Annotated in this window: 36 protein-coding genes and 9 pseudogenes; 19 read left to right on the top strand and 26 right to left on the bottom strand. The window is 65.9% G+C overall.

All coding sequences use genetic code 11. The features are described from left to right. Positions 1-42: 42 nt before the first annotated feature. From istB to pcaH, 5 genes and pseudogenes are all read right to left on the bottom strand, one after another. Positions 43-690, bottom strand: coding sequence for an IS21-like element helper ATPase IstB (istB, locus tag ACFFIC_RS09835; RefSeq protein WP_377049988.1), 648 nt, complete (start codon positions 688-690; stop codon positions 43-45). Positions 691-719: 29 nt separating this feature from the next. Next, a complete protein-coding gene (gene istA / locus ACFFIC_RS09830) occupies positions 720-1,976 on the bottom strand; it encodes an IS21 family transposase (RefSeq protein ID WP_377049987.1) in 1,257 nt (418 codons plus the stop codon). 70 nt (positions 1,977-2,046) lie between these two features. Continuing rightward, positions 2,047-2,241, bottom strand: a pseudogene (locus ACFFIC_RS09825) (3-keto-5-aminohexanoate cleavage protein); the annotation flags it as partial. Positions 2,242-2,318: 77 nt separating this feature from the next. Beyond that, positions 2,319-2,921: a protocatechuate 3,4-dioxygenase subunit alpha gene (pcaG, locus tag ACFFIC_RS09820; protein WP_377049986.1), complete on the bottom strand. Its 603-nt coding sequence runs from the start codon at positions 2,919-2,921 to the stop codon at positions 2,319-2,321. A 2-nt stretch (positions 2,922-2,923) separates the two neighbouring features. Beyond that, positions 2,924-3,637 (bottom strand): protocatechuate 3,4-dioxygenase subunit beta, encoded by a 714-nt coding sequence (pcaH, locus tag ACFFIC_RS09815; protein ID WP_377049985.1) that lies wholly within the window; start codon positions 3,635-3,637, stop codon positions 2,924-2,926. Between the two features lie 147 nt (positions 3,638-3,784). Between pcaH and ACFFIC_RS09810 the strand changes: the two genes are divergently transcribed. After that, positions 3,785-4,711, top strand: a complete 927-nt coding sequence (locus tag ACFFIC_RS09810) for a LysR substrate-binding domain-containing protein (protein ID WP_377049984.1) — start codon at positions 3,785-3,787, stop codon at positions 4,709-4,711. 103 nt (positions 4,712-4,814) lie between these two features. Here the strand turns inward: ACFFIC_RS09810 and ACFFIC_RS09805 are convergent, their stop codons facing one another. The 4 genes and pseudogenes from ACFFIC_RS09805 to ACFFIC_RS09790 form a co-directional block, all read right to left on the bottom strand. Next, complete coding sequence (locus ACFFIC_RS09805) at positions 4,815-4,952, bottom strand: hypothetical protein (RefSeq protein ID WP_377049983.1); 138 nt, start codon at positions 4,950-4,952, stop codon at positions 4,815-4,817. Positions 4,953-5,022: 70 nt separating this feature from the next. Further along, positions 5,023-5,487 (bottom strand): IS5 family transposase, encoded by a 465-nt coding sequence (locus ACFFIC_RS09800; protein WP_377049982.1) that lies wholly within the window; start codon positions 5,485-5,487, stop codon positions 5,023-5,025. A 17-nt stretch (positions 5,488-5,504) separates the two neighbouring features. Then, positions 5,505-5,708, bottom strand: a pseudogene (locus ACFFIC_RS09795) (helix-turn-helix domain-containing protein); the annotation flags it as partial. Between the two features lie 106 nt (positions 5,709-5,814). Then, positions 5,815-6,870, bottom strand: coding sequence for a hydroxyacid dehydrogenase (locus ACFFIC_RS09790; RefSeq protein WP_377049981.1), 1,056 nt, complete (start codon positions 6,868-6,870; stop codon positions 5,815-5,817). Positions 6,871-6,942: 72 nt separating this feature from the next. Between ACFFIC_RS09790 and ACFFIC_RS09785 the strand changes: the two genes are divergently transcribed. Continuing rightward, on the top strand, positions 6,943-7,473 hold the full coding sequence (locus tag ACFFIC_RS09785; protein WP_377049990.1) for a maleate cis-trans isomerase family protein: 531 nt from the start codon (positions 6,943-6,945) through the stop codon (positions 7,471-7,473). Positions 7,474-8,158: 685 nt separating this feature from the next. Here the strand turns inward: ACFFIC_RS09785 and ACFFIC_RS09780 are convergent. Then, a complete protein-coding gene (locus tag ACFFIC_RS09780) occupies positions 8,159-8,644 on the bottom strand; it encodes a MarR family winged helix-turn-helix transcriptional regulator (protein ID WP_377049980.1) in 486 nt (161 codons plus the stop codon). A 75-nt stretch (positions 8,645-8,719) separates the two neighbouring features. On the opposite strand from ACFFIC_RS09780, the gene ACFFIC_RS09775 reads away from it, so the two are divergent. The 5 genes and pseudogenes from ACFFIC_RS09775 to ACFFIC_RS09755 all read left to right on the top strand — a co-directional run. Then, on the top strand, positions 8,720-9,082 hold the full coding sequence (locus ACFFIC_RS09775) for a Rieske (2Fe-2S) protein (RefSeq protein WP_198384452.1): 363 nt from the start codon (positions 8,720-8,722) through the stop codon (positions 9,080-9,082). Between the two features lie 302 nt (positions 9,083-9,384). After that, positions 9,385-10,632, top strand: coding sequence for an amidohydrolase family protein (locus tag ACFFIC_RS09770; RefSeq protein ID WP_377049979.1), 1,248 nt, complete (start codon positions 9,385-9,387; stop codon positions 10,630-10,632). 437 nt (positions 10,633-11,069) lie between these two features. After that, positions 11,070-12,297 (top strand): annotated as a pseudogene (locus ACFFIC_RS09765) (IS3 family transposase). Positions 12,298-12,380: 83 nt separating this feature from the next. Then, complete coding sequence (locus tag ACFFIC_RS09760) at positions 12,381-13,340, top strand: Bug family tripartite tricarboxylate transporter substrate binding protein (RefSeq protein WP_377049978.1); 960 nt, start codon at positions 12,381-12,383, stop codon at positions 13,338-13,340. Between the two features lie 95 nt (positions 13,341-13,435). Further along, positions 13,436-13,714, top strand: a pseudogene (locus ACFFIC_RS09755) (transposase); the annotation flags it as partial. 236 nt (positions 13,715-13,950) lie between these two features. Here the strand turns inward: ACFFIC_RS09755 and ACFFIC_RS09750 are convergent. Next, positions 13,951-14,358, bottom strand: a pseudogene (locus ACFFIC_RS09750) (IS110 family RNA-guided transposase); the annotation flags it as partial. 217 nt (positions 14,359-14,575) lie between these two features. Between ACFFIC_RS09750 and ACFFIC_RS09745 the strand changes: the two are divergent. Together ACFFIC_RS09745 and ACFFIC_RS09740 are read left to right on the top strand one after the other, a co-directional pair. Further along, positions 14,576-15,125, top strand: a pseudogene (locus ACFFIC_RS09745) (integrase core domain-containing protein); the annotation flags it as partial. Positions 15,126-15,179: 54 nt separating this feature from the next. Continuing rightward, positions 15,180-15,293, top strand: a pseudogene (locus ACFFIC_RS09740) (hypothetical protein); the annotation flags it as partial. A 9-nt stretch (positions 15,294-15,302) separates the two neighbouring features. Here ACFFIC_RS09740 and ACFFIC_RS09735 read toward each other — a convergent pair. From ACFFIC_RS09735 to ACFFIC_RS09715, 5 genes are all read right to left on the bottom strand, one after another. After that, positions 15,303-15,473 carry a hypothetical protein gene (locus tag ACFFIC_RS09735; protein ID WP_377049992.1) on the bottom strand — a complete coding sequence of 57 codons (171 nt, stop codon included), beginning with the start codon at positions 15,471-15,473 and terminating at the stop codon, positions 15,303-15,305. Between the two features lie 140 nt (positions 15,474-15,613). Next, complete coding sequence (locus ACFFIC_RS09730; protein WP_377049977.1) at positions 15,614-16,816, bottom strand: alpha-hydroxy acid oxidase; 1,203 nt, start codon at positions 16,814-16,816, stop codon at positions 15,614-15,616. Between the two features lie 26 nt (positions 16,817-16,842). Next, positions 16,843-17,832, bottom strand: a complete 990-nt coding sequence (locus ACFFIC_RS09725; RefSeq protein ID WP_377049976.1) for a Bug family tripartite tricarboxylate transporter substrate binding protein — start codon at positions 17,830-17,832, stop codon at positions 16,843-16,845. Positions 17,833-17,837: 5 nt separating this feature from the next. Next, positions 17,838-19,307, bottom strand: coding sequence for an aldehyde dehydrogenase family protein (locus ACFFIC_RS09720; RefSeq protein WP_377049975.1), 1,470 nt, complete (start codon positions 19,305-19,307; stop codon positions 17,838-17,840). A 2-nt stretch (positions 19,308-19,309) separates the two neighbouring features. Beyond that, a complete protein-coding gene (locus tag ACFFIC_RS09715; RefSeq protein ID WP_198384459.1) occupies positions 19,310-21,076 on the bottom strand; it encodes a thiamine pyrophosphate-binding protein in 1,767 nt (588 codons plus the stop codon). A gap of 128 nt (positions 21,077-21,204) precedes the next feature. Here ACFFIC_RS09715 and ACFFIC_RS09710 point away from each other — a divergent pair, with 128 nt between their 5' ends. After that, a complete protein-coding gene (locus ACFFIC_RS09710; RefSeq protein WP_198384460.1) occupies positions 21,205-22,146 on the top strand; it encodes a LysR family transcriptional regulator in 942 nt (313 codons plus the stop codon). 1 nt (position 22,147) lies between these two features. Here ACFFIC_RS09710 and ACFFIC_RS09705 read toward each other — a convergent pair whose 3' ends face one another. Further along, entirely contained in the window at positions 22,148-22,549 is a 402-nt protein-coding gene (locus ACFFIC_RS09705; RefSeq protein WP_377049989.1) for a Bug family tripartite tricarboxylate transporter substrate binding protein, read from the bottom strand. A 122-nt stretch (positions 22,550-22,671) separates the two neighbouring features. Beyond that, positions 22,672-22,821, bottom strand: a complete 150-nt coding sequence (locus ACFFIC_RS09700) for a hypothetical protein (protein WP_377049991.1) — start codon at positions 22,819-22,821, stop codon at positions 22,672-22,674. A gap of 312 nt (positions 22,822-23,133) precedes the next feature. Here ACFFIC_RS09700 and ACFFIC_RS09695 point away from each other — a divergent pair, with 312 nt between their 5' ends. Further along, positions 23,134-23,709, top strand: coding sequence for a MarR family winged helix-turn-helix transcriptional regulator (locus ACFFIC_RS09695; RefSeq protein ID WP_377049974.1), 576 nt, complete (start codon positions 23,134-23,136; stop codon positions 23,707-23,709). Between the two features lie 16 nt (positions 23,710-23,725). On the opposite strand, the gene ACFFIC_RS09690 is transcribed toward ACFFIC_RS09695, so the two are convergent. After that, positions 23,726-25,318, bottom strand: coding sequence for an ABC transporter substrate-binding protein (locus tag ACFFIC_RS09690; protein WP_198384468.1), 1,593 nt, complete (start codon positions 25,316-25,318; stop codon positions 23,726-23,728). A 104-nt stretch (positions 25,319-25,422) separates the two neighbouring features. Then, the gene (locus ACFFIC_RS09685) at positions 25,423-25,638 is read right to left on the bottom strand and encodes a polysaccharide deacetylase family protein (protein ID WP_377049973.1); all 216 of its coding nucleotides are present in this window, start codon (positions 25,636-25,638) and stop codon (positions 25,423-25,425) included. A 198-nt stretch (positions 25,639-25,836) separates the two neighbouring features. Between ACFFIC_RS09685 and ACFFIC_RS09680 the strand changes: the two genes are divergently transcribed. Together ACFFIC_RS09680 and ACFFIC_RS09675 are read left to right on the top strand one after the other, a co-directional pair. Next, a complete protein-coding gene (locus ACFFIC_RS09680; RefSeq protein WP_377049972.1) occupies positions 25,837-26,760 on the top strand; it encodes an alpha/beta fold hydrolase in 924 nt (307 codons plus the stop codon). Between the two features lie 9 nt (positions 26,761-26,769). Then, positions 26,770-27,663, top strand: coding sequence for an alpha/beta fold hydrolase (locus ACFFIC_RS09675; protein ID WP_377049971.1), 894 nt, complete (start codon positions 26,770-26,772; stop codon positions 27,661-27,663). Here the strand turns inward: ACFFIC_RS09675 and ACFFIC_RS09670 are convergent. Then, positions 27,633-28,436: pseudogene (locus tag ACFFIC_RS09670) on the bottom strand (IS630 family transposase). The gene ACFFIC_RS09675 and the pseudogene ACFFIC_RS09670 overlap by 31 nt on opposite strands. A 119-nt stretch (positions 28,437-28,555) precedes the next feature. On the opposite strand from ACFFIC_RS09670, the gene ACFFIC_RS09665 reads away from it, so the two are divergent. After that, positions 28,556-29,188 carry a maleate cis-trans isomerase family protein gene (locus ACFFIC_RS09665; RefSeq protein ID WP_377049970.1) on the top strand — a complete coding sequence of 211 codons (633 nt, stop codon included), beginning with the start codon at positions 28,556-28,558 and terminating at the stop codon, positions 29,186-29,188. A gap of 165 nt (positions 29,189-29,353) precedes the next feature. After that, complete coding sequence (locus tag ACFFIC_RS09660) at positions 29,354-30,679, top strand: alpha/beta hydrolase family protein (RefSeq protein ID WP_377049969.1); 1,326 nt, start codon at positions 29,354-29,356, stop codon at positions 30,677-30,679. 160 nt (positions 30,680-30,839) lie between these two features. On the opposite strand, the gene ACFFIC_RS09655 is transcribed toward ACFFIC_RS09660, so the two are convergent. Next, positions 30,840-31,982, bottom strand: coding sequence for a serine hydrolase domain-containing protein (locus tag ACFFIC_RS09655; protein WP_377049968.1), 1,143 nt, complete (start codon positions 31,980-31,982; stop codon positions 30,840-30,842). Positions 31,983-32,022: 40 nt separating this feature from the next. Next, positions 32,023-33,600 carry an ABC transporter substrate-binding protein gene (locus ACFFIC_RS09650; RefSeq protein ID WP_377049967.1) on the bottom strand — a complete coding sequence of 526 codons (1,578 nt, stop codon included), beginning with the start codon at positions 33,598-33,600 and terminating at the stop codon, positions 32,023-32,025. 90 nt (positions 33,601-33,690) lie between these two features. Here ACFFIC_RS09650 and ACFFIC_RS09645 point away from each other — a divergent pair, with 90 nt between their 5' ends. Beyond that, complete coding sequence (locus ACFFIC_RS09645) at positions 33,691-35,121, top strand: amidase (protein ID WP_377049966.1); 1,431 nt, start codon at positions 33,691-33,693, stop codon at positions 35,119-35,121. A gap of 134 nt (positions 35,122-35,255) precedes the next feature. Here ACFFIC_RS09645 and ACFFIC_RS09640 read toward each other — a convergent pair. Beyond that, positions 35,256-36,189: pseudogene (locus tag ACFFIC_RS09640) on the bottom strand (transposase); the annotation flags it as partial. Positions 36,190-36,372: 183 nt separating this feature from the next. On the opposite strand from ACFFIC_RS09640, the gene ACFFIC_RS09635 reads away from it, so the two are divergent. Beyond that, positions 36,373-36,522 (top strand): SDR family NAD(P)-dependent oxidoreductase, encoded by a 150-nt coding sequence (locus ACFFIC_RS09635; protein WP_377049965.1) that lies wholly within the window; start codon positions 36,373-36,375, stop codon positions 36,520-36,522. Positions 36,523-36,923: 401 nt separating this feature from the next. Here ACFFIC_RS09635 and ACFFIC_RS09630 read toward each other — a convergent pair whose 3' ends face one another. Beyond that, positions 36,924-37,322, bottom strand: a complete 399-nt coding sequence (locus ACFFIC_RS09630; protein ID WP_198384587.1) for a MarR family winged helix-turn-helix transcriptional regulator — start codon at positions 37,320-37,322, stop codon at positions 36,924-36,926. Positions 37,323-37,426: 104 nt separating this feature from the next. Further along, positions 37,427-38,770 (bottom strand): Rieske 2Fe-2S domain-containing protein, encoded by a 1,344-nt coding sequence (locus ACFFIC_RS09625; protein WP_377049964.1) that lies wholly within the window; start codon positions 38,768-38,770, stop codon positions 37,427-37,429. Positions 38,771-39,023: 253 nt separating this feature from the next. Here ACFFIC_RS09625 and ACFFIC_RS09620 point away from each other — a divergent pair, with 253 nt between their 5' ends. Both ACFFIC_RS09620 and ACFFIC_RS09615 read left to right on the top strand, forming a co-directional pair. Further along, the gene (locus tag ACFFIC_RS09620; protein ID WP_377049963.1) at positions 39,024-40,001 is read left to right on the top strand and encodes a PDR/VanB family oxidoreductase; all 978 of its coding nucleotides are present in this window, start codon (positions 39,024-39,026) and stop codon (positions 39,999-40,001) included. A gap of 2 nt (positions 40,002-40,003) precedes the next feature. Further along, on the top strand, positions 40,004-40,708 hold a 705-nt coding region (locus ACFFIC_RS09615; RefSeq protein ID WP_377049962.1), incomplete at its 3' end, for a Gfo/Idh/MocA family protein.

Genomic DNA, 40,708 nt, shown 5'->3' with positions numbered 1-40,708 from the left:
AGAACGAACGTGAAACGGAACAGCCGTTCAAAGACGGAGGCATCATGACACCCTCGGCTCGCCAAAGACCTCGCCCCACTCTGCAAAGCCGCGGTTGGAGGTCAGGATCATGGCGCCTTTTTCGTAGCGAGCATTGATCAGCTGAAAGATCAGGTTGCCGCCACCTGGGACGACGGGCAGGTAGCCGATCTCGTCGATGATCAGCAGGGCAAAGCGGCAGTAGAACCGGATCTTTTCGCGCAGGGTGCCCTCGCGCTCGGCCTTGGCAAGGGCACCGACGAGGTCGGCCAGGGTGATGAAGTGCACGCTGCGCCCCCGCCTCACGGCCTCGACCCCGAGCGCGATGGAGAGGTGGCTCTTGCCGGTCCCGGGCGGACCGATGAAGTGGACGACCTCGCTGTGCTCGATGAACGTCAGTTCGGCCAGGGCGAGGATGCGGTTGCGGTCGAGGGATGGCTGAAAGGCGAAGTCGAACCCGGCCAGTGTCTTGATGGTGGAGAGCCTGGCCATGGCGAGGGAGGTCTTGATCCGGCGGGTTTCGCGCAGCGTCAGTTCCTCGGCCAGGATGGTGTCGATTGCCTCTAGGGCGCTGACCTCGCCGCGTTCGAGCTGGTGGATGATGCTGTCGACGATCTCCAGGGCGCGCGGCATGCGCAGGCCCACCATGTTGGCCTTGATGCGGTCCAGCACGCCGGGGGTAAGGTCAATCCGGGCGCTCATCATGCGTGCCCCTTGGCGGCAAGCACCCGGCCGAGGGCGTCGTAGAAGTCGAGCGACCGGCGAGCCACGACGTCACCGGCACGATGTGGGACGCTGGGCGGCGTTCCTGGCTGGTTACTGGCGCGCGCCCGGGCCTGACGGTGGGCGGGGTCGATGCGAACCTGGTGGCGGCCCGGCAGGGGAGTATGGCTTGCGATCAGGACGCCGTTTTCGAAGATCCTGATCTCGTCGACCATGCTGTGCACCTCGAGGACGCGGCGCCGGACGGTATCGGGCACGCTGTAGGCATTGCCGCCGACGCTGATCATGCCCTCATGCGAGATGCGCCGCTCGAGCCGCAGGACCGCCCGGTAGGGCACCAGCGGCAACGGCGTCAGCGCGGGTTTCTCCCGGGCGAAGCTCTCGTTGACGACCTGGCGGGTGGTGGCATGCACACGCGCGTTGGCGACCGTATCGAGCCATTGGCGTAGCTGCAGGTTGAGGTCGTCGAGGTTGCGGAAGCTCCGGGCGAGGAAGAAATCCTCGCGGACATAGTGGAACGGCCGCTCGACCTTTCCCTTGGTTTTTGGTCGATAGGGACGGCAGGCCCTGGGCTGGAAACCGAAGTGCCGCGCCAGGTCGAGCAGACCGCGGTTATAGGCGACAAGGCCGTCACCATCCTCGCCGAGCACGGCGGTTTTCATCCGGTCGTACAGGATCTCCCCCGGCGCGCCGCCGAGCGCCTCGAAGGCGGCCACGTGGCAACGCAGCACGGTTCCCAGATCCTGATGCACGACGTAGCGGGCCCAGATCAGCCGCGAGTAGCCCAGCACCATCGAAAAGAGCCAGACGATGTGTCGGCTGCCGGGCTCGTCGGTGAAGCTCACCTCGAAACGCGCGAGATCGACCTGGGCCTGAGCACCGGGTGGGGTTTCGAAGCGGACCTCGAACGGCTGGACCGGGTCCGGCCGCAGGCTCTGGACCGCGCGCTTGACCGCGGTATAGCCGCCCTCATGACCCCGCTCGCGCAGCTCGCGCCCCAGCCTGACCGCGGTCAGGCCGGGATAGGCGGCCAGTCGCTCCCGCAGGTAGGGCAGGAAAGGATCGGTGCTCTTGGGCCGCGGCTTTCGTGGGCCGTAGCGCGGCGGTTCCAGCCCAAGTGCGATGTACTTGCGCACCGTCTTGCGATCGAGACCCAGCTGCCGAGCAATGGCCGTCGGGCTCAACCCCTGCCGATGCAGTTCCATGATCATGACCAGCTCCCCAAGTCGGACCACCGAGGTGCCCCCTCCTGTCAGGAGGGCAGCATCGGCGAAGGCGCGGCTGGGGCAGGACGGGGCTAACCCATCACAAACCCCGATCCGCAACGAAGTGGGGAATATTCGCCGCCCACTTCCGTGGAGCATTCACCGACCCGCGACACGCAGGGTCTGACGAGGAGGACTCGTCGGGGTTGCGGACGTGGATGTGGACGAGGGAGGCGCCGGCCTCATAGGCCTCGTGGGTGGACTGGACCTGCTCCTCGGGTGTCGTGGGGACCGCCGGATTGTCCTTCTAGCGTAGGACAGAGCCAGTGATCGCAACGGCGACAACGACAGGAGTCATTGCGGGGCTCATCCCTAAACCGCCATCCAGACCGTCTCGCCCTCGCCCTGCAAGCGGAGGTCGAGGTTCCAGGTGTTGTCGCCGGCGGGCTTCGCCACCATGGTCCCGCGCCGTGCCTCCGGCACGGCCGCCAGCACGGGATCCGCCGCGTTCAGCGCCTCGCCCTCGAAATACAGGCGGGTGGAGAGGTGCTGGAGCAGCCCTCGCGCGAAGATCGCCAGCGCGACATGCGGCGCCTGCATGGCGTTGGCCCCCGCATGGGGCCCGACCGGCACCGGGCCGGGCTTGAGCGTGGTGAAGCGGAACCGCCCCTGCTTGTCCGTGGCGCAACGGCCATAGCCCTGGAAGGCCGTCGGGTCGCCGTTCGGGTCCGGGTAGTGTCCGCTGGGATCGGCGTGCCAGATCTCCACCAGCGCGTCCGTCACCAGCGCGCCCGTCCCGTCGGTGACGGTGCCGGTCAGCACGATGCGCTGGCCTTCCGGCAGGTTGCCCGCGAAATGGCGCGTGGTGTCCGCCCATTCCGGGAAGTCCACCAGGTGCCAGTAGGGGCCCGCGGTCTGGTGGGCCGAGGCGACCGTCGCCTCGGAGGGGGCGAGCTCGGGCGTCGCGTCGGCCATGGTCAGGTGTTCTCCATAGGGGTGGCCTCGCGGCCGCGCAGCACGATGTCGAAGCGGAAGCCCAGGGCCCATTCGGGCCTGGTCAGCTCGAGGTCGAAGGTCGCCACCAGCCGGTTCCGCGCCGCCTCGTCCGCCACCGTGTTGAAGATCGGGTCCAGCGGCAGCAGCGGATCGCCCGGGAAGTACATCTGGGTGATCATGCGCTGCGCAAAGCCGTGGCCGAACAGGCTGTAGTGGATGTGGTTCGGCCGCCAAGCGTTGTGGTGGTTGCGCCAGGGATAGGCGCCCGGGCGGATGGTGACGTAGCGGTAGAAGCCGTTCTCGTCCGTGAAGACGCGGCCCATGCCGCGGAAGTTGGGATCGAGCGGCGCGTCGTGGTCGTCGCCCTCGTGGTTGTAGCGGCCGGCGGCATTGGCCTGCCAGACCTCCACCATGGCGTGGGGGATGGGGCGGCCGTCCTCGTCTGTCAGGCGGCCGCCGACAATGATGCGCTCGCCCATCGCCTCTCCGGCGCCGTTCTCGAGCACTGTCAGGTCCACCGTTTCCGGGTAGCGCGCCGGGGTGAAAACCGGGCTGCTCGTCTCGGTCAGCGTGTGCGGCAGTTCCAGCAGGGGCTGCTGCGGGTGGCGCGCGCGGGTGCTGCCATAGGTTGGGGAGTTCAGGGGCGGCTGGGTGTCCGCCCGGGAGCGGCGATAGCCGTGCACGACCTCGCTCATGGTGCCTTCTCCATTTCCGCCAGGATGTCCTTGGCGATCTTCAGCGCGTGGTTGGCCGCGGGCACGCCGGTATAATCGCCTGCAGGTTCACACCTCATTATCCTGCTGATCAACCTTTGGAATTAGCCTGTTTCATAAGTTTAGCCTATGAATGATACTGTGTTGTCCCGTCGGTTGAGCTACTTTGTGGCTGTTGCACACGAGTTGCATGTGGGTCGGGCAGCGGAAGCGCTGGGCATGACTCAGCCTGCGCTTACACAGCAGCTTCGCGTACTTGAGGCCGAAATTGGAGTGGCACTTGTGCGCCGCGTTGGCAGAGGCATTGCCCTAACGGAGGCGGGCAGCGCCCTGCTACCCGAAGCACGGGCAGCATTGGAGCAGGAGGCACACGCTATTGCCATCGCCCGGCGCGTGGGCCGGGGTGAGGCGAGATCGTTGAACATCGGCTACGTCAGCACTGTCATGCTGGAACCAGCGCTGTCCGAACTCCTGTTCAGGTTTCGGACGGAGGTTCCGGACGTCGTGTTGCACCTGGAGGAAGCCGTAGTAGCCGACCAGCTCCGAGGGCTTCAAAAGCAGCTCCTAGATTTAGCAATCGTGCGTGAGCCAGCTGGCCTACTCCCGAGCGGCATTGGATCTCGGCCGTTCCAGAATGGACGGCTGCTTGCGGCTGTCCCATCGGAACTCGCTATCCGTTTCGGTAAGGCGATCGGTCCCGCAGATCTTGCGGGGTTTCCTTTTGTTGTGTTGCGGGATCCTGACGGGCTAGGTCTTGGCCACAGCGTCTGGAGTCTCTGCGAGAAGGCAGGCTTTACTCCGAGAATCAGCATGCAGGTGACGGACGTAATCGGTGCCATGGGTCTGGTAGCGTCCGGCCTTGGCGTCAGCCTTGTTCCGGCTTCATTGCGAAGGGTAAACATCCACGAAGTAGAGTTACTTGAAGTGACAGGGCAAGGTGCGGAAACAGGGTTAGCTATCTTGTACAGTGCTGCCGGCACCTCAGCAGCGCTCAGGCAGTTCCTTCAGCTTGCCTCCACTGTCCGGAAGAATGTCATGGACTCAGTGCCTGTGTAACCGTGCGCCGAGAGTTAGGAGGGCGGCCCCAACGATTTCAGAAAGGCAGAGGCGCTGCTGCGGAAATCAGCGTGAGGACGTGGTTCGGTCTTTGATGCCATGATCAGGCGCGAGCGACGGTGTCGCGCAGGCCAAGAGCGTTGAACGTGTTCAGGATGGCGCCGCGCATCTGAACTTCTGCGACCTGGCGGGCGGGGTCGCAGGCCGCGAGGCGCTCGCCCAGGCGCTTAAGGCGCGACATGGCCGTTTAGGCTGCGGCGATGGTAGCCGCTCCAGCGCTTTCAGAGCCGCCGTCCGAGATGCCTGATGGCCTAGAGTGTCTCGTTGTGCGCAGTCGCTCCAGTGGTTCTGACCTTCCACGGCTTGCCCTTGCGCCGCCGCGGCACAACCCAGTTGGCCTGTCGGGAGACGGAGGCTTCGTAGACCCTACGCGTGTCGTAAGCGCTGTCACCACTGATGACGCCGATCGGCTCCTCGTCTGGTAGCTGGGCCAGCAAGCCCGGCACGATCTCGCCGTCACCATGCTGGTGGACTGTCATCTCGACCGCCCGGATCTCGTGGCTGTCCGCGTCGATGACCAAGTGCACCTTGTGCAAAACGCGCCGCTTGTCGGCGCCGTACTTCCTCACCTTCCACTCGCCCTCGCCCAGCACCTTCAAGGCAGTGCTGCCGATAACTAGGTGCAGCGGCCCGCTCCGAAGACGGTAGGGGATCGCGATCCCCAGATTCTTCTCCCGTCGGGAGAGAGTGCTGTAGTGGGGTACCCGCCAGTCCAAGCCAGCCAGACGGATCAGGCATAGCGCGCCTGCCACCGCCAGACTGCGGGGCGGCTCACACCCACTCGGTGTGCCACCTCCAGGACCGTCAGCCGCTCGGCCAATAGGAGGACGATGTTCACCCGCTGCACATGCTTGAGCGGGCGGTTCCGGCCGCCAGGGATCGCTGCAAGCCGCGCGCGATTCTCAGTTCCAACAATGACGCTGACGGTCTGGGCCATACCGTGAAACATCCAGAGCAGCGCTGCCTTTTGAATTCTTTGTCTGCGTCAGTGCACAAGAGGGTTTGCGAGGTGCATTCCGCACCGGCGCCAGTTCTACCGGGCGTCAGGGCAGTGGATCCGGAGGATGCCCCATCAACTGCTCGAAGCGGCCTGCATAGAGCGGCCAGACCTCAGGATTGACCAAGCGCGACGGCACCTTCCCAGCCAAGACATCGATCCATTGCTGTGCCGCCATGGCGGACATTTGGCGAAGCGCTTCTGCAGTGATGCCGGCGGTGTGCGGGCTAGCGATGACATTGTCAAAGCGCAGCAACGGGTGTTCAGCGGGTGGTGGTTCCTTCAGAAAGACGTCGATGCCAGCGCCGGCAATTCGCTTATCTACTAACGCCTGAGCCAGGGCTGCTTCATCGTGGATGCCGCCACGCGCGGTGTTGATGAAGTAGGCCGTTGGCTTCATCCGCTCAAACTCAGCTGCACGGAAGAGGTTGAGAGTCCCGGCGTTGCGCGGACAGTGGACTGACACGAAGTCGGACTGCGCCAGGAGCGCCTCCAGCGTCGTTTTTTCCGCCCCCCTGGCGCTGACTTCCGCCGAGTCCAAGTAAGGGTCGTAGGCTAGCACCCGCATGCCGAACAGGCCGCCGCACAGGGCAGCCAGCCGCCGTCCGATCAGCCCCAGGCCGACAATGCCGACCGTCTTGCCGAGGATGTCGTTGCCCTGTAGCGCATACCTGTCTACCGCGTCGCCTCGGCGCAACATCTTGTCCGCTATGACCATCCGCTTGGACAAGACCAGCATCATCCCCAGCGCATGCTCAGCCACGGCTTCCAGGTTGCTGCCGGATTGGTGGAGAACGAGGATCCCAGCCGCGGTGCATGCCTCAGTCTCGATGTAATCGTAACCTGCGCCGGTCGAGCTCATGGCAAGTAGGCATGGGCTGCGAGAGATCAGCTCAGCATCGCCGAACCAAGGGTCCCGCAACTCGGTCCGGGCCTGCACCTGGTAGCCGTGGGCGTGGGCCAGCGCGGCGTCGTTGACGGATCGTGGGTCGGCATAGCGTAGACGTCGTAAGTCAATATCGGGCTCGACGGCCAGTATCGCCTCGGCCACTGGATCGACCCATTCTTCGAAGTACACCAGCCTCTTTGGCTTCTCGGTCATGCTGTCTCTTCCCTTGTCGTGGCGTCCGGACGCCGCCATCAGCCCTGCCAGCCCATACGGGGCCGATAACTCCTGTTAGGTCATGCCAAGCCTAATGTTATCGCTTTCCACTGCACCGTGGTTTCGACCTTCAGCGATGCGTTGGAGGCCGAGATCCTGAGGCAGGCGGCGGCCTCCGCCGGCTGTCCAACCATCGCGACGTCCCAGGCAGTTCTGGCCGGCGCGGCCGCGCTGCACGTGCGCCGCACTGCTCTGGTAACGCCCTGCATTGACGATATCAATCAGCGAGAAGCGGCGTTCTTCGGCCAGCATAGCCTGGAATGCGTTGCCGAACATGGGCTCGGCCTGCTTGCGCCTGCCGAGATGTTCAACGTGTCGCCCGCGCGCTGGCTAGACCTATTGCGAAGCTGCGTGCCTGACGAGGCCGAAGCGGTCCTGCTTAGCTGCACCGCGATCCGGGTGCTGCAATTGGTCGATGACGCTGAGGCACTACTTGGGCGCCCGGTGCTGACCAGCAATCAGGCCACGGGCTGGCTCCTCCGACGCCACCTCGGCATCCATGCGCCATTACCAGGCTTTCGCCGACTGCGCTCGCTGGCCTGATTTCCAAGGTCCTGCGAGCGCGTTGCTGAAGGTCACTGATGCGCATAGGGAGGAGAGCAGGTGACGACGACCGGCGGCGAAACAAAGCGAAGATTGAGGGGCTCAACTGTCCGAAGCATGAGGACTCGCTCACTCAATGTACGGTGTCCAAACCACAGGAGGTTTGATGTACCGAAGATTGCGTATGGCTATTATGGCGACCCTGGCTGCGACAGGGTTTGCATCAATTGCACAGGCTCAAGTCACCTCGAGCCATGTTCCGCTCGGTGCCGCGCAGGGCGTGTTCTACCGGCCGGAAGGACGGGATCCTCATGTGGCGTTCCTCATCGTCCATAGGACTTCGCATTTTCTTCGGCACATTGGATGTACAGAGGCAGCGCTACTTCGCCGACGTGCTGACGCGCCTCGTCAACGGCTGGCCCACAGCCGTATCGACGAACTTATGCCGTGGCACTGGGCGGCCAACGTGAACGGCCCGGCGTCAAGCGAAGGCCACGAGGGCACGTAGGCCTCGCTTACGATCGAGTGACGAACCTGGCGTTCCATCCCACCGCAACGCTATCACTACCAGGTTGAATGGTGGGGGAGGGGACAATGCACTGCGTCACGACCCTGATCGGCCCGAACGGACGGTGAAGGCGACCTCATGGGAGCTAAATACTAGAACGAATTGCTTGTCCGGGACTTAGCTACGAGTTCCTGGGCCCAGACGCCCCTTCTCAGCGTCCTTCTCGACGGCGAGTAGGTTGGAGAGCATCCAGTCGATCGTGCGAAAGAACGCATCTAGATCCGCCTCGGTCAGGCCGTGGCTGGCTTGCGTAGCAACTTGTTGAGCAAACGGCATAACAGTGCCACGTAAGTTCTCACCAGCATCCGACAGGTATACGCGAACATTGCGCCGGTCCCGCGCATCTCGCACGCGGTTAATTAAGCCGTCGCGCTCAAGCGCCTCCAGCACGGCCGTCGAGGACGCCTTTTCAATCCCGAGCCGCGCCGACACTTCGTTCTGCGTCAGCCCGGCCTCCTCCCACAGTGCTCTTAAGTGGAGGTATTGTGCCACGCTCAGGCCGTGCTCCGCTAATTGTGCCTGCAGCCGTCGTATGTAGGTGCGATGCAGCTTTCGGAGCGCTGCGCCAAGGCCCTGTTGGGCCGCTGTTGTGGGAGCGGACACGCGTGCATAGACCTTGACGAAATGGTACGAGAGGCATACTGTCTATCTTGCATACCGTTCGTGGCTGGAGGTGATATGCCAGAAATTTTGATTTGCCGCAAAGACGAGTTCGGCTCGCAAAGCCGAATTGTTACCGTCGGCGCTCTTGAAGTTGGAGTGTTTCGGCACGGCGACGGCTACGTCGCGTATCGCAATCTTTGCCCACATCAGGGTGGTCCAGCCTGCGAAGGTGTGGTGATGCCGCGAGTTGTGGCTGTGTTGAACGCTGATCAGTCGTTCCAGCGCAATGCGTTTGACACGGAGGACATGCACTTTGTCTGCCCCTGGCACGGCTACGAATACCGCATCGCGACAGGAGAATGCGTTGGTGACGAGCGACTGCGATTGCAGCAATTCCCGGTCAGCGAGCATGACGGCAATCTCTACATCACCGTCTGATCTCATAGCAGTGCTGGACGCTGCGACGGCTGCTCTGACGGACACGCTTTCAGATGGCGGCACGGTGACAGACGAGGCACTGCAAGCATTGCTTGCGGCAGTTGTGCGGGCTTATTCCGCCCGGGTGGAGCAGGGGGGAAGCATGCCAGCTTTTCCCACGAACGCCGTGTCCGCGACGGACGTCGCCGTCACTGCTACTGCCATGCTTGAAGCAGTGGACGTCGGAGCGTTCGAGCTAAGCATGTGGCAGACAATCAAGAGCGCTAAACCTCGATAGGCAAGCATCCCAGGGAGAAGATACGATGGATTTCGTTTCCGCTCAAGTTAATCAAACCATGAACGACCCGTCGGTCCAACCTTTCGACACAACCACTCTTCTGAAGAACGCGGCCGCGCAGGCTAAGCAGCGTGCCTACAAGGACTTCCTAATTGTAGATGTGGACTCCCACCACTACGAGACGGAGCTGCTGCCGGAGATCCTTCAGTTCATGGAAGATCCGGTCATTCAACATCTCGGCCTTTCGCGCGGACAGATTGGTCGCAGCGGGCTGATTCCACAGTTCGTGGGCTCGCAAGATATGGCCGGCCGTATTACGCGATATCCGGGCCGCGCAAACGAGAAGACGCCGGGCGACCAGCATCGCGAGATCACGCTTATGCATCGCTGGATGGACGCGATGGGTGTGGACATGGCGTGCATGTTCCCGACGCCCATGCTCGGGCTATCTACGCACCCCGAGATCGACGTGGAAGTGGCGCTGGCCCGCGCCTATAATCGATGGCTGTGTGAAGTTGTGCTCGCCCAGGATCCGCGCCTCGTTTCCATGCTCTACCTGCCGCTGAATGAACCCGCGGAGGCGTTCCGGATGGTGGAGGAGTTCGGCAGCAAGCCCGGTGTGATTGGTTTTATGGGAACAGGCAACCGCAACCGACCGGTGCACGATAACTCATACATGAAGGTGTACGCCGCCCTCCAGGAGCGGGACCTGCCGCTTGCTTTTCACGCGATCTATAATTGGCACGACACTTCTCTAGCGCAGTTGAACCGGTTCATCTCCGTACATGCACTGGGCTTCACTTTATGCAACATGGTGCACATGACGAACTGGCTAATGAACGGTTTGCCAGAGCGTTTCCCAAAATTGAAAACGGTGTGGATCGAAAGCGGTCTGGCTTGGATTCCATTCCTGATGCAGCGGCTAGACAACGAGTACATGATGCGCACGTCGGAGGCGCCGCTGTTGAAGCGTAAGCCGAGCGAGTACATGCGTGAGATGTACTTTTCCAGTCAGCCCATGGAGATGGTGAACAACCAGGAAGCCCTGAAGGTTACGTTTGACATGATCAAGGCGGACACGCAGCTTCTGTACTCGTCGGACTATCCACATTGGGACATGGACCTGCCGAGCACAATTTATGATCTACCGTTCCTCAACGAGCAGGCAAAGCGTAACATCCTGGGCGGCAACGCCCAGCGACTGTTCAAGCTAAATCCAGTCTTCTCGCCAGCCAAGCTGAAGGCACGTGAGATCGCAGCCGCGGCCGAGTAATAAGAGGCTGCCATTCGGCCCCGCGCGACTCGTCAGGGCTTGCGCGAGGACGGCTTGGTTTGCGAACGTTCGTGATAGCCTGCCAGGTTCATGCCCCAACTTTGGAGGGCGGTGCCATGCTCTATTGCGGACTGGACGTGTCTTCGAAGCAGACCACGCTTTGTGTCTTGGATGGTAATGGACGGGTGCTCAGGGAGGTTAAGCGGGCCACTGATCGTTAGGTGATCAGCCGCTTTCTCTCCAGGGGAATGGGCTCGGCTGCGAGCGCTTTAAGGTCCGTTGGCATCCAGGATTTCTGTTGCCGCCAGGCTGTGGTTCACCCCGCGTCATTGGTGGGGAGTGGCGGCAGGATGAACCCGGATTGGTTCGGGGGTCCTCCGCCCCACGGTTGATTGGGACACTCCGCAAGCGGACGGTATCCGCAGACGGGGTGCATGATGACGACAGAGACAACGGATGCCGCTGGTCCGGGTCGGGGTGGTCGGATGGCGCGGCAGCGTAAGCGGGATGCGGTGCTGCGGCTGCTTCGGGGTGAGGATCTCGAGACGGTCTCGCGGGCGCTGGGTGTCACGGCCGCGGCCCTGAGCGGCTGGCGTGACGCCTTCCCGGCGGGCGGTGAGGCAAGCCTGGCGACGCAGCCTGCTGACGGTGAGGGGCTGGAGTGCAAGCGGCTCAAGGCGCGATTGGGCGAGATGCTGCTCGAGCGTGAGTTGCTGGAGGCCAAGGTCGCAGCCCTGGAGGGCGGCCGCCCTTTGGCCCGGCGGAGGTTACGGCGATGAGCTTGGCCTCCTCACCCAGCAGCGGCAGGCTCTATGGCCTGGCCAGGGTATGCCGCTGTTGGCGAGCAGCCCGCGCCACGATCTACCGCCATCGCCTGCCGCCCCGGACCGAGCCGGCGGGGCGACGTGGCCCGGTCGGGTCCATGCTGGATCCCGAGTTGGTCGAGGCGATCCGGGCTGTCCTCGCGGCCTCCCCCTTCCATGGCGAGGGTCACCGCAAGGTTTGGGCGAGGCTCCGCATGCGGGGCGTCCGGACCTCCAAGGCCCGGGTGCTGCGGCTCATGCGCGAGCACGACCTGCTCGCCCCGTCCCGGGTCGGCAGCCCCGAGGCCCGCGCAACCACGACGGCACCATCATCCCCGGCACCCTGCACACCATGTGGGCAACAGACATGACCACCACATGGACAGCTAAGGGTCAGACGGCGGTTTTCGTCGCCATCGATCACCACAGCGCCGGGTGTGTCGACCTCCACGCCGACCGGCGCGGCATCCGCTTCGAGGCCCTCGAGCCCCTCAGGCAGGGTGTTCGCCATCACTTCGGCGGCTTCGCCAAGGGCATCGCGGCGGGCCTCGCACTCCGCCATGACCACGGCAGCCAGTACATGTCCGATGTCTTCTAGAACGAGCTGACGTTCCTCGGTATCGAGAGCTCGCCCACCTTTGTGCGGGCACCCGAGGGGAATGGCTGCGCCGAACGCTTCATCCGAACCCTGAAGGAAAACCTCCTCTGGGTCCGGACCTTCGACACCGTCGAGCAACTTCGCCACGCGCTGCTGGAGTTTCGCCAGACCTACAACTCAACTTGGCTGATCGAGCGCCACGGCTTCAGAACACCGGACTCCGTCCGGCAGGATCAGCTTTCACCTGCGGCTCTCGCCGCGTAGGCTCCACTCAGGTGTCGCATCAACCGCAGCCGGTACATCGGGAAGAGCCGGATGTTAGTAACAAAACCGAAGGGGACGACAGAATGAAGCGGCGTTATCTGTTGGGAGCAGCCTCGGCCTCCTGGCTCTCTGGCCTACGCGGTGGCGTCGCACAGGCGTCGTTTCCCACGCAGCCTATTCGGTTTGTCGTCCCCTTCACACCGGGCGGAAGCAACGACGTTGTCGCACGCCTGATTGGCGAGCAGCTGTCGCCGCGCTGGGGGCAGCCCTTCGTCGTCGAGAACCGGCCGGGTGCGAGCGGCAACATCGGTGCAGAGGCAGTGGCCCGAGCCACCCCGGACGGCCACACGTGGCTGCTTGGTGCGAACCAGATCTTCACCACGAACCCACACCTGGTACGCGCCGCCTTTGATCCGTTGCGCGATTTCTCCTTCGTTGCGATGGTTGCCCGGGTGCCCGTCGTCCTAGTGGTCCACGCGGCACTCGGCGCACGGGACGTCCGGGAACTCGTCGCCCTCGCGAGGCAGCGGCCAGGATCACTCACCTATCCGTCCACCGGCGTGGGGTCGTCCCAGCATCTTGGTGTAGCGCGCCTAGTCGGGGAGAATGCGACGCACGTGCCGTATCGTGGTGCAAACGCGCTAATGCCGGATCTAATCGCCGGCAGGCTTCAGATCTACACCGGCGCAGTAAACAGTCTGCTCGCGCATATCCGCTCGGGTAGCGTCCGGGCGTTGGCGAGCATGGGTACTGACCGTGTTCCCGCCCTTCCAGACGTGCCTACGATCGGGGAAGCGGGCTTTCCCGACGCCCAAACGCAAATCTGGTTGAGCATCGCGGTTCCGGCCGCCGTGCCGCGACCTATCGTGGATCAGATCCACACCAATGTGGCAGAAGTGATGCAGATGTCTTCGACCCGCCTCAAGCTTGACGAGCAGGGGATCGAAGTCGCCATCCAGGGTCCCACGGAGTTGGAGGCGACTGTCCGTGCCGAGTACGCGCGTGACGGCGCGCTGATCGCGAAGCTGGGAATCCGCGAATAAATGGGGTTCCTGATACGGTAACGCACGAATGACCTGCCCCCCTAGAAGCAGTCCGCCGGTTATGTGAACCGGCGGCTGTTTTGAGGAGGCTGAGGATGGGTCGGAAGAGGACGCACACGCCCGAGGAGACGGTGGCCAAGCTGCGGCAGGTTGAGGTGCTGACAGCGCAGGGCAAGACGGTGGCGGCGGCGGTACGGGCAATTGGGGTGACGGACCAGACCTACTATCGCTGGCGCGCCGAGTTTGGTGGCTTGAAGCTTGATCAAGTAAAGCGGCTGAGGGAGCTGGAGCGGGAGAACGCGCGGCTGCGCAAAGCGGTGTCGGACCTGACCTTGGACAAGGTGATCCTGAAGGAAGCAGCATCGGGAAATGTATGGCCCGCCCCTCCCTAGCAAGGGCCGAGTTGGTGATGGCGACGACAGTTGCGTAAATGTATCCGGCCTCTCGCGAGTGAGCCGCTGTTGCGGCCAGGCCATGATGAGATCCGCGCGCACCGTTCCCAGATAATACGTCGGGCACAAGGCCCGTTTTCCCGAAAAGGGCTTACGCTGCGCCGATCGTCTGTCTCGTCATCATCTTCCCGAACCTCGCAACTGACGGGCCGGTGTCCTCAGGCGAAGGCGGGATCACGCCTCTCGTAGAGGGCACCAGGCCGGTTCAGAACGACCCAGGCCACACGTGCCATCTTTGCGGCCAGGGCCACCACGACCTTGTTGGGGTGCATCCTGCCAGCCAGGCCGTTGATCCAGGCGCCAAGGCGGTCGCGGCTGCGATCAAGATGCATCAGGCATGAGCGGGCGCCGTGGATCAGCAGCTTGCGGATGTAGCCGTTCCCTCTCTTGCTGATGCCGAGCAGGGTGTTCTTGCCTCCGGTCGAGTACTGCCGCGGCACAAGGCCGATCCAGGCTGCGAGGTCGCGCGCTTTGCGGAACTGCCGGGCGTTACCGACCGCGGCGACAATCGCCGTGGCACCGACGGGGCCGATACCTGGGATGGTGATGAGGCGGCGTGCGATATCGCTGGTCGCAGGGCGAAGACGGTCGACGCGACCAGGATTGGAACAGCCCGATACGCCCATCGCTCCTCGAGAGCGCACGTTTGTATGGGACCCAGTCCGCGGAACCTATCCAGGCCCGCCGCCCTAGGGTGGCAACACGAGACCGAAGACATGACCGCAAGCGCGCCGCCAAGCCAGCCACCCAGATCGTGCTTGCAAGGTGGGGACCGTCCAGACATGGGCCTATGACTTCGTGGAGGACCGCACCCGCGACGGGCGCAAGTTCCGGATGCTGAACGTGGTCAAACCAGCGGTTTGCCCGAGGTGGACGAATACTCCCGCGAGTGCCTGGCCATCCGGGTGGGGCGCCAGCTCAAGGCAGCCGAAGTCATCGACGTCTTGTCCGACCTCTTTATCCTGCGCGGGGTGCCGGACCATGTTCGTTCAGCAACGGACCGGAGTTCGCCGCCACGGCCGTGAAGACCTGGATCAGTGGGGTAGGTGCGAAGACCGCCTTCATCGAGCCCGGCAGCCCCTGGGAGAACGACTATTTGGAAAGCTTCAACGGCAAGCTCCGCGACGAACTGCTCAACATGGAGGTGTTCAACACACTTGCCGAGGCCAAGGTCCTGATTGAGCAGTGGCGCAGGCATTACAACACCGTCCGCCCGCACTCCTCACTCAACTACCGCCTGCCCGCGCCAGAGGTCGTGCTGATGCACCTCGAACTACGACCACACGGCCAAAGCGCCACTGCCTCAGCCCAGCTCCTGCCGATGCGCCATTAACATCCGACCCGGAGCACCTCGTGGGGGCTTGTCAGGTCAGCTCCCTTACCCCGGTTGCACAGCCAGATTACGCCAGCAGGAAAGAGGAGCGAGCCATCCCATAGCAACCGGCTTGAGCAAGATCACCGCGGCATAAAAGGTCGCATTCGATGCATGTGCGGGTTCAAAAGTTTCACTTCAGCTGAGCGCTTCTGTCGCAGCCACGACGAACTCCGTAACCACCTCCGCCCTCGCGTCCGCCACAACCAGCATGTTCCCGCCAACCGCCGTCGCTTGCTTCATCTCCGTCGTGTACTCACCATGCTCGCCATTCTTGCTGCAGGGTAGGCTGACAGCATCAGCCGCCATGCGATGGCATCTCTGGCGCGAGAGCTGACAAAACCAGCGGACCGATCAAGGAGATGGCGCGGTTCCGGACGGCGGCGGGTTCGGGCGTGATCCCCTGAGAGCCCCACCTCGCCGCGCTGGAGGAGCGGCGACGTTCGAGATCAGTGCACAGCCACGGGATCAAGGTGCAACAGACGTGTCTCGTCGGCGCCCTCGCGCAAGATGCTGACGGACACGTTGTTGATGTCCGGGCAGCCGATCTGGAGCAAGGTGTAGCGCGTCTCGAGCTCCAGAAGATCGTAGGCCTTCTGGGCACCGGCTGCGCCTCCTGCCGCCGCGCCATAGGCGAAGGCACGCCCGGACATGGCGAGATCCGCGCCCAGAGCACGCACCTTTACGATGCTTTCCCCGGTGCGCACGCCGCTGTCGAAAACGATCGGCGCATGTGGCCCGACCGCCGCCCGCACCTCGCGCAGCACATCAATGGAAGCCGGGGCGGACTCCAACTGCCGGCCGCCATGGTTCGAGACCCACAAGCCGTCCGCGCCGATCCGGAGGAACCGGGAGGCGTCCTCCGCATCCATCACGCCCTTGATGAGGAGATGGCCCGGCCAAAGGCCCCGGATACGCTCGACATCCTCCCACAGAAGGTCGCGTTTGCCCTGAGCTTGTAGAAAGCGACCGACTTCTGTGATGGAGCCGCCCCGCGCAAGCCCGGCATAGGGGACGAAGTTCTCAAAGTTTGGCATCCCCGCGCGCAGCGTCTCCACCGCCCAGCGGGGATGCGCCAGGAGGTCGAGCAGGAAGCGGGGATGGGGACGGAAGGGCAGATCGAAGCGATGGCGGTGGTTGCGGTTGCGCTTCTGCGGTACCGGCACGTCCACCGTCACCGCGAGAACCCGTATGCCCGCGGCCCAGGCGCGCTTCAGAAGGCCTTCGTTGATGGCGGGGTCGCGGGAGACATAGAGCTGGAACCAGGCCACGTCCGGGGCTGCCTCGGCAATCCGCTCGATGCTGGTCGTCGCGGCCGTGCTGAGGACATAGGGAATCCCGACCTTTTGGGCCAGTCGGGCGAGGACGAGGTCCATGCCGGGCCAGAGCATGTTCGCCATGCCCATCGGTGAGACCCCCGTGGGCAGGTTGTAACTGCGCCCGAGGAACTCCACCGCCGTTTGCGCCCGCCCACCGACAAGGTGGCGGGTGCGGAAGAGGACGGCGGCGAGTGCCTCCTCGTTCCGCCTCATGCCCCGGTCGTCGCCCGCCGCCCCGTCGAGGTAGTCGAAGGCAAAGCCTGGCATGCGGCGCCGGGCGATCGCCGCAAGGTCCCCGATGCTTGCCGCGTCGCGAAGGCTGAGCAACTGCATGGCCTCAAACAGCTCCTTGATGCCGCCTACTCAATCCTGATTTGGCGTTCGCGGACAATGCTGCTCCAAAGGCCAGCCTCGATCGCGATATCGGCGCGAAAGGCGTCGGGCGTGCTTAGGACGAAGGTCGCGCCCATCTCTTCCATCTTCCGCCGCGATGCCGGGTCAGAAACGGAGGCGGCCACCGCCTCCTGCATGGCCGTGACCAGGGCCGGCGGTGTTCCCTTCGGCGCAAAAAGGCCGAACCAGAAGGACAGTTCGTAGTGCAGCCCGGCCTCCTTCACCGTAGGAACATCCGGCAGAGCGGGGTGCCTGGATCCGGTGCCGACGGCGATGATCCGGATCCGGCTGCCTGCCCCGAGGAGGCCTGCGACCGTTGGCTGGGTCGAGATGATGAAGCTCACGCGCCCGCCCGCGAGGTCCTGGGTGGCCTGGGCCATCCCGCGATACCCCACATGGGTCATCCGGATGCCCGCCACGTGCGAAAAATACTCCGTGGCGAGGTGTGGCGCGCTGCCATTGCCGCCCGAACCGTAGTTGATGGCCTCGGGTCTCGCCTTCGCCGCGGCGACAAGGTCCCCGATCGTGCGATAGGGCGACTCGTTTGGCACGCAGAACACCGGCGCGAGGTCCGCGACCCGGGTGACGGGCACGAGGTCCGTGCGCGGGTCGAAGCCCATTTCCTGGCGCAGCGGGATCGCCATGGCGAGCGAATTGTCGGTGAAGAGGGCGGTGTTGCCATCTGGGGCGGCGCGGGCGGCGGCGGCCCAGCCGATCGCGTTGCCGGCCCCCGTGCGGTTTTCGACGACGACCGTCGCCCGTCCTTCGGCGCGTTCCGTAAGTCGCTGAGCGATCAGGCGCGCGAGGAGATCGGCCGTGCCGCCGGGAGCGAGCGGAACGATGATCTTCGCCTGGCGTTCCCCCGGCCAGGAGGTCCCCTGCGCGTGCAGCATTCGCCCAGGCAGGATCAGCGGGGCACCAAATCCGGCTCTCAGAAGCGTCCTACGCTGCACCATGGGCGTTATTCCTCCAGCAGGATGTTGATGTTTTTGACCTGCGTATAGGCGAGAAGCTCGTCCAGGCTCTCCTCCCGGCCCAGCCCGGACTGCTTAAATCCGCCGAAGGGCGCGCCGAGAAAGTGCTCCGAGGTGTCGTTCACCCAGACGAAGCCAGCCTGCAGCCTCGCGGCAGCGCGGTGGGCAACGACGACGTTCCGCGTGAAGACGGAGGCGGTGAGCCCATACTCCACCGCGTTCACAGCCTGCATCATCTCCGCCTCGTCCTCCCATCTCAACACGGAGAGGACGGGGCCGAAGATCTCCTCCCGTGCGATGCGCATGGTGGGTGTGACATCGGCGAAGACGGTCGGCTCCACGTAGAAGCCGCGCGCCAGCTCCGGCTCCTGCGGGCGGCCGCCGCCGGAGATCAGCCGCGCGCCCTCCGCCTTAGCGGATTCGATGTAGGACAGCACCTTGTCCAGCTGTGCCTGGCTGACGAGGCTTCCCATGCGCGTGGTGGGATCGGTCGGCAAGCCCGGGCGGATCGGGGCGAGAAGGCGCCGCACCTCCTCCAGCACCTCGTCGTGGATGGAGGCGTGCAGGAAGGCGCGGGAAGTGGAGCCGCAAGACTGGCCACACCAGGCGAAGTTCATCCCCTTCACCATCCCCGCCGCGACCCTGGCCGGATCGGCGTCGGGATAGGCGACCAGCGCATTCTTGCCGCCCAGTTCCAGCAGGCAGGGCACCACGCGCTCGGCCGCCGCGCGTAGCACGGCCTTGCCGGCGGGCACGGAGCCCACCAGCCCGATCTTGTCCACGCCGGGATGCGCGACCAGCGCGACGCCGGTCTCGCGGTCGCCGGAGAGGATGTTGAAGACGCCAGGCGGGAAGTGCGTGCCCGCCAGTTCCATCAGGCGCAGGGCGGAGAGTGGCGCTTGGTCCGGCGTCTTCACCACCACGCAGTTGCCCGCGGCCAGCGGCGCCGCGGCGCGCCAAGTGGCGAACATCAGTGGGTGGTTGTACGCGATGATCTTTGCCACCACGCCCCAGGGCTGACGCAGCGTGTAGTTCAGCCGCCGCTCGCCCATGGGGATCGTCTCGCCCTTGGCCTCGGTCGCCAGCCCCGCGAAGAAGTCGAAGCCGCCGGCCGCGATGCCGACATCCTTGACCAGCTCGGAGACGGGGTTGCCGCCATCCACGGCGTCCACCATCGCCAGCTCCTGCGCGTGCCGGCGCAGCAGCGCCGCGAAGCCGCGCAGCAGATCGGCCCGCTCCGCCGGGCGCAGCGCGGCCCAGGCGGGAAAGGCCGCGCGAGCGGCAGCTACGGCCGCGTCCACGTCCTCCGGCCCCGCCACATCCACCTCGCCCAGCGCCTCCCCGGTCGCGGGAGCGAAGACTGCCATGCGGCGGCCGGAGCGGGCCGCGTGGAAGGCGCCACCGTAGAACAGACCCCGCTCGACCGGCAGCACGGGGGAGGGGATGTGCATGTCCATGATCAGGATTCCCGGGTGAGGGCGGAGGCCATGGCCGGCGTGTAGCCCGCGACCACACGGGCCTCGACGAGGGCAGGCAAGCCGGATTCTACCACCGCGATGGCCTCGCGAAGTGCCGCCGCGAGTGAGGCGGGATCGGAGGCGGGCCCGAAGGCGGCCACGCCGAGGCCACGGGCAAGGGCGGGGAAGTCCGGGTCGGGATCGCGGATCGCCTGCCCAATCCACTTGTTCTCCACGGGACGGCCGCGCTGGCGCGCCACTTTCTCCTGGTGAACCTCGTCGTTGAAGAAGGACTGGTTGTTGGAGACGATGACGAGCATCGGGATGCGGTAACGCGCGGCGGTCCACAGCGCCGTCAGCCCCATCAGCGTGTCGCCATCGCCAAGCACGGCCACCGGAAGGCGCGCGGAGCCGCTGTCGCGCAGGGCCAGCGCTGCCCCTACCGCCATGCCCGGGCCAGAGCCGATGCCGCCGCCGCCATCGTAGCCGAGATAGTCTAGCGGGTGCCGCAGCGCCCAGCTGCCCCCGTTCCACCCCAGGGGCAGACGGATCAGCGTCACCTCGCGCCCCGCAGTCTCCTGACGCAGCACGGCCGAGAGCCCGTCCGTGGTCAGCGGGCCCTCGGGCACCACCGGTGCGGCAGGCGCTGGCTGCGAGGCGGGCTTGGCAGGAAGGTCGAGCGCCTGCAGCAGGGCCCACACGGCCACGTCCGGTGCCGTGACCAGGAGGTGGTCGGCGGGTGCCAGGGCCTGGTGGTCATGCGACCAGCCATTGTGCAGCGCGTGGTCCATCGAGGCGCGGATGACGAGCGGCGGCACCTTGCCCGCTGCCTTGAAGGCGCCGGCCGGGTCCACCCCGTCCAAGTCCAATACCAGATCCGCCTCGCGCAGCACCGCCAGGGCTTCGGCACCGGGGAAGATGCCTGGGGCGCCCGCGTGCAGTGGATGGTCGGTGGGGAAGCCCGCGCCCACCCTCATGTCGGAGATCACGCGCAGCGACAGCGCCTCGGCCAGTGCCACGCGCGCCGCCCAGTCCGCAGGATCGCGCGAGACGCGGCCGACCATCATCACGCCCCTCTTTGCACCGCGCAGGGCCTCCGCAGCGGCGGCCAGTGCGGCGGGGGCAGGCCAGGGCACCTCCGGCGCCGAGTAGCGGGCCACGGGCAGGGGCGGCACGGGCGCGGCCAGCGCCTCCTCCTGCATGGCGGCGTCCAGGTTCACGTAGACGGGACCACAGGGCATGGTGCAGGCCACCTGCCGCGCGCGCACCAGCGCCTCCTGCGCCGCAGCGACGGAAGCGGGCTGGTCGTCCCACTTTACATAGTTGCGGATCAGCGCGCCCTGGTCCCGCGACGTGTGGATCCAATCGATCCAGGGGCGGCGCTTCGCCGCGTCCACCGGGCCAGTGGCACCCAGCAGCACCAGCGGCACGCGGTCACACCAAGCGTTGAACACCGCCATGGTCGCGTGCATCAGCCCCACATTGGAGTGCACCACGGCACCCATTGGCATGCCCGCCACCTTCGCCCAACCATGGGCGATCGCCACCGCGTGCTCCTCGTGCAGGCAGAGCAGCATGCGCGGGTCGCGGTTGCCCGTGTGGTTCACCAAGCTGTCGTGCAGGCCGCGGAAAGAGGCCCCGGGATTCAGCGCCAGGTAAGGTAGGCCGAGCGAGCGGATCGTCTCCGCAACCACGTCGGAGCCGTAGCCGGCCGGGGCGTTGGAGAGGCCGACCGGCGTCTCGGGAAGGTGCGGAGCGGTGCTGTCCATTCCATGGCTGGTAGCCGGCCCCGCCGGGCTCCCGCCAGAAGCGGATGGCGTTCGCTGCTGTAGCGAGCCGCTATGGCCGGCTGGACTCCGCCCTGGGCCCGCCCGCATGCTGGAGGCGGAGGAAACACTTGGATCTCAGGCGCCTGCGCACCGTGCTGGCCATCATGGAGCACGGCTCGCTCAGCCGGGCGGCGGAGCGGCTCGGCATCGCCCAGCCTGCCCTCGGCGCCCAGCTAAGGCACCTGGAGGAGGAGCTGGGCGTCCCTCTTCTCCTCCGCCACTCCCGCGGCGTCACGCCCACGGAAGCGGGGCGCGCGCTCCGGGATGGCGCATGGCCGCTGTTGGAAGGGCTGGACGCCCTGGCCGCCCGCATCCGAGATCTCGGCAACACGCCATGCGGGCGAGTGGTGGTGGGGGTCACGCCCTCCACCGGAAACCTCCTGGCCGCCCCGCTGCTGCGCGCCACCACGCAGGACCTGCCGGGCGTGGCGCTCTCCTTCGTCGAAGCTCTCTCCACCGCGTTGATCGACCAAGTGGCGGAAGGGGCGGTGGACCTGGCCGTTTGCTACGACATGCCAGCGGACCGCCGCGGCGTGCGCGGCGAGACCCTGGCCCGGGACTGGCTGGTCTTCGTGGAGACCCACGAAGCCGGCCGCATTGCCGGCCGGGCCGAGATCCCCTTCGCCGAGGCGGCGGCGGTGCCGCTCGTCATGTCCGCTCTGGGCAACGAGGTGCTGCGGCAGATGATCGAGGGATCGGCCCGCGCGGCAGGGCTGGACCTGATCGTCGCGCACGAGGTGCAGTCGATGGGGCTGACGCGCGCCCTGCTGTCGGACCCTGGCCTCGGTGCCATCCTGCCCTATGGCGCGCTGATCGACGACATCCGGGCTGGCCGCCTCGTCGCGGCACGGTTGGTCAGGCCGGTGGTGGGGCGGCGCCTCTGCCTCGTCCACTCAGACCGGCGGCCGCTGAACCGCGCGGAGCTGGCGCTGCGCGGTGCTCTGCTGCAACTCATGGCGGCGCCAGAGGGTGAGGGCTGGGAGGCGCCGCCCGGCCAGGATGCCATCTAGCCTACTCCGGCTGGATCCCCGCGACCTGCGCGATCCGCGCATTGCGCTCCGATCCCGCATCTACGAAACGAGCAAAGGCGGCGCGATCCTCGGCCACAGGCTCGGCGCCCTGGTCGGCAATGCGAGCGCGGGTGTTCGGGTCGCGGGCGAGGGTCTGAACTGCGGCGTTGAGGCGGTCGGCCTCGGAGTCCGGCAGGCCCTTGGGGCCCCAGACGGCGTACCAGAGGGTGAAGTCCAGGCCGGGCATGCCTTGCTCGGCGGTGGTGGGGATGTTGGGCGCGCGGTTGGACCCCTTCGCGCCCATGATGGCGAAGGCGCGCAGACGGTCGGCCTCGATATGGGGCAGGGCGGAGCCGAGCGGGGCGACCCTGAGGGCGGTGTTGCCGGAGAGGACGTCAGTCAGCGCCGGGCAGTGCCGCGGTAGGAGAGCACGAGAGCGTCGGCGATGGCCTGCTGTTTGAAACTCTTGGTCGACAGGTGGCCCATGGCACCGAGGGCAGAGTTGGCGAAGGAGACCTTGTCGGGCTAGGCCTTCATAGCTGCGGCGAAGGCGGCCACGCCGCCTTCCGGCGTGGTGCGGGGATTGCCGACCAGCACCATAGGGGCGGTTGCCAAGCGGGCGACGGGCGTGAAGTCCGCGACCGGGTCGTAGGTTCGGCGCGCATGACGCGGCAAGCCATGAGGTGGATGTCGGCGTTAACGAGGGGGGTGGTGCCGTCGGGCGCCGAGCGGGCGACCTCGGCGGCGCCAAGGGTGTTGTTGGCTCCCGACCGGTTCTCCACCACCCACGTTTCGTCCAGCGCCTCGCCAAGACAAGTGGCGTAGATGCGGCCGATCACGTCGATAGCGCCGCCAGAGGCAGATGGGCCACGACGGGCAGGCCATCGTGGCACGGAAACGATAGATAGATAGATACCTATTTGCCCTTGCCCTGGCGGTGGAGGGCGCCATGGCTTACGAGCGGCGCTATTCAAGGAGAGTTCGATCTTGCCGAAGCGCACCCGCCCCGGCCCCAAGACGCCATTGCCCGACCTGTCAGACACAAATGACCGCGTAGAGGCGGCGGGCACGCAGGAGCGGGTGCGCTGGCCGATGAGGAAGCGGCAGGAGTTCTACGCCGGGCCCTGGAACATCGGCTTCCAGTTCCGGGATCTGCACCGGATCTTCCGGGGGCGGGTGCAGGATACGCTGCGGCAGCACGGCTCCTCTGTCTCCCATTGGGGATACCTCTGGGCCCTCTACGAGGAGGACGGGCTGGCGCAGAACGAGCTGGCGCGGCGCGTGCGGCTGATGGGGCCTTCCGTTGTAGTGGCGCTTAACCAAATGGAACGGCTGGACTTGGTGCGCCGCCAGCGGAGCGAGGCGGATCGGCGGGTGGTGCACGTCTTCCTGACGGAGAAGGGGCGGAGCATGCGCAAGGACATGATGCACATCGCCATTGCCGGGAACGAGGCGGCGCTGCGGCACCTCACGAACGAGGAGGTGGAGCAGCTACTATCGTTGCTGGCGAAGGTCAGGACGGGCCTTGAGGAAAGCCAAGACGAGCCGGCAGCCTCCCGCTAGCAGCCTCGGCCCGGTCTCAGCCCTCCCTTACTCCCCAGAAGATTGGGAAGCCCCCGACGCGGTCCTGCAGGTTGCGGCGCGTGGCGGTCATGGCGCGATAGGCGCCGACAGGGATGTAGGGCACGTCCTCCATGGCCTGGCGCTGCATCTCCCCGGCGATCCGCCTCTGCGCCGCCCGGTCCTCCGCCGTCAGCCAGTCCTCGCGCAGCGCCTCCAGCTTCGGGCTGCTCGGCCAGCCGAACCAAGCATCCAGCCCGTTGCCTCGCAGGGCGAAGTGCACGCTGGGATCCAGGAAATCGGTGTCGTTCACTGCGGTGGTCATGGCGGACCAGCCGCCGCGCTCCACCGGCTCGCGGCTGGCGCGGCGCTGGACCACGCTGCCCCAATCCATCGTCGCCTCCTCCACGTTCAGGCCCAAGCGCCTGAACAGGTCGCCCGCCACCTGGGCGATGGCGGTGGGGGCCAGGATGTCGGTCGGGGAGAGAAGGCGGATCGGCTGGCCAGCATAGCCGGATTCGCGGATCATTGCCTTCGCGCGATCGAAGCTGCGCGGGCCGAGCAGCGGCTCCAACCCCGTCTCGCTCGCCATGACAGAGCCCGTGGTGAAGAAGCCACAGCGTGTGTCGATGGCGTCCGGGGTGTCGCCGGCGACGGCGGCCATAAAGTCCCGCTGGTCAATGGCGGGCAGCAGGGCGCGGCGCAGCGCCGGGTTGTTGAAGGGCGGGTGCAGGTGGTTCAGGCGCAGCACCCCCGGATTGGGCCGCATGCCCATAGGCTCCACGGTGATGCCACGGTCGCGCCGCAAGGAAGCGGCGAGCTCCGGCACGGGCTGCTCGTACCAGTGCACCTCGCCCGTCCGCAGCGCGGCGGCTGCCGTCGCCGCATCCGGGATGACGTGCCACTCGACGCGGTCGAAATGTGCGACCTTCGGCCCGGCCGTCAGGCTCGGGGTGCCGGCGGAGACCGGGTTGTAGTTTGGGTTGCGCTCGTAGACGCTGCGGCTGCCTGACACGTACTCGTCCGCCTTGAAGCGGTAGGGGCCGGAGCCGATCACCTCACGGAACTGCTGGAAGGGATCGGTCTGCGCGATCCGCTCCGGCATGATGAAGGCGACGGGAGAGGTAGCGGAGGCGAAGCTATCGATCAGGTTCGGCTGTCGCCGCTTCAGCCGGATGCGAATGCGCCGGTCGTCCGGCGCCGCCATCTCAACCAGGTTGGCAGCAAAGTACTGGCCAGCGGCGTTGCGGCGGGACCATCGCGCCAGGCTCGCCACTGCATCTGCCGCGCGCACCGGCTCCCCGTCGTGGAAGCGCATTCCGGGGCGAATGGTGATGGTATAGAGCCGCCCCTCATCTTCCACCACGTGACCCTCGGCCATCTGCGGCTGGGCCTCGTTGGAGGCGTCAAGTCCGTAGAGCGTGTCCCAGACCATGTAGCCGTGGTGGCGCGTGACGTTGGCTGTCGTCCAGACCGGATCGAGGCTGGTGAGGTTTGCCTGGGGCACGAACTTCAGCACCCGCGCCCGCCCGGTCTGTGCCGGCGCAGGCAGCGGTGCGGCGAGCGTTATAGACGTTGCGAGAAAGGAGCGCCGGTGGAGCGGTAAGCGCATCATGACAAGACTTCCTTGAGCGGGCTGAAAGGAGCAACGCAAAGGGCGACGGCTTCATCAATGGCCAGCGCTGCGTTGGCCGGAACCTACCTCGATACGCGGCATCAGCGCCCTGTGCGCTCCGTGTCGAGACCGTTCGTAGACATGGAAGCCTTCACGCCGAAATCGTCGAGCACGTTCAGCATGCGCCAGATGCCGGCCTTCCAGCTATAATCCCCGTAGGACAGTGAAAAGTTGTCCTTCCTTCCTGGCGTGCCGATGTAGCTGAACTGGCTCTGGTTGATGAACGCCTCAAAAGGCACGCCGACCGTCACAGCCACGCGGTGCCCGCCCTGCCAAGTTCATTCACGGGGAAAGCGGGGGGGCCGGGCATGGGCATCTCCGTCGTCGCGTCTGCTGGTGGGAGCATAGGCAGAGCACCGGAGCGAGAACAAGAAGATTGATAGTTATCTACCAATATGCTGCACTGCCACCGGGCGCTGCTCGCGCGCTGCAGGGGGAGACAGGAGATGGATAGCATGACGTTGGATGCTGGGAAGCCGGCCGATCCCTACCCGTTCCCGCCCCGGCAGTTCATCGACATTGGCGGCCTTCGCACGGCCTACCACGTGGAGGGGGAAGGGCCGGAAGCGCTGGTCTTCATCTACGGCGGCAATTTCGGCGGCGCCGATTCCGCCTCCTCCGCCTATGCCTGGAACATGCAGGTCGCGCCGTTGGCGAAGCGCTTCCGTGTGGTGGTGCCGGATAAGATCGGCCAGGGATTTACCGACCCTCCCCTGCGGGATGAGGACTACACGATGGGCGCCGTGGTCGCGCATATCCGCGACTTTCTGGTGGCGATGAAGCTGCCGCCCGTGCACATCGTCGGCCATTCGCGCGGCGGCTTCGCCTCGGCACGGCTGGCCATGGAGCGCCCAGACCTGGTCCGCTCTCTCACCATCGTCACCAGCGGCACGCTCAGCCCCGGAGTGGGCACGAACGAGGTGGTGCTGGCGCGGCCACCGCATCCGCCGTTCACGCGTGAATCCGCCCGCTGGGTCTACGAGAACTACTGCTTCCGCAAGGAGGTGGTGACGGAAGCCTGGATGGACGTGGTGATGGAGACGCTTGCCAACCCGGACTACCGGCGCGGCGTGGACAAGATCGTCGGCGAGGGCCTTGGTGCCGACCTCTTCCTGCCGGATCTCGCCCGCTACAAGCGCGAGACGCTCACCTGGATCGACGAGGGCCGGCTGCAGCGCCCGACCCAGGTGATCTGGGGTTTCAATGATCGCACCGCCCTGGTGGAGCGTGGGATGGAGCTGTTTGAGCGCATCGCAAGGCACGAGCGCCGCACCACCTTTAACGTGTTCAACGAGGCCGGCCACTTCGTCTACCGGGAGCACCCCGAGCGCTTCAACGCGCTGCTCGCCGGCTTCGTCGACCTTCATAGCGCTTGGTAGGAGCCGCCCATGACCGTGCTGACCCCTCGCACCGTCCAGGCCAATGACTTGGTCACCCAAATCTTCGAAGGCGGCGCCGGGAACGGACCGGCCGTGGTGCTGCTGCATGGCGGCACGCCCGGCCTGGTGCCGTATGCTGGCGGTTCCCATCTCTGGGGTGCCCTGCCTGAAACCCTGGCGCGCACGCGGCGCGTGATCGCGATCGATGCTGCGGGCAGCGGCGGCACGCCCGCGGGCGACGGACCGCTGACGGTGGAGGTCATGGCCCGCCACGCCGCCGCCGCCGTTGCCGCGGTGGCGGACGGCCCCGTGCACCTCGTCGGGCACGATCTCGGCGGGCTGGTCGGGGCACTGGTGGCGCTCGATCAGCCGGGTCTCCTCGCCTCGCTCGCCATCGTCGCCAGCGCGGCTGCGGCGCCGAGCGGTGATGGGGTGGACAACCTTACCTTCCTCGGCGCGCCCGAGCCCGCCTCCACCCGCCAAGCACAATTCTGGGCCTTCGACCGCATGTCCTACGCCCACCACCACATTGACAGTACGCTGCTGGACGGATCTGTCGCGGCGGCAGAGAGCGAGGCGCATCGGGCGGTGCTGCGCCGCATGGCCAACCCGGCTGCAGCCGCCGCCCTGACCGGCAGTGTGCTGCGCGCCAAGTTTGGCTTGTTCAGGGCGGCGCGGGAAGCCGCCTTTCCCGTGCCCACCCAGATCATCGCGGCGGCGGAAGACCCGCTCGTCTCGCGCGACCACATGCTCTGGCTTTTCCGCATCATTGCGCAGCACCAGCCGGCCACGCAGTTCCACCTGATCAACCGGAGCGGCAGCTTCCCCTTCCGCGAGCAGCCCGAGGCCTTCCTGCATGTCCTGACCGCCTTTCAGGACGGGTTGCTGGCCATGGCCGCGTGAGCACGAGCCTGATGCACCTGCAACCGGTCGAGGATGAGGAAAACCTTGCGGCCTGCGCCGCGGACCAGGCGCTCGAGGAAGCGGATCAGGGTTGACGCCTTGATCGCACCGTCGAGCACCATCCAGCGCACCTCGACCCTGTTGGTCGCCGCGGAGACCAGGCCGACATTGGCTCGCCGGTGGTTGGCGCGGACCACTGGAGTCTCGCCGCGCGGGGCATAGCTGCGGCCGCTCACGTCGTCCGAGCGCAGGTCGCTCTCGTCGCCCCAGAAGATCACCCCGTTCGCCGCCTTGGCCCGCGCCGCGATCGCCGGGTACTCGCGCCGCAGCCAACGTCGCACCGCGGCCGGGTCCTGCTCGCAGGCCCGCCGCAGCGGCTTCTGCGGCGTGTAGCCCTAATGTGCCAGGTAGCTGCCCATGGTCCGCACCGCCACCATGATGCCGAAACGCTGCCGGACCAGGGCCTGCACCGCTGCCCGGCTCCAGAGCGCGAACGGCAGCCCCAACTCATCCGGCATCTGCTTGCGGATCAGTGCCTGGACTTCTGCCTCCTGCTCCTCCGCTAGCAGGCTGCCATGCCCTGGTGCTGGCCCGCGCGTCTTGCTCTTCAGCCCCGCCTGGCCGCGCGCCGCGAAGCGCTTGCAGATGTCAAAGACCCCGGTCGGGGTCAGACCGACCTGGGCTGCGATCGCTGCATAGGTCTGCCCCGCCTGGCGCAGCCCAATCACCTGCCGCCGTCGCTCCTCTTGCGCCTCCGGCGCCAGGCTCCGCATGTCTACGTGCTTCATTGTTCCGCCTACCTGGGCACAGCAGGCAAAATCCTCAAGAACACCAGAGCCGGCTCAATAAGTCTTCCGAGAACATCACCGCCGGGCCAAATCTGGCAGCCCTTATGCCGAGTGACGTCTCGCTGCATGTGACCCGGGTACCGCTGAACGGCAGCTCCCGCGAGGAGTTGTTGCGGATGGCCGAGCGAGTGGAGGCAGCAGCCGCCCTGTTGGGTCATGCCAAGCCCAATGTTATCGCCTTCCACTGCACCGCAGTCTCGCCCTTCAGCGACGTGTTGGAAGGCGAGATCCTGAGGCAGGCGGCAGCCTCGGCCCGCTGTCCGGCCATCGCAACGTCTCAGGCAATTTTGACCGGCGCGGCCGCGCTACACGTGCGCCGCATTGCTTTGGTAACGCCCTACATCGAGGAGATCAATCAGCGAGAAGCGGCGTTCTTCGGTCAACATGGCCTGGAATGCGTGGCCGAACATGGGCTCGGTCTGCTTACGCCTGCCGAGGTGTTCGACGTGTCGCCGGCGCGCTGGCTAGATCTACTGCGAAGCTGGGTGCCTGATGAAGCTGAAGCGGTCCTGCTTGGCTGCACCGCCATCCGGGTGCTGCAGTTGGTGGATGCTGCTGAGGCGCTACTTGGGCGTCCGGTGCTGACCAGCAATCAGGCCACGGGCTGGCTCCTCCGACGCCAGCTCGGCATCCATGCGCCATTGCTGGGCTTCGGCCGACTGCTCTCGCCGGTCTGATCTCCGAGGTGTTGCGAGCGTGTTGCTGAAGGTCGCCGATGCGAATAAGGACGAGTGCAGGTTATAATTACCGACAGTGAAAGAATGCGAAACCTGAGGAGCTTGACTGTCTGAAGCATGGAGACCGGCTCACTCAATGGCCGGGTCCCGATCACAGGAGGTTTCATGTACCAAAGACTGCGTATTGCCTGCATGGCGGTCCTGGCCGCGACAGGGTTTGCATCAATGGCGCAGGCTCAACCCACATCGAGCCATGTTCCGCTCGGTGCAGCGCAAGGTGTGTACTACCAACCGGAAGGAGGAAATCCTCATGTGGCGTTCCTCATCGTCCATAGAACTTCGGATTATCTTCGGCACATTGGATGCACAGAGCTGCCGAGACGCGGATTCGCAGCCTTGTGCATGAACACGCGCTACATCAACAATGAGTTGCTTGTGGATTGGGATCGCATCGCGCTCGACGTAAAGGAAGGCATGGCCTTCCTGCGAAGGCAGCCCGGTATCCGCAGCATCGTCCTACTGGGGCATAGCGGGGGTGGCCCGACGCTCAGCTTCTATCAGGCCGTCGCGGAGGTTGGCACCGCGTTCTGTCAGGATTCGCGTAAGCTCGTCCCATGCCGAGACGATCTGGCGGGATTGCCCGCAGCTGACGCCTTGATCCTGGCGGACGCACATCCCGGCGTTCCCGTGATCTTGCTGCGAAGCTTGAATGGCGCCACGATAAGCGAGGCGCCCGGACAGTTTGACTCGAGCCTGGATCCTTACAACTCGGCCAATGGCTACAACCCAAATGGGTCCTCGCACTACTCTGCGGAGTTCCAGACCCGGTACTATGCCGCGCAATCGGCCCGTATGAACCGGCTCACCGACGATATACTGGTCCGTCGGCAGCGGATCGCCGAAGGACGTGGACCCTATCCCGACAACGACATTGTCGTCATCCCGCACGGGGGTAACCCTGGGCCCGGTCCAGGTGGAGCCTCGCAGCTGCATAGTCTGGATACAGCGGTACCGCTTCGGCGGACGCTCCGATCACAGCAGCTGCTCCAGAACGACGGCAGCGTCGTAAGGCAGGTTGTCCAATCCGTCAGCCCGCCAGAACTGGAGACCTACGCGACCACAAACAGCTTCGATCGGGGCACCAAGTTGCTCTCGATCCGCTCTTACCTCAGCACGCAGGCCGTCCGCTCCACGAACTCCTTCGACGGCGTCGATCACTGCTCATCGAACAACTCCACAATTTGCGCGGTCGGTGTCATCAGCAAGCCGTTGCTGGTCATGGGAATGACAGGTTACCTGTTCATTCGGGACTCCGAGGAGGAGTTTGACGCGGCCCGAAGCACCGATAAGAGTTTGGTTTTCGTTGAAGGCGCCACTCACGGCTTTACACCTTGCATTCCATGCGACCCAAACCCGGATGCGTACCGCAACAGCGTGCGGAACATGTTTGATTATATCGCCCGCTGGACCGAACAGCGCTTTCTGCAGTAAATTCATGGCGCCGCTCGAGCCGGCAGCAATTCCCTCGCCGCGCAAAGATTTTAGCTGCGCCAGGCGAGGGAGTCTTACCACTATGCCTCAGACACACGCGCCGATGTGCAGGTCGGCATTCTCGGCCTGGCGCTGGTCCGGACGGCACTGAAGCGATCGCTTATGCACAGCAGCTCTGCAGCGCCTCCACTAACGCGGCAGAGCGCGTGCTGCGCTCCGGCCCCGGATACATCGAGTTCATCGTGTAGGCGAAGCCGAGCTGGCGGTCCGGGTCGCCAAAGGCCGTGGCGCCGCCGGCGCCGGACATACCGATGGCGCGCGGGCCGGTAGTTGGGAAGCTCGGTGTCGTCATGATGAAGCCGAGCGACATGGAAAGGTAGCGGCCGATCGCGTCCGTGCCGGTCCACTGGATCTCAGCCGCTCGCGTCACAGCGGCGGGCGAAAGCAGACGCACGCCGCCCAGCGTTCCGCCTTCGGCCATGGCAGCACAGATCCGAGCCAGCGACCGGGCGTTGCTGTGCCCGTTCACGGACGGAATCTCAGTCTGGCGCCAGTCGCTGCTGTTATAGTCCTCGTCCGGCCAGAAAATCCGCCAGCTGCGCCCAAAGATGTTGTCGTCCCCGGCCGCTACCCATGTCGCCGAAACATGCTCCGATGCACCAAGAAAGGTGGCGACACGCGCCTCCTCCTCCTGTCGTAGGCCGATGCAGAACTCGATACCGAGCGGCCCAGCAACATGCTCGCGGATGAAGGCCGACGGCATCATGCCGGTGACGCGCCACAGCACCGCGCCCACGAGGAAGCCGTAATTGGCGGAATGGTAACAAGGGGTGGTGCCGGGCTCCCACAGTGGCTGGGTACGGGCGAGCGCTTCGGTCATCCGCAGCCAGTCATAAGCCATTCCCGGTGTGGCATCGGCCGCCACCGGCACGCCGGCACGGTGGTCGAGTAGCCATTTTACCTTGGTGTCCTGCTTGCCCGCTGAAGCGTATTCTGGCCAATAGCGCGCGACGGGCGCGTCCAGATCAACAAGGCCCCGGTCCGCAGCGATGTGCAGGGCTAGCGCGACAACCTCCTTCGTGACCGATTGGACGCAGACTAGAGTGTCCGCGTCCCATTGCAGGGTTCCCGCAGCGTCGCGCGAGCCACCCCAGAGATCGACCACCAACTCACCCCGGTGCACGATTGCAACACTAGCGCCAACCTCGCCGCGGTGGGCGAAGTTCTCCTCAAAGGCTTGTCGGATGGCGGCGAAGCGAGGATCGCAGTGGCCGCGGCTCCTGATCTGAACGCAGTCGGACACAATCTTGCTCCTTTGAATCTCGCGAGCGGTGCGAGGCGTGTCAGTTCTTGCGCAGGTTCCAGAAGACTGGGAAGCCGGACACCACGTCGGTGACGTTCGCGCGCTGCGCCGTGACTTGCCGGTACTGGCCAAGTGGGATGTAGAGCACATCCTCCAGCGCCAGCCGTTGCATCTCCACCGCGATCGCTCGCTGAGCCGCGAGATCTGGCGCATCGAGCCAGGAAAGCCGTAACGCCTCGGCGCGCGGGTTGTCCGGCCACCCGTAGAAGGCAGTGTCCGGGTTGGCGACGAGCTGCGTGCTGATGATGGGGTTGACGAAGTCGCTTCCTGCGCCGCCGCTGAAGAAGCAGCTCCAGCCGCCCTGATCAACCGGCTCCCGGCGGGTGCGGCGCTGTGACACGGTGGCCCAGTCGAGTGCCTGATAATCGACCTTGAGGCCGATTTTCCCCATCATGTCGGCGCCCACGTCGGCCAGTGCACGGAAGGTCGGGAAATCCGTCGGCACGATCAGCACCACACGTTCCCCAGCGTAGCCAGCTTCAACGATTTCTCTGCGGGCTCGGTCGAGATCGCGCGGTCCGGTCAGGGGTTCCATGCCGGCATCATTGGCCAGCGGCGTGCCCGGCGCGAAGACACCAACGTTCGTCTGCCACATCGAGGGTTCGTCGCCCACGGCTGCTTGCAACATTTCGCGCTGGTCGATGGCTCGGAGCAGGGCACGCCTGATACGAGGATTATTGAAGGGCGGGTTTAGGTGATTGAGCCGCATGATGAGCATGGAGCCGGCCGGATCCAGCTGCCGCACCTGCACGCCGCGGGCCCGTTGCAGGCTGGATGTGAGGTCAGGTGCCACGTACTCCCACCAATCCATCTCGCCGGAACGCATGGCGCTCGCAGACGTGGATGGATCAGGCATGGTGTGCCACTCTACCCGGTCAACATGGACCCGCTTCGGCCCGGAGGTCGCAACCGCGTCGCCCGATTCGCGCGCGCGGTATGCCGCGAAGCGGTGATAGACGGCGAGCGCTCCCGGCACTCGCTCGCCTGGAACAAAGCGGAAAGGTCCGCTGCCGATCACCTCGGGCAGGGCCACGGAGGGAGGGAGGCGGGCCAGTCGTTCTGGCAGCATTGCTGGCATCAGTGGGTTCGACTTCGCGAGCGCGTCTGGCAGGCGCGGGAACGGTCGCTTCAGCCGGAAGACGATGGTGCGGTCGTCCGCCGCGGCGACCTCCTCGGTAGCGTCGAGCAGCAGCCGTCCGAACGAGTCACGACTTCCCCAGCGCCGTATGCTGGCCACGCAATCACGGGCCAGCACCCGTTCGCCGTCGTGCCATGTCATTCCTTCCCGAAGTACCAGCCGCCACCGGCGGCCATCCTCCTCGACCGAATGACCTTCCACCATCTGCGGCGTCGACCGGTACTGCGCGTCCAGACCGTAAAGGGTGTCGAACACCATGTAGCCGTGATTGCGCGTGACGTAGTTGGCTACAAAGTGCGGGTCCGTGGCCGAGAGGTCCGCCTGAGGGATGAAGCGCAAAACCTTGCTGGCCTGCGTCCGAGCGACCGAGGGCAGGAGCAGTCCTGAGGACGCTGCCAAGAGCAGATTGCGACGCTGCATTGCCTTCCTCCTGGTTACTTCGTAACCTAAGCATCTGGAGCGTGGCGAGATCAACTGCCTGTTGCCGCAACCCGGGTTAGGAGATAGCCGGTGGCCGCCTTCAGCGAATACGGATCATTTGATGCGGTCGGCCTCGCCCAGCTAATAGAACGGCGTAAGGTCAGCGCGAGTGAGGTCGCCGAGGCGGCAGCCGAGAGGATCGCGCGCCTAAACCCGGCGCTCAATGCCTTGACGGCGTCCTTTCCGGAGCATGGCGCGGCACTCGCGGCGCAATCGCCGGTAGAGGGCCATCTCTGCGGCGTTCCCTTCCTCCTGAAGGATCTATCGACGCATCTGGCTGGCACGCGGCTGACCAATGGCAGCGCCCTTTACGCGGGTTACGTCTCCACAGAATCAAGTACCATCGTCGAGCGGTACCTCCGGGCCGGGTTGGTCATCGTTGGGAAGACCAACACGCCCGAGTTTGGCCTCTCCCCGGCGACGGAGCCCCTATTCACGGGGGCGACGCGCAATCCATGGGACCTTGAGCGCAGCGCAGCTGGTTCCTCCGGTGGATCGGCGGTCGCCGTTGCCTCAGGCATGGTGCCGGCGGCCCACGCCACCGATGGAGGTGGGTCAATCCGCGCACCCGCCTCAGCCTGCGGATTAGTCGGGCTGAAACCGACGCGGGCACGCACTCCTTCAGGCCCCTTCGCAGGCGAGGGCTGGGGCGGGTACTCCGTGGCTCATGTGCTGAGCCGCAGCGTGCGCGACAGCGCCGCCCTGCTCGACGCAACACATGGCCTAGCACCGGGCGACCCCTACGCCGCGCCCACGCCGGCAGGGCCCTTTCTCTGCGAAGTCGGCGCCGACCCCGGGCGGTTGCGCATGGCATTCACGACCCGCTTCGCAGGCGGCCCGGAAACCGAACCGGACTGCATGGCCGCGACGGAGCAGGCTGCGGCGCTCTGCGCGTCGCTTGGCCACCATGTAGAAGTGGACCAGCCCGATTTCTCGATGGACGAATTCGCCTGCAGCAACCTCGTTATCGCCACGCATATACGCCTCGCCATCCTGCAGAGGGCCATGGCCCTCGGCCGTGATGCGGAGCGTGGGGACGTGGAACCGCTCACCTGGGCGGCGGCGGAGACCGCGCGCGGAACGACGGCTGCTGAATACGCCGGCGCAATCAATGCACTGCACGGCGTTAGCCGCCGGATTGCTCGATTTTTCGATAGGTACGACGTCCTGATCACCCCAACCTTGGCGCAGGTTCCGCCCCCGCTTGGCACGCTGCGCAAACAAGACGACAGCTACGCGGAGCACCGGAGGAAGGTGCGGGACTTCGCGCCTTTCACGGGAATCTTCAACGTTACCGGCCAGCCCGCTATTTCGCTGCCGCTAGGCATGAGCCGCGAGGGCCTGCCGGTCGGCGTGCAATTCGTCGGCGGGTTTGGCCGGGAAGATGTCCTCTTGCGGCTGTCAGCGCAGCTCGAACAGGCCCAGCCCTGGTGCGGACGGCGGCCACCCTGTGCAACATAATCCGGCGCTCTGCCATGCATCTGGAGCATGGCTTACTTGCCTCCCTGCACGGCGCTCTTCAGGCGTTCAAAGCAACAAGCGTAGTCTACAATGGCCAAGCCGACCGGATCCCAACAATGTTCCGAGACGAGACAGGCGTCCTGGTCGGAGGCCTTGTTGGTCAGGTGATGCGCCACGATCACCTGTGCCGTCGCGTCCACCGCGGGACCCGCATTGTAGGCCTGCAGGAAGCCGTCGCGGCCCTTCATGATCCGGCTCTCCGGGTCGGTGAAGTTGCGTTGGGCACTGGGGTTCGGTACGCCAGGTGCACGCTTCGGCTTGCGCCCGCGGCGCCCGCCCGGCGAGCCATCGGCCTTGGTCTCCGGATCCGGCTTAGCGGCTTCCGCAGCCCGTGCCTCGGCCTCCAGCTCCGCCTTCGCGGCCCGGATCCGCTCCAGGCGGCGCCCCTTGTCGCGCATCCAATCCGGCATCTCGTCGCCGCGCCGCTCGGCCCCGAGAGTGGCGTCCTCCTCGGCATCCGTCCCCTCCGCCTGCGCCAGCCATCCCTCAACCTCGGCCGCCAGCTCGGCCTCGGCCGGGCCCATCCGGGCGTAGCTCATCGCCTTGTGCTTGGAGGCATTGGCCCGCAGCTTGGTGCCGTCCACCGCGACATGGCCGAGCCCGACCAGGCCAGCACGTCGACACAAGGTGAGCACCTGCACGAAGAGCGCGGCCAAGGCCGAAAGGTGGCGCCGGCGGAACTCGCTGATGGTGCTGAAGTCGGGCCGGTTCAGCGCCGTCACCGCCTGGAAGTCGCGGTTCGAAGCAGTGCTTCGAACCTTCGCAGGCGCGCGCAATCCGCCGCGACGAGTAGACGCCACGGCGGTAGGCGTAAAGCAACAGCCCCACCATCATCGCCGGGTGGTACGGCGAATAACCACGGGGCTCCGTGTAGGCCGAAAGGATGGCGAAGAGATCGAGTTCCTCCACCACATTGTCGCGGACCTGATGCGCAGGACGCCCCTGGGGCACGAACTCCTGCACCGAGGGCGGCAGCAGCCAGACCTCGTCCACCTTCCAGGCCGAAATCTCTTCGTCATGCCGCCGAGCGAATCGCCGCTCGTCCCACCTGTCGATCCAATTCAGCCGTTACCGAGACACGCTCCTAGGGCTGGGATGGGGCAAGCGCCACACAACTTGGCCAGGGCTGCCTCCGACGGGTACGCTTCGGATTGTCGCCGATAAGGCTGAGCATCTCGGCAGTGACCCACCGTGTGCCAGGCCATCGTCCCGATTATGGAGCGGCGGCCCAGCGGTAGCGTCGTGACCATCGCGAGCGGCCTTATGGCGCGGCCCGCAGTACCCTACCACGACTACATCACGGCCAAGGCGGGCCTCATCGGCTTTGCTGGCCCCATGTAGGCATCGATGATGAGGCACCGTGTTGCATGCCGACGCGCCGCAGGCCGACCTTGAGCCCGACGCCGAAGGGGAAGGGGACCCAGACGAGGCCAGCGCCCAGCCGGCTACCCTCGCCCCCGGTCACCACCCCTCCCACCGGGCCATGCGCGCCGCGTACCGCCACAACTGCGACCCCGTCCCGAGCAACCTCAGCCCTATGGATAAGCATTCAACCGGGACCCCACAAAAATGGCCTTATGTCTTTGAGGTTGCTTCTGAATCTGCTCAAAGAGCGGGGGCCCGATCGACGCCAATGGGGACCCCGGCACGTGGCCTGATCTGCAAGTAGATCCAACAGGTTACGAACTATTTAGAGTTGGGTCCCAGTTGGGTGCCGAAACACACCCGTGGCCTTTCTCCCCTCAGTCCTGCAGCGGAAAATTCCCCCGTGCCCGCCGCAGCAACGCTTTGAGCATCCGCGCCTCGTCCCCCGATAGCCCCCGCGTCGCCAGCGCGTTCACCTGGTGCGCCTCCGGCACCAGAACCTCCCGCAAGTCGCGCCCCGCCTCGGTGAGGAAGATGTGCACCTTCCGCTTATCCGTTTCCGACCGCACGCGGTGGATCCATCCCCCCGCCTCGATGCCGCGCAGCGCGATCACGGCGGTCGGCTCCATCATACCCACGCGCCGCGCGAGGTCGCGCTGGGTGATCCCGTCCTCCTCCCACAGCACGCGGAGGAAGTACCAGGCCCCCGGCGCGACCCCATGCGGCTGCAGCCGGGCTTGGAGGTGCCGCTGAATCGCGCGGTTCAGGTCGCGCACCAGGAAACCCACGCTCTCGTCGAAGGGCAGGGGGTCGATGCGCGTGCCCGCGGGCGCCGGCGGTTCCGCCGCCGGTGCCCGGATCGCCGTGGAGAACGGCGGGCTCAGGCGACCGCCGCCTGGGCCATCTCCCGCTCCTCCGGCTCTTCCTCCATGCCCGTGAGATAGTGGGCCTCTTCCTCCGAGGCGCCGAGCGTCCGCCAGTCCGCGGTCTTGGCCACCACCCCCTGGTAGGAGCGGAGCTTGCCCTGCGGCAGGTGCGGCGCACCCAGCCCGATCGGCTCGGACCCGGCCTCGTGCCGCGCGACCGCGTCCAGCATGATCCGGCGGAACTGGATCACCGCGATGTCGCTCGCCCCCAGGCGCTCGCTCGTGCGGTCGGCGATCGCGCCCATGGATTCCCACATCGCGATGTCCTGGTTCGGGATGCCCGGAATGCCCGTGAAGGAGTTGCCGCCCTTCATGGCCTCGCGATCCTGGAGGTAGTCGTTGGAGGCATGCCGCTTCATCGGGCGGAAGTCGGCGTTCACATCCACGCCCACCTCAGTCACGCAGAACTTCCGCCACGCCTCGGGCGAGATGTTCTCGCGGCCTTCCTCGGTCCAGGCGATGAAGTGGAAATAGGTGCTGGTGTCGTCCCGCGGCACGATCACGCTGGCCACGTTGTAGGTGGAGTTGGGCGGGATCAGCGCCGTGAAGGGCGCGACGAAGGTGGTGATCCGCACGTAATCCTGCGTGGCCGCGTTCATGAGCGGCCGGCGGATGGCGGCGTAGCGCATGCCGTAATTCGTCACCTGCACCTGGATGCGCGGGTTCTTGTCGGTCGAGGGCCGCACCCAGTGCGTGTCCAGCGCCGCGGCATCGCCCCGCGCCGGCCGCATGTCCGAGGAGTGCAGCGAGGACGAATGCGCGCTGTCGATCTGCCCTTCCATGATCTGCGCCCAGTTGCAGGGCAGCTCGATCCGCAGCGCCGAGACACTCGCGCCGGGGGTGGGTGCCCAGGCCGGCTGCTCGAACACGGGCATCTCCTCGGCCTTGCCCATGTAAACCCAGATGAAGCCGCCGCCCTCGCGCACGGGATAGGCCTTCTGCTTCACCCGGTCGGCAAAGCTGCTTTCCTTCGGCTCGGACGGCATGTCCACCACGTTGCCCTCCACGTCGAACTTCCAGCCGTGATACAGGCAGCGCAGCCCGCAATTCTCGTTGCGCCCGAAGGCGAGGGAGGCCTTGCGGTGCGCGCAGAACTCGCCGAGCACGCCCAGCCGTCCCTCGCTGTCGCGGAAGGCCACCAGCTTCTCCCCGAACAGCGTCACCCGCACCGGCTTGCCGTCGGGTTCGGCCACCTGCTCGGACAGCAGGGCAGGCACCCAGTGGCGGCGGATCAGGCGCCCCATCGGCGCATCGCCCTCCACGCGGCACAGGGTCTCGTTCTCGGCGGCGGTCAGCATGGGACGCTTTCTCCCGATGGGCTAGGCAGGCCCGGTGAATAGTTAGAGCGCTAAGTTTATGCTGATGCTTCTCTGCGTCAAGCGAGAAGCTCGCGGGTCTTCCTCCGTCGGCACAAGCCTATGAGCGCCCCCGGCACACCTCCACGAAACGTGATGCAGGTGATTTTCTGGAAACACTCTTGCTTAGTGAAGCTTAGTCTTCTAAGTATGTTCTATACGCAGTCCTCAGAGGCCGCCAGGAGGAACACGCCCCATGCTCGAAGCGCCCGCCGAAGGCGAATTCATGCCCCTCCGGGTAACCCGCGCGGAGCCTGCCGCCGACGGAATCCACCTTTTCGAACTGCGCGCCCCTGATGGCGCCGAGCTGCCGCCCTTCACGCCCGGCGCCCACCTTTCCGTGCGCGTCCCGTCCGGGGCGATGCGTAACTACTCTCTTTGCAACGACCCGCACGAGCGTGACCGTTACGTCATCGCCGTCAAACGCGAGGGGGGCGGCCGCGGCGGCTCCGTCGCGCTGGTCGACAACACGGCGGAGGGCGCGACGCTCGACGTCTCGGCGCCGCGCAACCTGTTCGAGCTGGACACGAGCGCCCCGGAATACATCTTCGTTGCGGGCGGCATCGGCATCACGCCGATCCTGGCGATGATCCGCTATCTCAAATCCATCGGCGGCAAGCCCTTCCGCCTCTTCTACCTGACGCGCCACACCGCCGGCACCGCCTTCCACGGCGAACTCTCCGACCCCGCCTTCGCCGGCGGCAACGCCGTGGTCATCCACCACGACGAGGGCGACCCCGCCAATGCCTACGACCTCTGGCCCGTCTTCGAGGAACCCACGCGCGCCCACATCTACTGCTGCGGCCCGCGCCCGCTGATGGACGCTGTGCGCGACATGACCGGCCACTGGCCGGAGAACAGCGTCCACTTCGAGGATTTCGGCTCCGACCTCGTCCGCCCCCGCGCCGACGACAAGCCCTTCACGGTCCGCCTTGGCCCCGATGGCGCTCCGCTCGAGGTTCCCGTCGGCACCACCATCCTGGAGGTGCTGCGCGCTCACGGCCGCAAGCTTCCCTCCTCCTGCGAGAGCGGCACCTGCGGCACCTGCCGCACCCGCTACACCGCCGGCGAGGTGGACCACCGCGACATGGTCCTCACGCCCGCCGAGCAGAAGACGGCGCTCATGATCTGCGTCTCCCGCGCCAGGACCGACAGCCTCGTGCTGGAGCTCTAGGCGTGCGGCGCATCCGCCTCGGCGTCGCCGGCCTCGGCCGCGCCTTCATGCTCATGCTGCCAACCCTTGCGCGCGACACGCGCGTGGAGATGGCCGCCTGCGCCGACCCGCGCCCCGAGGCACGCGCGCGCTTCGCGCAGGATTTCGGCGCGCGCACCCATGACAGCGTGGAAGCCCTCTGCGCCGATCCCGGCCTCGATGCCGTCTACATCGCCTCGCCCCACCAGTTCCACGTCGCCCATGTCCGTGCCGCCGCGGCCGCCGGCAAGCACGTGCTGGTGGAGAAGCCGATGGCGCTGACCGTGGAGGACGGCCTCGCCATGATCGCCGCCGCGCGGGAGGGGGGCATCCACCTCCTCGTCGGCCACAGCCATTCCTTCGACGCGCCCTATCTCCGCGCCCGCGACCTCATCCGCTCGGGCGAGTACGGCGCCGTCCGCATGGTCACGGCGCTCAACTTCACCGACTACCTGTACCGCCCCCGCCGCCCGGAGGAGCTGGACACGGCGCAGGGCGGCGGCGCCATCTTTTCCCAGGCGCCGCACCAGGTGGAGGTCGCCCGCCTTCTCGCCGGCCGCCCCGCGCGCTCCATCCGCGCCACCGCCACGGTGTGGGACCGCGCCCGCGGAACCGAGGGCGCCTTCAACGCCCTGCTCGACTTCGGCGAGGGCCTGTCCGCCACCCTCACCTACAACGGCCACGGCCAC

This window comes from Muricoccus vinaceus, assembly GCF_042433125.1.
Taxonomy (GTDB): domain Bacteria; phylum Pseudomonadota; class Alphaproteobacteria; order Acetobacterales; family Acetobacteraceae; genus Roseomonas; species Roseomonas vinacea.
This window is presented reverse-complemented; position numbering and strand designations above follow the sequence as displayed.

Excerpts from the sequence above, each read along its gene's own strand:
- pcaG (WP_377049986.1), bottom strand. The coding sequence starts at position 2,921 with ATGGCCGACGCGACGCCCGAGCTCGCCCCCTCCGAGGCGACGGTCGCC.
- pcaH (WP_377049985.1), bottom strand. The coding sequence starts at position 3,637 with ATGAGCGAGGTCGTGCACGGCTATCGCCGCTCCCGGGCGGACACCCAG.
- ACFFIC_RS09810 (WP_377049984.1), top strand. The coding sequence starts at position 3,785 with ATGAATGATACTGTGTTGTCCCGTCGGTTGAGCTACTTTGTGGCTGTT.
- ACFFIC_RS09805 (WP_377049983.1), bottom strand. The coding sequence starts at position 4,952 with ATGTCGCGCCTTAAGCGCCTGGGCGAGCGCCTCGCGGCCTGCGACCCC.
- ACFFIC_RS09790 (WP_377049981.1), bottom strand. The coding sequence starts at position 6,870 with ATGACCGAGAAGCCAAAGAGGCTGGTGTACTTCGAAGAATGGGTCGAT.
- ACFFIC_RS09775 (WP_198384452.1), top strand. The coding sequence starts at position 8,720 with ATGCCAGAAATTTTGATTTGCCGCAAAGACGAGTTCGGCTCGCAAAGC.
- ACFFIC_RS09770 (WP_377049979.1), top strand. The coding sequence starts at position 9,385 with ATGGATTTCGTTTCCGCTCAAGTTAATCAAACCATGAACGACCCGTCG.
- ACFFIC_RS09760 (WP_377049978.1), top strand. The coding sequence starts at position 12,381 with ATGAAGCGGCGTTATCTGTTGGGAGCAGCCTCGGCCTCCTGGCTCTCT.
- ACFFIC_RS09735 (WP_377049992.1), bottom strand. The coding sequence starts at position 15,473 with ATGGCGGCTGATGCTGTCAGCCTACCCTGCAGCAAGAATGGCGAGCAT.
- ACFFIC_RS09730 (WP_377049977.1), bottom strand. The coding sequence starts at position 16,816 with ATGCAGTTGCTCAGCCTTCGCGACGCGGCAAGCATCGGGGACCTTGCG.
- ACFFIC_RS09725 (WP_377049976.1), bottom strand. The coding sequence starts at position 17,832 with ATGGTGCAGCGTAGGACGCTTCTGAGAGCCGGATTTGGTGCCCCGCTG.
- ACFFIC_RS09720 (WP_377049975.1), bottom strand. The coding sequence starts at position 19,307 with ATGGACATGCACATCCCCTCCCCCGTGCTGCCGGTCGAGCGGGGTCTG.
- ACFFIC_RS09715 (WP_198384459.1), bottom strand. The coding sequence starts at position 21,076 with ATGGACAGCACCGCTCCGCACCTTCCCGAGACGCCGGTCGGCCTCTCC.
- ACFFIC_RS09690 (WP_198384468.1), bottom strand. The coding sequence starts at position 25,318 with ATGCGCTTACCGCTCCACCGGCGCTCCTTTCTCGCAACGTCTATAACG.
- ACFFIC_RS09680 (WP_377049972.1), top strand. The coding sequence starts at position 25,837 with ATGACGTTGGATGCTGGGAAGCCGGCCGATCCCTACCCGTTCCCGCCC.
- ACFFIC_RS09675 (WP_377049971.1), top strand. The coding sequence starts at position 26,770 with ATGACCGTGCTGACCCCTCGCACCGTCCAGGCCAATGACTTGGTCACC.
- ACFFIC_RS09665 (WP_377049970.1), top strand. The coding sequence starts at position 28,556 with ATGCCGAGTGACGTCTCGCTGCATGTGACCCGGGTACCGCTGAACGGC.
- ACFFIC_RS09660 (WP_377049969.1), top strand. The coding sequence starts at position 29,354 with ATGTACCAAAGACTGCGTATTGCCTGCATGGCGGTCCTGGCCGCGACA.
- ACFFIC_RS09650 (WP_377049967.1), bottom strand. The coding sequence starts at position 33,600 with ATGCAGCGTCGCAATCTGCTCTTGGCAGCGTCCTCAGGACTGCTCCTG.
- ACFFIC_RS09625 (WP_377049964.1), bottom strand. The coding sequence starts at position 38,770 with ATGCTGACCGCCGCCGAGAACGAGACCCTGTGCCGCGTGGAGGGCGAT.
- ACFFIC_RS09620 (WP_377049963.1), top strand. The coding sequence starts at position 39,024 with ATGCTCGAAGCGCCCGCCGAAGGCGAATTCATGCCCCTCCGGGTAACC.